This is a genomic window from Sphingomonas sp. NFR04 (assembly GCF_900114095.1).
Lineage (GTDB): Bacteria > Pseudomonadota > Alphaproteobacteria > Sphingomonadales > Sphingomonadaceae > Sphingomonas.
Genome location: NZ_FORV01000002.1, coordinates 787,831 through 845,501, shown reverse-complemented (window position 1 = coordinate 845,501; position 57,671 = coordinate 787,831). Strand labels below are relative to the sequence as shown.

The 57,671-nt window shown below is 66.1% G+C and carries 46 protein-coding genes and 1 pseudogene (2 of these 47 only partly in view); 21 read left to right on the top strand and 26 right to left on the bottom strand.

The window, feature by feature from the left end:
* The 4 genes from BM009_RS09990 to BM009_RS09975 all read left to right on the top strand — a co-directional run.
* Nucleotides 1–410, top strand: partial view of a S8 family peptidase gene (locus BM009_RS09990; RefSeq protein ID WP_093295768.1) — the 3' portion only. Its footprint begins 2,536 nt before the window's first position; only the last 410 of its 2,946 coding nucleotides appear in the window; its start codon lies beyond the left edge, outside the window; the stop codon is at nucleotides 408–410.
* 99 nt (nucleotides 411–509) lie between these two features.
* Nucleotides 510–2,987, top strand: a complete 2,478-nt coding sequence (locus tag BM009_RS09985) for a sensor histidine kinase (RefSeq protein WP_093295766.1) — start codon at nucleotides 510–512, stop codon at nucleotides 2,985–2,987.
* A gap of 50 nt (nucleotides 2,988–3,037) precedes the next feature.
* Nucleotides 3,038–3,430, top strand: a complete 393-nt coding sequence (locus BM009_RS09980; RefSeq protein WP_093295765.1) for a response regulator — start codon at nucleotides 3,038–3,040, stop codon at nucleotides 3,428–3,430.
* A gap of 146 nt (nucleotides 3,431–3,576) precedes the next feature.
* Nucleotides 3,577–4,383, top strand: coding sequence for an alpha/beta fold hydrolase (locus BM009_RS09975; protein ID WP_254772237.1), 807 nt, complete (start codon nucleotides 3,577–3,579; stop codon nucleotides 4,381–4,383).
* Nucleotides 4,384–4,546: 163 nt separating this feature from the next.
* Here BM009_RS09975 and BM009_RS09970 read toward each other — a convergent pair whose 3' ends face one another.
* Complete coding sequence (locus tag BM009_RS09970; RefSeq protein WP_093295762.1) at nucleotides 4,547–5,131, bottom strand: TetR/AcrR family transcriptional regulator; 585 nt, start codon at nucleotides 5,129–5,131, stop codon at nucleotides 4,547–4,549.
* Between the two features lie 107 nt (nucleotides 5,132–5,238).
* On the opposite strand from BM009_RS09970, the gene BM009_RS09965 reads away from it, so the two are divergent.
* The 3 genes from BM009_RS09965 to BM009_RS09955 are packed head-to-tail and all read left to right on the top strand — an operon-like array spanning nucleotide 5,239 to nucleotide 7,584.
* Nucleotides 5,239–5,928, top strand: a complete 690-nt coding sequence (locus BM009_RS09965) for a DUF1349 domain-containing protein (RefSeq protein ID WP_093295760.1) — start codon at nucleotides 5,239–5,241, stop codon at nucleotides 5,926–5,928.
* Nucleotides 5,929–5,932: 4 nt separating this feature from the next.
* Nucleotides 5,933–6,481 (top strand): sugar O-acetyltransferase, encoded by a 549-nt coding sequence (locus tag BM009_RS09960; protein ID WP_093295758.1) that lies wholly within the window; start codon nucleotides 5,933–5,935, stop codon nucleotides 6,479–6,481.
* A complete protein-coding gene (locus BM009_RS09955; RefSeq protein ID WP_093295757.1) occupies nucleotides 6,478–7,584 on the top strand; it encodes an acyltransferase family protein in 1,107 nt (368 codons plus the stop codon). The genes BM009_RS09960 and BM009_RS09955 overlap by 4 nt, the downstream gene beginning before the upstream one ends.
* Nucleotides 7,585–8,158: 574 nt before the next feature.
* On the opposite strand, the gene BM009_RS09950 is transcribed toward BM009_RS09955, so the two are convergent.
* From BM009_RS09950 to BM009_RS09940, 3 genes are read right to left on the bottom strand one after another with little or no spacing between them, the layout of a single operon-like run.
* Nucleotides 8,159–9,664 carry a tryptophan halogenase family protein gene (locus BM009_RS09950; RefSeq protein ID WP_093295755.1) on the bottom strand — a complete coding sequence of 502 codons (1,506 nt, stop codon included), beginning with the start codon at nucleotides 9,662–9,664 and terminating at the stop codon, nucleotides 8,159–8,161.
* A complete protein-coding gene (locus BM009_RS09945; RefSeq protein WP_093295889.1) occupies nucleotides 9,651–11,081 on the bottom strand; it encodes a tryptophan halogenase family protein in 1,431 nt (476 codons plus the stop codon). Before BM009_RS09945 ends, BM009_RS09950 begins: the two co-directional genes overlap by 14 nt.
* Complete coding sequence (locus BM009_RS09940) at nucleotides 11,078–12,592, bottom strand: tryptophan halogenase family protein (RefSeq protein WP_093295753.1); 1,515 nt, start codon at nucleotides 12,590–12,592, stop codon at nucleotides 11,078–11,080. The genes BM009_RS09945 and BM009_RS09940 overlap by 4 nt, the downstream gene beginning before the upstream one ends.
* A 225-nt stretch (nucleotides 12,593–12,817) precedes the next feature.
* Here BM009_RS09940 and BM009_RS09935 point away from each other — a divergent pair, with 225 nt between their 5' ends.
* Complete coding sequence (locus BM009_RS09935) at nucleotides 12,818–16,117, top strand: TonB-dependent receptor (RefSeq protein ID WP_254772224.1); 3,300 nt, start codon at nucleotides 12,818–12,820, stop codon at nucleotides 16,115–16,117.
* A gap of 745 nt (nucleotides 16,118–16,862) precedes the next feature.
* On the opposite strand, the gene BM009_RS09930 is transcribed toward BM009_RS09935, so the two are convergent.
* Together BM009_RS09930 and BM009_RS09925 are read right to left on the bottom strand one after the other, a co-directional pair.
* Nucleotides 16,863–18,059 carry an MFS transporter gene (locus BM009_RS09930; protein ID WP_093295752.1) on the bottom strand — a complete coding sequence of 399 codons (1,197 nt, stop codon included), beginning with the start codon at nucleotides 18,057–18,059 and terminating at the stop codon, nucleotides 16,863–16,865.
* On the bottom strand, nucleotides 18,056–19,090 hold the full coding sequence (locus tag BM009_RS09925) for an aldo/keto reductase (protein ID WP_093295751.1): 1,035 nt from the start codon (nucleotides 19,088–19,090) through the stop codon (nucleotides 18,056–18,058). Before BM009_RS09925 ends, BM009_RS09930 begins: the two co-directional genes overlap by 4 nt.
* Nucleotides 19,091–19,176: 86 nt before the next feature.
* On the opposite strand from BM009_RS09925, the gene BM009_RS09920 reads away from it, so the two are divergent.
* Nucleotides 19,177–20,082, top strand: coding sequence for a LysR family transcriptional regulator (locus BM009_RS09920; protein ID WP_093295750.1), 906 nt, complete (start codon nucleotides 19,177–19,179; stop codon nucleotides 20,080–20,082).
* Between the two features lie 24 nt (nucleotides 20,083–20,106).
* Here the strand turns inward: BM009_RS09920 and BM009_RS09915 are convergent, their stop codons facing one another.
* From BM009_RS09915 to BM009_RS09895, 5 genes are read right to left on the bottom strand one after another with little or no spacing between them, the layout of a single operon-like run.
* Nucleotides 20,107–21,198, bottom strand: a complete 1,092-nt coding sequence (locus BM009_RS09915) for a hypothetical protein (protein ID WP_093295748.1) — start codon at nucleotides 21,196–21,198, stop codon at nucleotides 20,107–20,109.
* Between the two features lie 22 nt (nucleotides 21,199–21,220).
* Nucleotides 21,221–22,384 (bottom strand): zinc-dependent alcohol dehydrogenase, encoded by a 1,164-nt coding sequence (locus tag BM009_RS09910; RefSeq protein ID WP_093295747.1) that lies wholly within the window; start codon nucleotides 22,382–22,384, stop codon nucleotides 21,221–21,223.
* Nucleotides 22,385–22,394: 10 nt separating this feature from the next.
* A complete protein-coding gene (locus tag BM009_RS09905; protein WP_093295745.1) occupies nucleotides 22,395–22,910 on the bottom strand; it encodes an SRPBCC family protein in 516 nt (171 codons plus the stop codon).
* A complete protein-coding gene (locus tag BM009_RS09900; RefSeq protein WP_093295744.1) occupies nucleotides 22,907–23,494 on the bottom strand; it encodes a hypothetical protein in 588 nt (195 codons plus the stop codon). The genes BM009_RS09905 and BM009_RS09900 overlap by 4 nt, the downstream gene beginning before the upstream one ends.
* Before the next feature lie 11 nt (nucleotides 23,495–23,505).
* A complete protein-coding gene (locus BM009_RS09895; RefSeq protein WP_093295742.1) occupies nucleotides 23,506–24,681 on the bottom strand; it encodes a zinc-dependent alcohol dehydrogenase in 1,176 nt (391 codons plus the stop codon).
* Between the two features lie 133 nt (nucleotides 24,682–24,814).
* Here BM009_RS09895 and BM009_RS09890 point away from each other — a divergent pair, with 133 nt between their 5' ends.
* Nucleotides 24,815–26,659 carry a PAS domain S-box protein gene (locus BM009_RS09890; RefSeq protein WP_093295741.1) on the top strand — a complete coding sequence of 615 codons (1,845 nt, stop codon included), beginning with the start codon at nucleotides 24,815–24,817 and terminating at the stop codon, nucleotides 26,657–26,659.
* Between the two features lie 110 nt (nucleotides 26,660–26,769).
* On the opposite strand, the pseudogene BM009_RS09885 reads toward BM009_RS09890, so the two are convergent.
* The 4 genes and pseudogenes from BM009_RS09885 to BM009_RS09870 all read right to left on the bottom strand — a co-directional run bounded on the left by BM009_RS09885 (nucleotide 26,770) and on the right by BM009_RS09870 (nucleotide 32,167).
* Nucleotides 26,770–27,403 (bottom strand): annotated as a pseudogene (locus BM009_RS09885) (tyrosine-type recombinase/integrase).
* A gap of 801 nt (nucleotides 27,404–28,204) precedes the next feature.
* On the bottom strand, nucleotides 28,205–29,302 hold the full coding sequence (locus tag BM009_RS09880; protein ID WP_139216590.1) for a hypothetical protein: 1,098 nt from the start codon (nucleotides 29,300–29,302) through the stop codon (nucleotides 28,205–28,207).
* Nucleotides 29,303–29,803: 501 nt separating this feature from the next.
* Nucleotides 29,804–29,983 carry a hypothetical protein gene (locus BM009_RS22205; protein WP_139216589.1) on the bottom strand — a complete coding sequence of 60 codons (180 nt, stop codon included), beginning with the start codon at nucleotides 29,981–29,983 and terminating at the stop codon, nucleotides 29,804–29,806.
* 786 nt (nucleotides 29,984–30,769) lie between these two features.
* On the bottom strand, nucleotides 30,770–32,167 hold the full coding sequence (locus BM009_RS09870) for a methyl-accepting chemotaxis protein (protein ID WP_093295886.1): 1,398 nt from the start codon (nucleotides 32,165–32,167) through the stop codon (nucleotides 30,770–30,772).
* Nucleotides 32,168–32,464: 297 nt separating this feature from the next.
* Here BM009_RS09870 and BM009_RS09865 point away from each other — a divergent pair, with 297 nt between their 5' ends.
* Nucleotides 32,465–34,108, top strand: a complete 1,644-nt coding sequence (locus BM009_RS09865; RefSeq protein ID WP_093295737.1) for an FAD/NAD(P)-binding protein — start codon at nucleotides 32,465–32,467, stop codon at nucleotides 34,106–34,108.
* On the top strand, nucleotides 34,105–34,635 hold the full coding sequence (locus BM009_RS09860; RefSeq protein ID WP_254772222.1) for a DUF1543 domain-containing protein: 531 nt from the start codon (nucleotides 34,105–34,107) through the stop codon (nucleotides 34,633–34,635). Before BM009_RS09865 ends, BM009_RS09860 begins: the two co-directional genes overlap by 4 nt.
* On the opposite strand, the gene BM009_RS09855 is transcribed toward BM009_RS09860, so the two are convergent.
* The 3 genes from BM009_RS09855 to BM009_RS09845 all read right to left on the bottom strand — a co-directional run bounded on the left by BM009_RS09855 (nucleotide 34,628) and on the right by BM009_RS09845 (nucleotide 38,277).
* Complete coding sequence (locus BM009_RS09855) at nucleotides 34,628–34,996, bottom strand: M14 family metallopeptidase (RefSeq protein WP_217644192.1); 369 nt, start codon at nucleotides 34,994–34,996, stop codon at nucleotides 34,628–34,630. The genes BM009_RS09860 and BM009_RS09855 overlap by 8 nt on opposite strands.
* A gap of 52 nt (nucleotides 34,997–35,048) precedes the next feature.
* Nucleotides 35,049–35,648, bottom strand: coding sequence for a glutathione S-transferase (locus BM009_RS09850; RefSeq protein WP_302847361.1), 600 nt, complete (start codon nucleotides 35,646–35,648; stop codon nucleotides 35,049–35,051).
* A 274-nt stretch (nucleotides 35,649–35,922) separates the two neighbouring features.
* Nucleotides 35,923–38,277, bottom strand: a complete 2,355-nt coding sequence (locus BM009_RS09845; protein WP_093295884.1) for a glycoside hydrolase family 31 protein — start codon at nucleotides 38,275–38,277, stop codon at nucleotides 35,923–35,925.
* Between the two features lie 307 nt (nucleotides 38,278–38,584).
* On the opposite strand from BM009_RS09845, the gene BM009_RS09840 reads away from it, so the two are divergent.
* Entirely contained in the window at nucleotides 38,585–41,389 is a 2,805-nt protein-coding gene (locus BM009_RS09840) for a TonB-dependent receptor (protein WP_093295732.1), read from the top strand.
* A gap of 156 nt (nucleotides 41,390–41,545) precedes the next feature.
* Here the strand turns inward: BM009_RS09840 and BM009_RS09835 are convergent, their stop codons facing one another.
* Nucleotides 41,546–43,261 carry a cation:proton antiporter domain-containing protein gene (locus tag BM009_RS09835; protein WP_093295730.1) on the bottom strand — a complete coding sequence of 572 codons (1,716 nt, stop codon included), beginning with the start codon at nucleotides 43,259–43,261 and terminating at the stop codon, nucleotides 41,546–41,548.
* Nucleotides 43,262–43,309: 48 nt separating this feature from the next.
* A complete protein-coding gene (locus tag BM009_RS22585; RefSeq protein WP_175487968.1) occupies nucleotides 43,310–43,462 on the bottom strand; it encodes a hypothetical protein in 153 nt (50 codons plus the stop codon).
* A 430-nt stretch (nucleotides 43,463–43,892) separates the two neighbouring features.
* Between BM009_RS22585 and BM009_RS09830 the strand changes: the two genes are divergently transcribed.
* Together BM009_RS09830 and BM009_RS09825 are read left to right on the top strand one after the other, a co-directional pair.
* On the top strand, nucleotides 43,893–45,185 hold the full coding sequence (locus tag BM009_RS09830) for an MFS transporter (protein ID WP_217644191.1): 1,293 nt from the start codon (nucleotides 43,893–43,895) through the stop codon (nucleotides 45,183–45,185).
* A gap of 46 nt (nucleotides 45,186–45,231) precedes the next feature.
* Entirely contained in the window at nucleotides 45,232–46,167 is a 936-nt protein-coding gene (locus tag BM009_RS09825) for a hypothetical protein (protein ID WP_139216587.1), read from the top strand.
* Nucleotides 46,168–46,360: 193 nt separating this feature from the next.
* Here the strand turns inward: BM009_RS09825 and BM009_RS09820 are convergent, their stop codons facing one another.
* From BM009_RS09820 to BM009_RS09795, 6 genes are all read right to left on the bottom strand, one after another.
* On the bottom strand, nucleotides 46,361–47,959 hold the full coding sequence (locus BM009_RS09820) for a hypothetical protein (protein ID WP_139216586.1): 1,599 nt from the start codon (nucleotides 47,957–47,959) through the stop codon (nucleotides 46,361–46,363).
* 257 nt (nucleotides 47,960–48,216) lie between these two features.
* The gene (locus tag BM009_RS09815) at nucleotides 48,217–48,957 is read right to left on the bottom strand and encodes an HvfC/BufC N-terminal domain-containing protein (protein WP_093295725.1); all 741 of its coding nucleotides are present in this window, start codon (nucleotides 48,955–48,957) and stop codon (nucleotides 48,217–48,219) included.
* A complete protein-coding gene (locus BM009_RS09810) occupies nucleotides 48,954–49,781 on the bottom strand; it encodes an MNIO family bufferin maturase (RefSeq protein ID WP_093295723.1) in 828 nt (275 codons plus the stop codon). The genes BM009_RS09815 and BM009_RS09810 overlap by 4 nt, the downstream gene beginning before the upstream one ends.
* A gap of 56 nt (nucleotides 49,782–49,837) precedes the next feature.
* Entirely contained in the window at nucleotides 49,838–50,098 is a 261-nt protein-coding gene (locus BM009_RS09805; protein WP_093295721.1) for a BufA2 family periplasmic bufferin-type metallophore, read from the bottom strand.
* 75 nt (nucleotides 50,099–50,173) lie between these two features.
* Nucleotides 50,174–50,839, bottom strand: a complete 666-nt coding sequence (locus tag BM009_RS09800) for a DUF1109 domain-containing protein (protein ID WP_093295720.1) — start codon at nucleotides 50,837–50,839, stop codon at nucleotides 50,174–50,176.
* Nucleotides 50,836–51,369, bottom strand: a complete 534-nt coding sequence (locus BM009_RS09795; RefSeq protein WP_093295718.1) for a sigma-70 family RNA polymerase sigma factor — start codon at nucleotides 51,367–51,369, stop codon at nucleotides 50,836–50,838. The genes BM009_RS09800 and BM009_RS09795 overlap by 4 nt, the downstream gene beginning before the upstream one ends.
* Nucleotides 51,370–51,590: 221 nt before the next feature.
* On the opposite strand from BM009_RS09795, the gene BM009_RS09790 reads away from it, so the two are divergent.
* The 6 genes from BM009_RS09790 to BM009_RS09765 form a co-directional block, all read left to right on the top strand.
* The gene (locus BM009_RS09790) at nucleotides 51,591–51,854 is read left to right on the top strand and encodes a BufA1 family periplasmic bufferin-type metallophore (protein WP_093295717.1); all 264 of its coding nucleotides are present in this window, start codon (nucleotides 51,591–51,593) and stop codon (nucleotides 51,852–51,854) included.
* 56 nt (nucleotides 51,855–51,910) lie between these two features.
* Nucleotides 51,911–52,381 carry a DoxX family protein gene (locus tag BM009_RS09785; protein WP_093295715.1) on the top strand — a complete coding sequence of 157 codons (471 nt, stop codon included), beginning with the start codon at nucleotides 51,911–51,913 and terminating at the stop codon, nucleotides 52,379–52,381.
* A gap of 102 nt (nucleotides 52,382–52,483) precedes the next feature.
* Nucleotides 52,484–54,130 carry a hypothetical protein gene (locus tag BM009_RS09780; protein ID WP_093295714.1) on the top strand — a complete coding sequence of 549 codons (1,647 nt, stop codon included), beginning with the start codon at nucleotides 52,484–52,486 and terminating at the stop codon, nucleotides 54,128–54,130.
* A complete protein-coding gene (locus BM009_RS09775) occupies nucleotides 54,127–55,242 on the top strand; it encodes an HlyD family secretion protein (protein ID WP_093295712.1) in 1,116 nt (371 codons plus the stop codon). Before BM009_RS09780 ends, BM009_RS09775 begins: the two co-directional genes overlap by 4 nt.
* Nucleotides 55,239–56,630: an efflux transporter outer membrane subunit gene (locus BM009_RS09770; protein ID WP_093295711.1), complete on the top strand. Its 1,392-nt coding sequence runs from the start codon at nucleotides 55,239–55,241 to the stop codon at nucleotides 56,628–56,630. Before BM009_RS09775 ends, BM009_RS09770 begins: the two co-directional genes overlap by 4 nt.
* 101 nt (nucleotides 56,631–56,731) lie before the next feature.
* Nucleotides 56,732–57,671: the 5' portion of a glutamate--tRNA ligase gene (locus tag BM009_RS09765; RefSeq protein WP_217644190.1), read on the top strand. 758 nt of this gene lie beyond the right edge of the window; the window shows 940 of its 1,698 coding nt (coding positions 1–940); it begins with the start codon at nucleotides 56,732–56,734; its stop codon lies beyond the right edge, outside the window.

Here is a 57,671-nt window from a genome sequence, read left to right as displayed (position 1 = left end):
CGACCGGGACTGTCGGCCGCACCCGAGCGGCAGGCGCCGCAACGATCACGCCGGCCGACGGCGGTCTGGTCAGCACCTCGTTCCAGTTAGGGCTGACGAAGAGCGAATTGTTCGGCAAGACCGATCTGTTCCGCATGACGCTGGCGCAGCCGATGCACCTCGAACGGGCGAGCGTCGACCTCACCACGGTGCAGGTCATCGATCGACAGACCGGCGAGTTGGGGCCGCTCACCCAACGCTTCAATCTCGGGGTTCCCGAGCGGCAATATGTTGGCGAGGCCATGTATGGGCGAACGATGCTGGACGGCGCAGCGCAGGTGAGCATCTTCGGCCGCGCGACGTTCAATGGTGCGCAGACGCAAGCCTTGCCGCGCCTAACGGGCGGCGCGGCGTTCCGCATGAACTTCTAAGCCAACCATGCCGGCTATGCCTGGTGGCGCAGGCGGCATGGTTGGACATGCCTTAACCTTTTCGCCCTAAGATATTCTGGCGAAGGGAGATTCGGCCGGATGCGACGTGTGGAAGGCCTGTGTCTGCTGGCGCTCGCGATCGCGACGCCTGCGGTTGCCCAGATGCCATCGGCGCCGGCAAAGGCGGAGAAGGCCGCCCTCGCGCGGTTTGATCAGGACATCGCCGCCGCCAAGACCGCAATGATGGCGGACCCAAGCCAGGCCCTTGGGCTTGCCGATAAGGCGCTGGTTCGCGCGCGTGTGCTTGCGGCTTCCCCGGAGGCGGAGCGCGCTGTCGCGACGGCCGAATGGCTGAAGGGCGAGGCCTATATCCGGATCAGCGAGCCGGCCAAGGCGCGGCCGATCATCGATGCAGCGCTCGCCCGCATCGCGGTGCATGGCCGCGATACCAAGCTGCAGGGCGATCTGATGCGCTCGCGCGGCGCGATCGCGGCAACCTCGGGCAACATCGTCGAGGCGCTGCAGGACTATCAGCGCGCGTACGGCATTTTCCGCGCCGCCCGCGAAGTCCGCAGCCAAGCGATCGCGCTGCAGGACATCGGACAGATCTATTCGGACGCCGGCGATTATCCGCGCGCGCTCGACTATTATTCGCAGGCGGTTGAGCTCTACTCCGCCGATCCGGGCTTCCGTCTGAGTACCTACAACAACCGCGCGGAAGTGTTGCGCCTGCTCGGTCGCTACGACCAGGCGGAGCGCGACTATCGGAATGCACTGAAGAGCGCGCGCGAACTCGGCAGTCCGCTGCTGCAGATCCAGATCCTTGCCAATCTGGCGAGCGCGGAAACCGAACGCCGCAAGTTCGCTGCGGCGGGCCAGGCCGTTGCGGACGCGTTGCGGCTTTCCCGCTCCGTCGAGGCGGCATCGATGCGCCCGGTGGCCTTTGCCGCGGCGGCCAAGCTGAAGGCAGCGCATGGGGATTATGGCGCCGCAGCGGCGCTGCTGCGCACGACCTTCGCCGGAGTCGACCTCACCACCACGCCCATGCCGGACAAGGAGTTCCACGCCACCGCGGCGGAAGTGTTCGAGAAGCTCGGCGATCCGGCGATGGCGCTCCAGCATCTCAAAGCGTTCGAGCGCCTCGACAAGGAGGCGAGCCGGCTCACGGCCTCGGCCGCGTCGCAGTTGATGGCCGCGCGCTTCGACTTCCAGAACCAGAAGCAGAAGATCTTCGAGCGCGATGCCCGTATCCACCAGCAGCAGGCCGAGTTCCGCACCAAGCTTCTCCTGGGCCTGGTCGCGGCGGCTACGATCGTGCTGGTGCTGCTGCTGATCAGCGCGCTGCGGATCCGCAAGAGCCGCAATGAAACGCGCGCGGCCAACGTCGTGCTGAACCAGACCAACGCGGCGCTGGAGAAGGCGCTGAAGGCCAAGACCGAATTCCTGGCCACGACCAGCCACGAGATCCGCACCCCTCTCAATGGCATTCTTGGCATGACGCAGATCCTGCTGACCAATCCGCGCCTCGATGCCGAAGCGCGCGAGCAGGTGCACGTGGTGTTCGGTGCCGGCGAGGCGATGCGCGCGCTGGTCGACGATATCCTCGACGTCGCCAAGATGGAGACGGGCGAGATCGCCGTCGCGCAGGAAGACGTGGCGTTCCGTGCACTCTTGGAGGACGCGGCGCGTCTGTGGAGCGGACATGCCGCCGCCAAGGGCATCGCGCTGAACCTCGACATCGCGGACGCACCGGTGCGCATCCTGTCCGACAATGCGCGGCTTCGCCAGATCATCGGCAATCTGCTGTCGAACGCCGTCAAGTTCACGCCTGGCGGCAGCGTGACGCTGCGCGCCAGCGTCGCGGGCAACCCGGAAATGCTCGTCGTCGAGGTGGAAGACACCGGCATCGGCATCCCGGCGAATCATCTCGACCGCGTGTTCGAAGCCTTCCACCAGGTGGACGGCGGCCTGAACCGCCAGTTTAGCGGCACCGGCCTTGGCCTCTCCATTTGCGTGAAGCTGGCGTGCGCGCTGGGTGGTACGCTGAACGTCGTGAGCGCGCTGGGGGAAGGATCACGCTTCACGCTGCGCGTGCCGCTGCAGCGTGCAGTTGCCGGGAACGAAGCGCCGCCGGAGGGCGGACGTCCCGCCAGCCTGACGGAAGCGCGGCTGGTGCTGGTCGAGGCCAACCCGCTGACGCAGGGCATGATGCGCGGACTGCTCGAACCGGTCGCGGCCGCGGTCGACTGCCTGCCCGATGGAGACAGCGCGATCGCGGCGGTCCGCGCGGGCATGGTGGATCACCTACTCGTCGAGGCGCGATCGGCGACCGTCGAAGGTCGGCCGCCGCTCGATTCGCTGCGCGCGCTGATTGGCGCGTGTCGGGGGGCCGATCTGCCGATCAGCCTCCTGTTCGCGCCGGCCGAGGACCTGCCGCTCGATGAGATGGCGCGGCTTGGTGCCACACAGTTGATCGTCAAGCCCGTCGGCGCGGTCCAGCTGATCGCCGCGCTGCAAGGCGTGTATGCGGAGGGAGCACCGCAGGACACGCCGTTGCGGATGGCTTCAGCATCCTAATCAACTATTTACGCCCTGCTGCTAGGCAGGTTTGCTCCAGGGAGCGTGCCATGCAGATTCTGTTCGTCGAAGACGACCCCATGAACCGCCGCGTCGTGAAGGACATGCTGCGCGTGGTGGGGGCGCATATGGAGGAGGCCGCGGATGCGGAGACCGGCCTCCAGATGATCGCCAATGGTGATTACAGCATCGTCCTGATGGACTTGCGCATGCCCGGCATGGACGGGCTCACCGCCATCCAGCATCTGCGCGCCACGCCGGGGGAGAAGGCTGCGCTGCCGGTTATCGTCGTCACGGCTGACGCCGCCGCCGATCTTCGAGAAAGGTGCATGGCTGCAGGTGCCGACGAGGTGATCATGAAACCGGTCGCGATGACCGCGCTGCTCAACGCGATGGGTCGAATGCTGACGAAGCGCGGGAGCGACGGGGTGGTGCTGAGCTGATCTGTCGAATGCGCTCGGCTCGTTCCTGTTGCACGTGGACGCGCCGGACGTGGACGACACGAGCTGGACGTGCTTCGGGTCAATGGGATTAGCTTTCGCCGGTGGGCGTAGGGCGACCGGAGCCTTGGGAAGTTGGCAATTTGAACGTGGGCTTGCGAAACAATGTGCGGACGTTCGGGTCCGGTGAACCCGCGATCCTGTTCGCGCACGGCTATGGTTGTGACCAGACGATGTGGCGCCATGTCGCGCCTGCGTTCGAGCACACGCACCGCGTGATTCTGTTCGATCATGTCGGTGCCGGCGGTTCCAATCTCGCTGCCTGGAATCCCGGCAAATATCAGACGCTGCAGGGCTATGCCGAAGACGTGGTCGAGATCGGCGAGAGCCTGGGCCTTCGGGACGCGATCTTCGTGGGTCACTCCGTAAGCGCGATGATCGGTATCCTGGCCGCGAAGATGGCACCTGGCATGTTCACTAGGCTGGTTCTCGTCGGCCCGTCCCCGCGGTACACCAACGATGGAGAATATTTTGGCGGATTTGAGGCGACCGAGATCGATCGACTGATGGCGCTTTCGGAGGAGGATTTCCGCGATTGGTCCATTCAGGTGGCCTCGCTCGCGATCGGAAATCCCGAACGCTCGGAGTTGGTCGAGGAACTTGCTGCGAGCTTCTGTCGCGCCGATCCGGCTATTGCCAGGCACTTCGCCCATGTAACATTCTCGTCGGACAACCGCCGGGACCTCGAAGCGGTGCCGGCAAAGGTGCTGATCCTGCAATGCTCGAATGACGCGATCGCACCCGAAGCAGTTGGGCGGTATGTTCAAGCGCGTATTACCGGCAGCGATTTCGTCCGATTGCGTGCGACTGGCCACTGCCCTAACCTCAGTGCGCCCGAGGAAACAACCAGCGCGATCCGCGCTTGGCTCGACAGTAAGCTGGCGGTAAATGCTTAACGCCGTGTGGGGGTGTACGGCCTTGCCTTACCATTGGCCCGTTGCTGGATTGGCGGGTTTCGTCAGGACCTGCCGTTCCCCGCTGATGCCCTGAAGGACTGCAAAGTCCTAGTGCACGTCGGTCGCGGTTTCGGCAGCAGTCGACCAGAATGCGTCGTTCGCATCAACCGTCGTGAACGTCGGCTTCTGACAGAAGCTGCCGATTGGTCACACGAGCCACGAGGTCGCTTATCGCGGCGCGATCGAGCGGACGGAGATCGATCGAGTTGTGGATGCCGATTCCTTCAACCAAGGCGTCAAGGCCGCGCGCAGTCAATGGATCGAAGAACCGCTCCAGGGCAGCGCGGCTGTTGTTCATCCAGCGCCGCATGATTGCTGCCACCGGGGGATGGCGCGCTGCAAAGGCATAGAGTTCGTAGCTGAGTAGCAGCGTTCGCGGCTCCGCCCAGACCGACCCGCTGATGATGTCGATGACCGCCTCGCGCGCGCTGTCGCGGTCGGTCGCCGCTGCCATCCGCGCTCGGAAGGCGTCGGAGGCCTCTTCCGCCAATTGCACGAACGCTTCGGTGAGTAACGCCTCGAGCGTCTCGAAGTAGTAGGTGACCGATCCCAGCGGCACGCCCGCTGCCGCGGCGATGCGGCGATGTGTGGTGTTCGAGACGCCGCGATCGGCGATCACGTCTAGCGCGGCCGCGACGATGCGCTGCCGCCTTTCAGGATCGTTTCGCCTCGCTGCTCCCTCGGCCATACCAACGTTCCCCAAACACCATTGCATTCGATATGTACAAATGTACACATGCTGCCGATATGCGGCAGGAGGGTTCCTGCCGCAAACATGTTGCAAGGGGAAGGACGATGCAGGAACCACAGCTGTCGCGCCGGACGATCCTGGGTAGCGCCGTTGCGCTAAGCGTCCCGGGCGTCGCGGGCGCGACCACAAATGCCGCTGCCGACGAAGCGGTGTTGGGGCGGAAGGACGGCCGCTGGCTCCACGCACCGAACCGGTGGCACGCGGACGGCGGCGAGGACCTGACGCTGGTGACCGATCGCGGTACCGACTTCTGGCGGGAGACACATTACGGCTTCACCCGCGACAGCGGGCACTTCCTCGGCTTCCCGACCGGCGACGCATTCACCGCGCAACTGCGCATCCGCGGCCAGTATGAGAAGCTGTACGACCAGGCGGGCATCATGGTGCGTGTCGATGAGCGTCGCTGGGTGAAGGCAGGGATCGAGCTCTCCGACGGCCGCGCCATGCTCAGCAGCGTGCTGACCGACGGCCGATCGGACTGGTCCACCGGTTCTTATGCCGGCAACGCTGCCGATTTCTGGATGCGCGCGACAGTCGCCAAGGGCGTGCTGCGCCTGCAGGTCTCGGCCGATGGCAAGACCTGGCCGTTGGTGCGGCTGGCGCCGTTCCCGGTGGCATCCGCCTATCAGGTCGGCCCGATGGCATGTACGCCGGAGCGCGAAGGGTTGCAGGTGCGGTTCTCCGATCTCCGCATCACCGCGCCGCTCGGCAAAGACCTGCACGACCTGAGCTGAGCCCATGACCCAGAAGCAGCGCATGCTGGCCGGCGAACTCTACACGGCCGACGATCCCGAGATCGCCGCAGACGCCGCGCGTGCGGCAGCCTGGATGGTACGGTACAATGCGTCGCTCGGCGACGACATGGCTGATCGGCACGCGTTGTTGGTCGAGGGGCTGGGGCAGGTCGGGGAAGGAACGGTCGTCCGTCCGCCCTTTCACTGCGACTATGGCACCAACATCCATCTCGGAACGCGCGTCTTTCTCAATTTCGGCTGCGTGATCCTGGACGTGGTGCGCGTCGAGATCGGCGCGGGCACGCAGATCGGGCCGGGCGTGCAGATACTCACCGCCGATCACCCACGCGATCCGGAGCTGCGGGCGCAGGGGCTGGAATTCGGACGGCCAATCCGCATCGGCGCCAATGTCTGGATCGGCGGCGGCGCGCTGATCCTGCCGGGGGTGACGATCGGCGACGATGCGATCATCGGCGCAGGCAGCGTGGTGACGCGCGACGTAGCCGCCGGAACGACGGTAGCAGGCAACCCCGCGCGGCCGGTGGCGCGATGACGAAGCCGGCACCGGATACGACGACGGACGGCAAGATGCACTTCGAAGTGCTCGACGGGCTGCGGGGCACCGCGGCGCTGCTGGTGGTGGCATTCCACATCCAGGGCATTACCGTGCTGTTCGAGGCCAACCGGCTGCTGCTCCCGCACGCCTATCTGGCGGTCGACTTCTTTTTCGCTTTGTCCGGTTTCGTCGTTGGCTACGCCTATGACGATCGCTGGGGGCGAATGACGGTGCGGGAGTTCCTTGCCCGCCGGCTTGTGCGATTGCACCCGCTGGTGGTGCTGGGAGCATTGCTGGGGCTGGTGAGCTACTGCGTGGACCCCTTTGCTGGGGATCGGCAGCATGCCCCCTGGCCGCTCGTTGCTCTAGCGTTCGGCGCGGCACTGCTGGCGCTGCCCTCGGCGCCGCTGCCCAATCGGCTGGGCGACAGTCATCCTATCAATGCACCGGCGTGGACGCTGCTCCAGGAATATATCGCCAACCTCACCTATGCGCTCGTGCTGCGCCGGCTCGGCGTGCGACCGTTGTTTGCGCTCGCGATTCTGGCGGCTATCGCCTCGGCTGCGATGGCGCTGACGCTCGGCTCCTACGACACCGGATGGGCGCTCTACAATTTCTGGGGCGGGCTGGTGCGGCTGGCCTATCCCTTCCTTGCCGGTCTGTTGCTGTACCGAGTTCGTGATCGGCTGCCGCGGATGCGGCTGGGCTTCCTGCCGCTCAGCCTGATGCTGCTGCTGGCGTTCGGCGCGCCGGTGCTGCCCCAGTTCTGGGGCGTGAAGTTGAATGGGCTTTACCAGGCTGCCTGCGTGCTGCTGCTGTTCCCCGCAATCCTCGTTGCAGGTCGGCATTCGTCGGGCAGTCCGCTGAGCTTGCAGCTGTGCAAGGCGGCGGGGCGAATTTCGTACCCGCTCTACATCACCCATTATCCGTTCGTGTACGTTTACATGAACTGGGTGGCGACGGCGCCGGCATCCTCGGGAATGACCGCCGCTGTCGCGATCCTGCTGTATCTGCTCACGCTTCTGGTCGCCGTCGCTGCCCTGCAGCTATGGGACAGGCCCATTCGGCGGCGACTGCAAGCCGTGCTCCATCGAAGTTGATCAAGATAACTGCCCTTCCGATCGCCGCCATCCTCGGCGATTCTGCCACTCCCGAGAGGGAGAGCGCCTTCGATCTTCGCTCCGTCTCCGAGAGCATAGGCTCGAAACTCAAATGATTGGCGGGCAACATAAATGCGGCGGCCCAAATGGCGGTCGAGCTCTGCGAGAAAGCCTCGCATGTTGCCCAGCCTCACGTTTCCCAGAGCGTGATCAGCTATGTCCGGCCAATGCTTCCTGATGCGTGCTCAAAGCCATCTGAGCAATAGGGATGCGTGGCTGCATCCGACTAAAGCCGGCCTTTAGATCTGTAGCGACAAACGTCTGCTCCTGAAAGAAGTTGCCATTAGGGCGTTCTGCAACGGAGCGTCAGAATGGTGTCCCATAACAGCGATCAGAAGTCGCGCGCGGTTTGACAGTGCGCAAAAGCGAGCGGCGTCCGGGTGTCGCTGAGGATCTACGATCGTTAGCCAACCAACCGAGGCAACTTTCTCGCAATTGTCGAGCTCAGGTCGGTTCTTCAGTTTTTTGCTGCAGCGGTGGCAGGGCGCCACCGCATTTGCCAGCATGGGGCCTGTCACATGCCTTTCAGGCATTGGGATAGGAAGGCTCCGTGCGTCGGCATCTTCGACGCGGTTCCCTGATAGCCGCGCCGAAGTTGCTCCATCGCCGCAGCAACGCGATCGCTATCCAGCGCATCGACGAGGGGGGCAATGTCTCGGGGGACGAGGTGCTGGCCCAAGCATACGGAAACCCAACTGGAGCTCGAAAAAAGTTCAGCCGCTTCGCGGAAGATCCGTCCCTTCTGGCCGAAGAGTGCAAGCCGGTGCGCCAAGCTATCCGGCAGGTTCATCGTGCGACAGCGATTCCAGAATGCGGAGTCGTCGCGGTTCGTCAGCTTGTAGTGCAGGATGATGAAGTCGCGGACATCATCGTACAGCGCACGCATCTGGCGGTTATATTCTTCCCGCTCGACCGGATCGAACCGGTTGTCCGGAAATAGCGTCAGCAGTCGCGCGATGCCGCTCTGGATCAGATGGATGCTCGTCGACTCGAGGGGCTCGAGAAAGCCGCCCGCAAGGCCAAGCGCCACGACGTTGTGGGACCAGAGCGCACGCCGCCGTCCGGTGGTGAAGCGCAGGCGGCGCGGTTCGGCCAGTGCCGGCGACTCTAGCGAGTCCAGAAGCTGCTGCTCGGCGGTGTCGTCCTCCAGATATTCGCTGCAGTAGACAAGGCCGTTGCCGATCCGGTGCTGGAGCGGGATGCGCCACTGCCAGCCGGCCGCGCGTGCAGTGGCGCGGGTGAAGGGCGTGGGCTCTCCCACAGGGGCACAAGGGGCCGCGATCGCACGGTCGCAGGGCAGCCAGTGCCGCCAATCCTCGTAGCCCGTCCGCAGGGTTTCCTCGATCAGCAGTCCGCCAAAGCCGGAGCAATCGATGAACAGGTCGCCCGCGACGACGCGCCCGTCGGCGAGCGTCACGGATTGGACGAACCCGTCTTCCGCCCGCTGCGCCACGGTGACGACCTTGCCTTCGATGCGTGTAACGCCGCGCGATTCCGCCAGTGTGCGGAGCAACTGCGCGTAGAGGCCTGCGTCGAAGTGAAAGGCGTAGAACAGCTCGCGAATGGGCGATTGCGCCGTGGCGGAGGGACGCCCGAAGCGCCCCAGCGATGCCGCCACCGCGCTCATCGACCAGGCGGCGATCTCCGGCATCGGCCTGCGTGCCCGCTCGCGCAGGTAGAGCTGGTGGAACGGCACCCCTTCCAGATCCTGGCCATAATTGCCGAAGGGATGGAAATAGCGGTCGCCCAGCGCGCCCCAGTCGACGAACTCGATGCCCAGCTTGAAGGTGCCACCGGTCTCCGCGAGGAACTGGTTCTCGGCGAGCCCGATCATCTGGTTGAAGCGCAGGATCGGCGGGATCGTCGCTTCGCCCACGCCCACCGTGCCGATCTCGTCGGACTCGACCAGGGTGATGCGGGTATAGCCATTGTCGAGAAAGCGCGAGAAGGCCGCGGCCGCCATCCACCCGGCCGTGCCGCCGCCGACGATCACGACGTCGCGGATGCTATGCGCGTTCATGGAGGCGCTCCATCTGCAGGGCCCGGAACCGCGCGGCCGTGGGGACCCGCTCGATCGCCTGCGCGATGCTGTCCCGTAGCGACGCCAGCGCGGCTGCCGCTTCGTCGGGCGGCACGGCATCGGTCAGCGGATCGATACGGCGGGGCAGCACCTGCTGCCCGAACAGCACGGCGAGCCAGCTGTCGCGGTCGAAGGTCTCCTCCTCATAATATGGCAGGCGGCCGCGCTCGCGGAACAGCCGCAGCGTATGCGCGAGGGACTCCGGCAGGCTAGCTTGTGCCCGCGCCTGCCAGAACGGCGTGTCGCGCCGGGCGGTGGCATAATGGAGCACGAGGAAGTCACGCACGCGCCGCGCCTCGGCGAGCGCCTGCCGATTATATTCGGCGGCCTCCAGCGGATGGGGCCGACCGGCGGGCAGCATCGCGATCAGCCGGTCGATGGCGCTGTGCGCGAGATGGAGATTGCTCCACTCGAGCGGCTCCACGCCGACGGCGGCATCGCCGATCGCGACGACGTTCCCGCGCCAGGGCTCCAGCGTGGCGCCGGAGCGGAAGGCAACGGCGCCCTCGTGCCTTGCCCCGGAAGCGGCGCAGTAGACGGTTCCGCGCTGGCGGGCGCTTACCCAGCGCCAGCCATGATTGGTTGCCGTCACCCGCTCCATCGGCGCTGCTTCGTCGTCGCCGGCAATATCATCCAGCACGATCCGATCGCAGGGCAGCCACGCCTGCCAACTCTCGTGGGGAACCGCCATCGTCCCGTGCAGACGGGCGGCAGGGCCAGTGCAATCGCAGTAGAGATCGGCGGTGAGACGGGTACCATTGTCCAGGACCACGGCTGCAATGTCGCCCCGCGCGTCCTGCTCGACATGCGCCACCTCGCCGAGATGGCCCTGCACGCCGACATGGCGGGCAAAGGCCATCAGCATCGCGGTGTAGCGCGGAATGTCGAGCGCGAGGCCAAAGCTGTGCTCGGAAAGGAGGCCGTCGGCCTGTGGTGTGACGAACCGGCCCGTTCGCGCCATCATGGCGGCCGCCGAGAGCGCATCGAACGGCGGGGCGGCACCCGCCAGCGCAGCGCGTGCCCATAACGACGGGAACGGCGCGCCACCTATCGGCATGCCCGCCCGACCATAGGCGTGCACATAGTCCGGGGCACCCTCCACCCAATCGCGAAACAAGGTGCCGAGGCGATAGTGGCTGCCGGTGCGCAGCACCGCATCGCCGAGCCCGATGCCCAGGTCGCCGTGGAAGCCGAGGATCGAGGGCAGCGTGCTTGCGATGCGGTCCGCCAGCGCATCGGCGGGCGGCGCGACCGGCACGATCGTGATGTCCAGCTGCGGAAGGCGGCGCTTGAGCGCAGCGGCGGCCGACCACCCCACCATGCCCCCGCCGACGACGAGAATAGTGCGCAAGCTCATGCCGCCGCCGCCATGGCGCAACACTGGTCGATGTAGCGCAGATGCTCGGGGACCTGCGCGACGGTGGCGTCGATCTCCGCCCGCAGCGCCTGCATGCCGCGCATCAGGCTATCGTTGTCCGGCAGGTCCGCGCGCGGGTCATAACCTTCCGGAATGATCCCCTGGCCGACATAGACCGCGATCCAGCTGGCATCCAGGAACACCCCCTCGCGATACTTCACCACCCGGCCGGCCCGGCGGAACAGCTCGATCTTCTCGGCAAGGCTGTCGGGCACGGCCATGGTGCGAACATAGTGCCAGAAGTCGGAATCCGATCGCGTGGTCGCGTGGTAGTGGAGGATCAGGAAGTCGCGGATGCGATCATATTCGAGATCGACCAGGCGATTGAACTCGTCCCGATCCACCGTCGAGATCGTGGTCTCCGGGAACAGCTCGATCAGCGCGGTGATCGCCTGCTGGACGAGATAGATGCTGGTCGATTCCAGCGGCTCCAGAAACCCGCTCGCCAGCCCGATCGCGACGCAGTTGTTCACCCAGCTGCGCCGGCGCCGTCCCGCCCGGAAGCGCAGGAAGCGTGGATCGGCGAGCGGCGCGCCCTCCACCGCCTGGGTCAGCGCCTGCGCCGCCGCATCGTCCGAGGTGAAGGCGCTGGCGAAGACATAGCCGTTGCCGGTGCGGTGCTGCAGCGGGATACGCCAGCGCCACCCGGCCGGCATGGCGATTGCGCTGGTATAGGGCGTGACCGAGGTTTCGGTGCGGCATGGCATCGCCACGGCGCGATCGGCGGGAAGCCAGTGGTTCCAGTCCTCGAACGGTTCCTCCAACGCCTCGCCCAGCAGCAGCGAGCGGAAGCCCGAGCAATCGATGAACAGGTCGCCTTCGATCAGCTGGCCGTCGTCGAGGCGGACGGCGGTGATGTCGCCGCTCGTGCCGTCGCGCAATACCTCGACCACCTTGCCCTCGCTGCGCATCGCGCCCAGTCCTTCGGCGATGCTCCGCAAATACGGCGCGAACAGCAGCGCATCGAATTGATAGGCATAGCCATAGGTGGAGGCGAGCTGCGCGGGGTCGGTCGCCGGCACCTCGAACCGGTTGGCGCGCGCGAGCATGCAGGCATAGGAAAAGGCTTCGAGCGGCGGCACATCCGCCCCCGCACGCCGCAGCCGAGTCCAGTAATGGTGGAAGTCCACCTCGCCCTTGCCGCGCCCGAACGTGCCGAAGGGATGGACATAGCTGTCGCCGATCTTTCCCCAGTCGCGGAATTCGATACCCAATTTGAACGTACCGCGAGTCCAGGCCATGAAATCGGCTTCGCGAATGCCGAGCTTTTCCACGAAGCTGCGGATGTGCGGCAGCGTCGCCTCGCCGACGCCGATCACGCCGATCGCCTCGGACTCTATGAGGTGCAGGCTGCAACGCGCTGGCAACAAACGCGCAATGGCAGCCGCGGTCATCCAGCCCGACGTGCCCCCTCCGACGATCACAACCCGTAGACTCTGTCGCCCGGCCATCGCTGCATCCTCTCTCGTTGGAGATAGGGGTACCAGCAACGCCCCGCAGGATGTCAAACGCTTCCTTGGACGCGACCATGCTACCGTTGCAAAACGGCTACAGTGCTTTCGAAAACGTTTCTCGCAATGGTAGCGCTCGCATTGTCAACGTTACCATCATCTGATCTACCTTCCTGACAACCTTGTCGTGGCCAACGAGTCACAAGCTTATCTGAGGAGGGGATTATGCGAACCATGTCGCCTGCGCGCTTGCGCGATATCAACGAGATTGGATCTTTCCTGCGCGGGGCCTCGGTCACCGCGCTCTGTGTCGCGGGCATGATGGGTGCCGCCCATGCACAGACGACGACGCCGGACCAGCAGGTGCCGGTCGACAGCACGCCCGCCGACCAGGGCAACGAGATCGTCGTCACCGGCATCCGCGCCAGCCTTGCCAATGCGCAGAACATCAAGCGCAATGCCGATACCGTGGTCGACGCGATCACCGCCAGCGACATCGGGGCGCTGCCGGACCGCTCCGTCACCGAAGCGCTGCAGCGCGTGCCGGGCGTGACGATTAGCCGCTTCGCCGGCACCAACGATCCCGACCATTTCTCGGTCGAAGGCTCGGGCGTGAACGTCCGCGGCCTGAACTTCGTCCGCTCGGAGTTCAACGGGCGCGACACCTTCTCCGCCGGCATCGGGGGCCAGGCGATCAACTTCGCGGACGTGCCGGCCGAGCTGCTCGGCTCGGTCGAAGTCTACAAGAACGCGACGGCCGAGATGATCGAAGGCGGCCTGGCCGGCACGGTCAACCTCAACACCCGCAAGCCGTTCGACAACAAGGGCCTGCACGTCGGCGCCGATCTCGAGGCCAATTATGGCGACATGGAGAAGAAGTGGTCGCCGACCGCCTCGCTGCTGATCAGCAACACCTGGGAGACCGGCATCGGTACGCTGGGCCTGCTCGGGGACGTGTCCTACTCGCGCATCCGCAGTCGCGCGGACGGGATCCAGGTCACCAACTTCCAGACGCGGGACAACCAACAGGCGCTTGCCGCCAACTCGACCACCAACCTGGTCTGCCGCAATCCGCTGCCCGGCACCGGCGACAGCACGACGCTGCCCGCCGGCGGCTCAGCCTGCGGCACCGGCAGCACGCCGGGTGCGGACGGGCTGCTCGATCCGGCGTCGGTGCGCTATGCGCCGATCGGCGGCCAGTTCCGCAGCCAGGACTATGACCGCAAGCGCGACGGCGTCGCCGTTGCGGCGCAGTGGCAGAGCCGCGACAACCGCACGATCCTGACCGCACAGTTCCTGCGCACCCACACCACCAATGCCTGGGGCGAGCATACTTTCGAAACCGCGCCGGACCTGTCGGAATACAACACCTATCCGCTCGGCTGCGCGCCCAACGGCAACGGGCCCGGCGGCACGACGCGCGCAGAGTGTGCGGTCGGTTCCACGACCAACTACAAGTTCGATTCCTCGGGCCTGTTCCAGTCGGGCTACATCACCGCGCCCGGCAATGGCGGCGGCAGCCGCTGCGCCGGCGACGGCACCATCCAGCCCTGCTACGTGCCCACCGGCGGCACGCAGCAATCGCTGTCGCGGCGCCAGGTGCTCGACGAGAACACCATCTGGGACTACGGCCTCAACCTGAAGACCGAACTCAGCGATCGCCTCTCGGTCAACCTCGATGCCGACTATACCAAGGCCAAGCACAACAACACCGACTTCGCGGTGTTCGGCTCGACCTTCGCTGACTCGGAACTCGACCTTACGGGCAACCTGCCGGTCGTGACGCCGCACAAGCCGACCGTGCTCGGCACCTCCAACCCGGCGCTGGCCGGGCAGAGCGACGCGCAATATTTCCAGAACCCGCAGAACCAGTTCTGGCGCGCGGCGATGGACCATCTGGAGCAGAGCGAAGGCCGCGAATATGCCTTCAAGGCGGACTTTGACTACAAGTTCGGCGAAGACAGCTTCCTCACCCACCTGAAGTTCGGCGCCCGCTATGCGGATCGCGCGTCGGACGTGCGCTACAGCACCTATAACTGGGGTGCGCTGAGCGAGGTGTGGGCGGGCACGCCGGTTTCCTTTGCCCAGTCGCCGCAGCAGACCGCGTTCTACAGCTTCCCGAACTTCTTCCGGGGCGCGACCAAGGGGCCGATCGGCGGCTATTACTATACGGGCGATCTGATCGACGGGTACAATCAGTCGACCGCCTATTTCCAGAAGATCGGCCAGCAGTGGCAGGCGAACGGCGCGAGCTCCACGCCCTGGTCGCCGCTGGCGTCGCGCGGCGGTGTCGTCGCCGGCACGCCCTATCTCCCCTCGGAGATCCAGAACGTCACGCAGCAGGACAAGAACGTCTATGCGCAGCTGAACTTTCAGTCGCCGGGCCCCGTGTTCGGCAACGTCAAGGTCAGCGGCAATGTCGGCCTGCGCTATGTCGTCAGCGATCTCACCTCGGCGGGCTCGATCGGTGCGCCGACCCAGCAGCAGACCGGCACGCAAGACAGCTTCGCCGCGACCTGCTCCAGCACCGGCACCACGGTGAGCGCACTCTGCCGCCTCGGCGAGACAGGCTACAACACGCTGCGCAACTTCTCGACGGGCGTGACCACGCCGGAGGTCGCGCGGGTGAACTATGGCTACTGGCTGCCCAGCGCCAACCTGAAGTTCGGCCTGACCAACAACCTGATCCTGCGCCTCGCCGCCTCCAAGGTGATGACGCGTCCAGATCTGGCCAACATCCGCAACTTCCTTTCGGTCGGCTTCGACTCCTCCAGCGGGGCGCTCACTGCGACGGCGGGCAATCCCTATCTGAAGCCGGCGACGGCGTGGCAGTTCGATGCGACGATGGAATGGTATTTCGGCCGCGTCGGGCAGCTGTCGGTCGACGTGTTCTACAAGTCGATCCACAACTTCTTCTACCAGTCGCTGACCACCCGCGCGGTCACCGGCGGCGGCGTGACGCAGGACGTCATCGTCCGTGGTCCGGCCAATTACGACGGCTATGGCAAGATCAAGGGTGCCGAGGTTGCCTATCAGCAGACCTTCGACTTCCTGCCGGGGGTGCTCGGCGGTCTGGGTGCCAACCTGAACTATTCGTACATCGACAGCTCGGGCCTGCCCAATTCCTTCCTGAACGGCGGCGCTCCGACGAACAACTCCAACATCAAACCGGGCAACCTGCCGCTGGAAGGTCTTTCGAAGCACAACTTCAACGCTACGCTGTTCTACGAAAAGGGCCCGGTGTCGGTTCGTGCGGCCTACAACTGGCGGTCGAAGTATCTGCTCACCGCGGCGGACGTCATCTTCCCATACACGTCGATCTTCCAGTCGGCGGGCGGGCAGCTTGATGCCTCGGCGTTCTACAGCATCAACAAGTACGTCAAGATCGGCGTGCAGGGCGTCAACCTGGCCAACCAAGTCGTGAAGACCGAGCAGGCCTATATCAACGGATCCACGGCCACGGCGCCGCGATCCTATTTCGTCAACGATCGTCGCTTCTCGTTCATCCTGCGCGGGAACTTCTGAGAACCACGATCACGGTTCGTGCTTGACGAGCTCCGGCGCTTCGGCGCTGGAGCTTTTTCTGAAGTTGCGACGCGCAACCGTCCTCCAGCTGCGATGATCGGGCGAAACGGTGGTCGCGCAGACCGTCGGGCCATAGCGCAAAGCGGGCTAAACGGACCAGAGTAGAAGTCGGGCGAGCCGCTGTGCGGTCGCATCAATGGCTTCGGTCGCCTGAATTTTTCCATCGCCCGGCAGTTCTCTGGTTTCGCGACGTCGGTAGACAATCTACCCGGCTTTGCCATCGCCAGTATTTGGCACGACCGGACCACCAATCATCCAGTACTAAGCTGGCTGCTTGACAGGCTCGCTGCACTGGTATGAAATCCCGCTCAACGTAGAAAAGACCAAGTTCAAATTCTTACAACACGATCTTCTCGGGGTTTTGGCAAACGGCAGCTCTCGGCTGATCCCGCCGTTAGGCGAGACCAGTGCGGATTTGGGAAATGTCCCAAATCACGTCGATCTCGCTCCCGGCATCTCCCGACCAGAATGCGCCGTTCCCCGCCTCCTTTACGATGGCAGTTCCTGACAACAGCTGCCATTGCTATTCCCTCCATTTGCCCTGGGAGCAGCGCGCTCAATCTGGATCGTTAGAAATGTTGTCGAACGATCCCGAAACAGTCGTTGTTCATATGCTGCTCGCGAGTATCACGCTGGCATTCTCGCCAAGCGGCGCCCAACGTCACTGGCGAGGAAGTCTTGAACGTCATCCCTTCTCAGCGACGGCTAGAGAATCGCGTTGCCAGTCGGGTTGCTGCACAGCTTTACCTCGGCTGGTCGTCCATAGCGCCACCAGCCCCAACAGCGACGTCGCGGCGGCTGCCAGTGCCACCGCCGGATAGCCGAGCCCCGCGGCGATCACGCCGCCCCCCAGTGCCGCACCGAAGGCATTGCCGAGGTTAAACGCGCCAATATTGACCGCGGAGGCGAGGTTGGGCGCGTCCGCTGCCGCGGTCATCACCCGCACCTGCAGCGGCGGCACCAGCGCGAAGCTCGCCACACCCCACAGGAAGATCAGCACCGCGCTCGGGCCCGCCTGTGGCATCAGCAGGGCGAAGGCGACCAGGATGGCGGACAGGCCGGCCAGCGTGATCAGCAAGGTCCGGTCGACGGAGCGATCGGCGAAGCGGCCGCCCAGCCAGTTGCCCGCGGTCAGCCCCAGCCCATAGAGCACCAGCATCGCGGTGATGAAGCCCAGCGACGCATGCGTCGCGTCGCGCAGGATCGGCGTGATGTAAGTGAACACGGTGAACATCGCGCTCGATCCGACTACGGTGAGCGCCAGCGCGCCCAGCACCTGCTTGCGGGTGAGCACCCGCAGCTCTGCGCGCACGTTGCCCCCCTCGGGCGCAGGAAGTGCGGGCAGGGTCAGGCGCAGTGCCGCCATCGTCAGCACGCCGAGGCCGGCGACGCCCCAGAAGGACGCGCGCCAGCCGAGATGCTCGCCCGCCCAAGTGGCGAGCGGCACGCCCACCACGTTTGCGATGGTCAGCCCCATGAACATCGAGGCGACCGCGCTGGCCCGGCGCTCGGGCGCCACCAGCCCCGCCGCCACGACCGATCCGACGCCAAAAAAGGCGCCGTGGTTGAACGAGGTGAGCACGCGGGCGACGAGCAGCATCGCGTAGCTGTCGGACACCGCCGCGAGCAGGTTGCCCGCGGTGAAGATGCCCGCGAGGCCGATCAGCAGCATCCGCCGCGGCACCCGTCCGGTGGTCAGCGTCATCAGCGGTGCGCCGATCATCACGCCCAGTGCATAGGCGCTGATCAGCAGCCCTGCCGCGGGGATGGATACCTGCAGATCCTTCGCGATGACAGGCAGCAGCCCCATCGGCGCGAATTCGGTGACGCCGATTCCGAAGGCACCGACCGCGAGGGCCAGCAGGCCAAGCTGGTTCTTCATGCGAGCCTCGGTGCCAGGCGGGCAAAGCCCTCCTGCTGGCGATAGGGGGTGTGCGGATAGGGCGGCAGCACCTCGCTGGCGCGATCGAGCGTGGCGATCTGCTCCGCGCTCAGCGCCCAGCCGACGGCGCCGAGATTCTGGCGCAGCTGCGCTTCGTCGCGCGCGCCGATGATCACCGAAGACACGGTCGGGCGCTGCAGCAACCAGTTGATCGCGATCTGCGGCACGGTCTTGCCGGTCTCGGCGGCGATCGCTTCCAGCGCATCGACGACACGGTAGAGATGCTCGGCCTCGACGGGCGGCGCGAACTGCTCAGTCGCATGCAGGCGGCTGCCTTCCGGGATCGAGCGATCGCGGCCGATCTTGCCGGTCAGCCGGCCCCAGCCGAGCGGGCTCCACACCAGCGCGCCTACGCCCTGGTCCGCCGCCAGCGGCATCAGGTCGGCCTCATAGGCGCGACCGATCAGCGAGTAATAGACCTGGTGCGCGACGAGCCGTGGCCAGCCATGGCGCTCCGCCACCGCCTGCGCCTTCATCACCTGCCAGCCGGGATAGTTGGACACGCCGGCATAGCGCACCTTGCCGGAAGCGATCAGCAGGTCGAAGGTGCCCATCACTTCCTCGGTGGGCGTGGAGGCGTCGAAGGCGTGCAGCTGGAGCAGGTCGATATGGTCGGTGCCCAGCCGGCGCAGCGCATCCTCGACGGCGCGGATCAGGCGCGCGCGCGAGGCACCCCAGTCCTGCGGGCCGTCGCCCATCGGCAGCCCGGTCTTGGTCGAGACGAGCACCGCGTCGCGGCGGCCGCGGATCGCCGCGCCCAGGATTTCCTCCGATGCGCCGCCCGAATAGACGTCGGCGGTATCGAACAGCGTCACGCCGGCATCGAGGCAGATGTCGATCAGCCGCCGTGCCTCGGTCGCATCGCTCTGCCCCCAGGCGCTGAACAACGGCCCCTGGCCGCCGAAGGTGCCTGCGCCGAAGCTGAGCGCGGGCACCCGCAGCCCCGATCGTCCCAATTGCCGATATTCCATGATCACCGTCCTGTTGCTTGGTCCGGGCAAAGATGGACGGCCTGGCAGCGGCGGTGTAGCTGGGGCCAACGCGAAGGATTTGTGCAATGGACGCAAAGCTGAGCGGCGGCAGCGACCGGGCGCATGCGCTGGCGCTGTTCGCTGCGGTGATCGAGCAGGGCAGCTTCTCGGCTGCGGCGCGGCATTTGGGCATGAGCCCATCGGCGGTGGCGCGCGCGGTCGACCGGATCGAGGCGCGGCTGGGCGTGCGCCTGTTGCTGCGCTCCACCCGGGCGCTCTCGCTCACCGCCGAGGGCCGCGCCTATCTGCAGGCGGCGCGGCGCATCCTCGCCGATCTCGACGATGCGGAGCAGCAGATTGCCGACCAGGGAAGCCCACGCGGGCGGTTGCGGGTCAGCGCGGCGCTGTCGCACGGACGGCTGTGCGTGGTGCCGCTGCTCGGCACGTTCGCCGCGCTCTACCCCGATATCCTGATCGACATCGCGCTGACCGATACGCTGGTCGACATCGCTGCGGGGCAGGCCGATGTCGCGGTGCGGTTCGGACCGCTGCCGGACAGTTCGCTTACCGCCCGCAAGATCGGCGAGACCCGGCGGGTGATCGTCGCCGCCCCCGACTATCTCACCCGCCACGGAACGCCCCGGGTGCCCGAGGACCTGTTCGCCCATAATTGCCTGAACTTCAGCTTCCGCCGTTCCGAACCCGTCTGGCCGTTTCGGCGCGATGGTCACGACTTCGCGCTATCGGTGCGCGGCGGGTTCGAGGCCAATAATGGCGAGACGCTGGGGCAGCTCGCGGCGATCGGGGTCGGCATCGCCCGGGTGGGCGCCTTCAGCGTGGCGGAGGAGATCGCGAACGGCACGCTCGTGCCGCTCCTCGAAGCGTTCAACCCGGGCGATGTCGAACAGATTCACGCGGTGTTCGTCGGCGGGCCCAATGTGCCTGCGCGCGTGCGGGTATTTGTGGACTTTCTGGCCGCCAACCTTCGCTAGGCTTTCGGGACATGTGCCCGCGCATCAGGGCTCCGGCCGGTGCCGGGCTTCGACGGAACGCCGATCCACCTCTGCCATGGCGTAGCCGAGCGTCGGCGCCACGCGCCGGATCCGCGGCTCCCAGCGGTGGCGTTCGGCCAGATACCCGTCGATTGTATCGGCATCGACGACGATGCCGGCGCTCCGCAGCGTTTGGACGGCCGCGAGAAAGCTCTGGCGCAGCCGCCAGGTCTCTGCGACGTCTTCTGGAGAGCCCTTAACGGTCGGGAAATTGGCGTCGAGCGTCTCGATCAGCATGTCCGCCCCCATCGCCACCGAGCGGACGGCGGCTGAGGCCCGGAGGCTGCCGTATCGGTGGGGATCGAGCGCGGTGTCGATCAGCGTGATCAGGTCGAGCAGGACAAAGCTGAACCGCGACACGGCATAGCGCGGCTCCTCGAAGCGGAAGTAATAGAGCAGCGGATAGAAATGATGCGCCTCCTTGGTCGCCGCGATCGAGCGGGCGAGATTGGCCAATTCGCTGGTCGCGTCGTCCATCTTGCCGCCGGGCATGAGGCGGGCGAGCATCACCGCCGCGTCGCCGGTACCGCCGGTCATCAGGTCGGTGGTCAGCGCCAGCGCGTTGCGCTCGCGCAGCCCCGAATAAACCTGGACGAGATAGCTCAGCACCAGCGACAGTACCGACGCGCCGATCAGCGAGTTCATCAGGAACAGCAGTCGCGTGCCCGTGCTGTGCGGGGCATAGTTGCCCCCGCCGACGATCGACAGGCTGTTTCCCGCAACGAGCAATGCCGTGACGAAATCCCTCGGCGTCTCCCCGCTGGACGGGCGAATGGCGGTGCCGAGCTCCGGCTGGATGACCAGCGCCGCGCCCAGCGTGAGACCCAGCGCCCAGAAGCCGATCAGCGACACGACAATCAGTGGTCCGGCCATCGACAGGATCGTGCCGCGGCGCCTGCCGGCGCGCTTGGCGACGCCGCGAAGCACCGCCCACACCATGCGATTCCAGAGCGGCGCGAGCAGCCCCGTGCCCGCCCGGGCATAAAGCACGGTTAGGAAGATGTCGGCGAGGAACAGGAGGGTCAGCGCCGCGCCTAGGATCTGCTCGATCAGCATCGCTGGGAAGCCTTCCGGGGCCTCAAGGCATGAAGACGGCGCGCAGGCAGCCATCCTCCTTGTGCTTGAACATGTGATAGCCCCTGGCGCTGTCCTCGAGCGAGAAGCGATGCGTGGCGAGCGCGGCCGGGGTGAGCTCGCCGCGCAGCGCGTGTTCGAGCAGGCGCGGCACATAGGCCTGGCCGTGTTGCTGCGCCGTCCGCACGGTGACGCCCTTGTTCATCAGGACCCCGAGCGGAAACTTGTCCATCAGCCCATAGACGCCGAGGATCGACAGCGTGCCGCCCTTGCGCACCGCGAGCATCGCCTGGCGCAGCGCCGTGCCGCGATCGGTTTCCAGATAGAGCGCCTGCTTCACCCGGTCATAGGCGTGCTGCAGCCCGGTGCCGCTCGCCTCCATGCCGACCGCGTCGATGCACGCATCGGGTCCGCGGCCGCCGGTCAGTTCCTTCAGCGCCTCGAGGACGTCCACCTGGGTGAAGTCGAGCGGGGTGGCGCCGAACGCCGCCGCTTGGGCGAGCCGCTCGGGATATTGGTCGATTGCGATCACGCGTTCGGCACCGAGGATCATCGCGCTTTGCTGCGCCATCAGGCCGACTCCGCCGCAGCCCCAGACCGCAACCACGTCGCCGCGCTGGATGTCGCAGAAGTCGGCGCCCATGAAGCCGGTCGGGGCGGCATCCGAGATGAAGAGGGCGTCCTCGTCGGCGAGACCGTCGGGCACGACGAAACAATCGGTATCGGCGAAGGGCACGCGGACATATTCGGCATGGCTGCCGGCATAGCCACCAAAGGCATGCGAATAGGCGTAGATGCCCGCCGTCGGGTAGCCGAGCAGCGGCTCCTGCAGTTCGGGCTTGGGGTGGCTGGTGTCGCACAGCGAGTAGAGATCGTGTTGGCAATACCAGCACTGTCCGCAGGCGATGAAGGAAGGCACGACGACGCGGTCGCCCCGCTTCACCTTGGTCACCGCGCGCCCGACGTCGACGATCTCGCCCATGAACTCATGGCCCAGCACGTCGCCCTCGCGCATGGTCGGGATCAGGCCGTCGATGAGGTGCAGGTCCGATCCGCAGGTGGTGGAAAGGCGAACCTTGAGGATCACGTCGCTCGGGTTGAGGATTTCGGGGTCGGCGACGGTCTCGACGCGGAGATCGTTGACTCCGTTCCAGCAGAGTGCGCGCATCGGCCTGCTCCTAGTGGTCGGCCCCGCCCTTGCGGGCGGCGGGCTGCGGGTCGGTCGTGGGGATCTCGCCGGTGAGCGCGAGCGCGCGGAACTTGTAGAGCGCGTGGGCGACGATCTCGGCCGGGACGATGTGGAAGAGCTTGCTGACCGCCTCGCCGAGCAGGCCGCCCGGCGGATCGAAACGCACGTTCAGATGCAGTTCGGTGCCGCGATCGCCCGGCGCGGGACGGAAGGACAGGTCGCCGGTGTTCGGCACGTCGGCGCCCTCCAGCGACGACCAGCGGATTGCGTCCGGCCCGCTGTCCACGACTTCCGTCCGCCATCGATAGTCGCCGCCCGCCGGGCCATGGGCGCGCCAGTCGGCGGTGCGGTCGTCGAGCGCGACCACATCCGCAAAATGTGACCAGATCTGTACCTGCGTCTGGGGGTCCAGCCAGAGCGCGCGCAATTCCTCGGCCGGCCGGCCGATCGTCACGGCGCCGCGCGCCGCGGCATCGAGCCGCGTATCGGCGGCCGCGGCGTTCATGCGGGAAGCGCCGGCAGCGCATCCGCCACCGTCCCCTCGGCGCGATAGTCCTCCGGGATGTCGAAGTCCTTTCGGGCCAGACCGCGCGACGCGGTCGCACCGCGCGGCAGCCCCGAGCGATCGGAATAGTCGCGGTCGCTGCTCGCCTCGCGCTTGTGGGCGGCCTTCACCCCCGCCAGTGCGGCGAGATCGAGCAGCGTGATGCCCGCCACGAGCGCCGTGGCAATCGCCGCGTTGCGACGCTTGGGATTGTCCTTGTGCAGTGCCGTCGCCAGCGTGCCAAGGTCCAGCGCATCGCCGCCGATCCGCGCCGCGAGCCCCACAGGCTTGTCGATCGAGAGCGTCGGGATGGCGCTGGCCAGCTCACGCGCGCCATAGGCACGGATCAGGCCCTGCTTGTCCTCCAGCCCCAGGGTGCGGGCGATGCGGCCGGGTGCCACGAGTTCGGTGACCCCGAGCCCGATCGAGAACCAGCCGAGCGCGCGGGCGAGCCGGTCGGCACCGGTCAGCGAACTGGGGCCCTTGTGCTCGATCTTGGGATCGCCTTCCGAACGCGCGCTCCCGGTGAGATTGGTGAGGGACATGGGTGCCTCCTTCAGGGCTGGAGCATGACTTTGACGCAGCCATCCGCCTTGTCGCGGAAGGTCGCGTACATCTCGGGACCGCGGGAGAGATCGACCTTGTGGGTGATCACGAAGGACGGATCGATCTGCCCGTCCTCGATCCGCCGCAGCAGGTCGCCGGTCCAGCGGGGCACGTGTGCCTGGGCCATGCGGAAGGTGAGGCCCTTGTTCATCGCCTGGCCCATGGGGATCTTGTCGACCAAACCCAGATAGACGCCGATGATCGAGATGACGCCGCCCGGGCGGCAGACATAAATCATCTCGCGCAGCACGTGCGGCCGGTCGTTCTCCGCCATCAGCATCTGCTTGGCGCGATCGAGCAGCGTATCGGGCTGGCCGAGATTGACATGGCTTTCGGTGCCGACCGCGTCGATGCACTTGTGCGGCCCCTTGCCGTCGGTGAGCTCGTTCAGCCACTCGACGACGCTCTCGGTCTCGAAGTTGATGGTGATCGCGCCCGCGGCGGCGGCCATCGACAAGCGTTCCGGAAGATGATCGATCGCGACCACCTGCTCGGCACCGAGCAGGATGGCCGAGCGTATCGTCATCTGCCCGACCGGCCCGCAGCCCCAGACGGCGACCGTGTCGCCCGGCTGGATGTCGGCCTGCACCGCCGCCTGCCAGCCGGTCGGCAGGATGTCCGAGAGGAACAGCAGCTTCTCGTCGTCGATGCCGTCGGGCACCTTGATGTGCGTGGTGTCGGCGAAGGGCACGCGGAGATATTCGGCCTGGCCGCCGGGATAGCCGCCGGTGAGATGGGTATAGCCGAACAGCCCGGCGGTCGCATGGCCGAACGCCTTGTCGCCCAGTTCCTTCTTGCGGTTGGTGCGCTCGCACACCGAGAAGTTGCCGCGGCGGCACTGGTCGCATTCGCCGCACTGGATGGTGAACGGGATCACCACGCGGTCGCCCTTCTTCAACGCGCCCTTTGCGCCGCTGCCGACCTCGACGACCTCGCCCATCGTCTCATGGCCCATGATGTCGCCGGGCAGCATCGCGGGAACGAGATTGTGGAAGAGATGCAGGTCCGAGCCGCAAATCGCACAACTCGTAACCTTTATTATGGCGTCGCGCGGGTCTTCGATCGAAGGGTCGGACACCGTGTCGTATCGGATGTCCTCCTTGCCGTGCCAGACTAGGGCTTTCATGCCGGTCTCCTCGGTTGGATGTCCCCGACCTAGGTTTCGCCTTGCCGCAGGCACATACGGGCGATGCCTAGGGAACTCTCCCCGCTGAGGGGCACTTGCCGGCTGCACCGGCAAGGACCGAGGAGAAGCCGGCGTGGCGCTGGAAAAGACCCGATCGGTGGAGGCGCAACCCAACCAAGAGCGCGCGTTCGCCGCGGAAGAAGCGCTGGCGCACCATGCCCGTTTCCTCGAAGCGAGTCTCTCCGCCATTCCGGACTATGTTTACGCCTTCGATCGAGAGCGGCGGTTCGTCTACGCGAACCGGGCGATGCTGGCGCTGTTCGGGCTCAGCGCCGAGACGATGCTGGGCAAGACGTTCGCGGAACTCGACTATCCGCAGGATCTGGCCACGGTGCTCAACGGGCACATCGATCAGATCTTCGCCGAGGGCGTGACCGTCCAGAACGAGGTCTTCTTCCGCAGCCCCACGGGCCAGGCCGCCTATTTTACCTATCTCTGGGGACCGGTGCGCGACGCAGCAGGCGCGGTCGAACTCGTCGTCGGAGTCTCGCGCGACACCAGCGAGCGACGGGCCTTCGAGGAATCGCTGCGCACCAGCGAGGCACGCCTGCGTGCCGCGACCGAACTGGTCGGCATCGGCATCTATGCCTGGGATCCGCTGACCGGCGCGCTAGAATGGGACGATCGGCTCCGGACGATGTGGGGCCTGCCACCGGGCGCAGCGACCGACAGCGCCGTCTTCGAGGCGGGCATTCATCCCGAGGACCGCGCGCGTGTGCAGGAGGCGATCGCGCGCTGTGTCGATCCCGCGGGCGACGGCAGCTATTCGATCGAATATCGGGTGATCGGGCGGGACGACGGCGTGACACGTCATATCGCCACGTCCGGGCGGGCGAGCTTTGCGGACGGCAGGGCCGTCGGCTTTATCGGCGCGGCAGTCGATGTGACGCAGCAGCGCGCTGCCGAAGCGGCGATACGCGCGAGCGAAGCGCGGTTTCGCGGCTTTGCCGACAACAGCACCAACCTGATCTGGATCGGCGATCCCGCCGCCGGTACCATCACCTATCGCAGCGCCGCCTATGCGCGGATCTGGGGGATGCCGTGCGCGGAGGCGCCGAACGACCTCGCGATCTGGATGCAGGACGTGCATCCCGAGGATCGCCAACAGGTCGAGCACGCGCTGGCAGCAGTCGCGGCCGGTGAGGTCGTGCAGTTCGAATATCGTCTCATCCGCCCGCGGGACGGTGCGGTGCGCCGGCTGCGCGATACGAGCTTCCCGATCCTCGATAGCGCGGGCGCGGTTACGCAGATCGGCGGCATCACCGAGGACCTGACCGTGAAGGAGGTGCGCCACATCTACATCGTGAACGGCAAGGCGGCGGACGCACGCAGGCTGACCGGCTGGGTGCGCGGACTTGGCTATCGCGCGCAAAGTTTCGCCAGCGCGGCGGCGTTTCTGGTCTTGGCGCCGGCACTTGCTCCGGGATGCGTGCTCATCGATCTGCGTCGCAAGCGCGACGAGGGGCTGTCGGTGCCCCGCGAGTTGCGCGCACGATCCATCAGCCTGCCGACGATCGCGCTCGACATTGCTGACGCCGATGTAAGCTGCGCCGTCGCCGCGATGAAGGCAGGCGCGGTCGATTACCTCCCCATCGGGGACGAAGCCGCACTCAAGACCGCGTTGGCGGACGCGATCGCCGCATGCCAAGGCACCGCGCGTGCCACCTCCCGCGACGAGAGCGCGGCGGCCCGCATCGCCAGGCTGACGCCGAGAGAACGCGAGGTGCTCCTCGGGCTTATTGACGGGGGTACGAACAAGATCATCGCGCAGACGCTCGGCATTAGCCCCCGCACGGTCGAACTGCATCGCGCGCAGCTGATGCACCGATTGGACGCGAGCAGCCTGACCGAGGTCCTGCAGCTCGCTTTGGCGGCGGGGCTGTCTCCTTCTGTGGGGCACCAAGGGAAGCCCGTGTAGGGGTCGCCGGCTTCCGGCAAGAACGGCCTTTCAACACGATTGGTGGGAAGGGCGGGGAAGTCCTGAGCGCCGTGATGTCGGCCCCTCGCCAAAGGCGAGGAGCCGATCGATCAAATCTCGGTATTTTCGGCAAGGGCGAGCGCGTCTTCCACGTCGATCCCGAGATAGCGCACCGTGTTTCTTGATCTTGCTATGACCGAGGAGGAGCTGAACGGCGCGCAGGTTGCCGGTAGCTCGGTAGATGATCGAAGGCTTCGTCCGGCGAAGCGAATGCGTTCCATACTCGCTTTGCATCAGCCCGACTCCGGTCACCCATTCATCGACGAGCCGGGCATACTGGCGAGTACTGAGATGCCCGTCGTGATCAACCCTGCTGGGAAATACATGGTCGTTGACCGTGCCGCCCCGCCGCTCGAGCCAAGCCAGCAGGCTGGCCCGCGCGTCCGAAAGCAGCTCGAATTGTACAGGCCGGCCCGTTTTCTGCTGCATCACGATCGCCCGCGTTCGGATCTGGCCGCCGCTGACAAGGTCGCCGATCTTCATCTGCACCAGGTCGCAGCCCCGGAGCTTGCTGTCGATCGCCAGGTCGAACAGCGCCCGATCCCGCAAACGGCGCCGCTGATTGAGATAGAATCGAATTTCCCAAATCTGTTTCGGCTTTAGGGCGCGTTTCGCGCCGACAGTTCTTCCCGCGTTCCAGACCGAGCGCCTGGCGGCGGTGGATTCCGTTTCAAGCTTTTCCATGATCGCTCTCCGATGGCCAGATTGGCCGGCTGAAGAACGCTTTGGGATCGCTGAGCAGGGATCGCCTCGGGGGCGCCTGGCGACCAACTTAAGCCGTTCACATCGGAGGGCGGGAGCGACCGCTCGGGCCGAAAGCGGCCATTGGCGGCTCCAATCCCATGATCGGCGGCATTGCCCGGGAATCGATTTTCCGCACTGACGGCTCCCGCCCACTTGCGGGCACTAGCGGTACGCAAATCGATGCCGTAGCAAACTGGCTATGCAAGATGGTTATTATGGCCCGACGCGAGACGCCGTAGCTACAATCAATCGCCTGCTGGCACTCCCTGCGATGGGCGACGAGCAGGACTGGGAAATTCAACTAGCCGACCCGAGTAAGATTGAAGGCATGTTAAGTTATTCGCCGATTGCTCGCTCGGCTTGAACGAGCGGTCCGCAGTCGCGTTGCTTCTGACGCACACCTTGGACGAGCTTTGGGATGATGATGAGGGCACATCCGATTTGGAGCCTCGCCTTCACACACTCCTAGCTTCCGATCGCGAGGTACTCGATCGGATGCGATTCTATTGGAGTCACTTACAGGCGAGCGAAGCAATTCAAAGGGTATTGGCTTAAAGTCCGCTTGCCACCAGAATGCGAGATTCGGCACCGACGGCTGCCGACCAAAACACGCCGTTCAGATGATCATCGGCAAATGTCACGTTCTGACGAAAGTTGACCTTTGGGTCAGTCGAACCGGCCCGTTACAAACCTGCCCCGCGCTGCCGAAGCCTGCTGTGCGACTCACGAACTCTCTCAAAGCTATTTGCCAACAAGCCGCCGAAATTCCGCATCGTCCCTCAGCAAGGCGAGATCGTCATCGGTGCTTTCGGGATCACTGATAGCCCAAAGGCGCGAACGATAGGCCTTGTCGATCTTTACCGCGCGGCGGGCGGCATCGAGAGCATTGTCTCTTGCCGACTGACGCTCGTTTGATCCCTCTAGCGTGTTATGCATTTTCTGCCCGAATGCAGCGGCAAGATAGAACCAGTATTCGGCCCGTCGGGTGATCGAAGAGCGTGAAAGTTCGGCCGACATTTGTATAACGCGAAGATAGCCGCGCGGCTCATAAAGAAGCTCGAACATTACTTCGAGAGCATCATCAGCAGTGAGCGTCCGCGCGGTGGCCGCGTGCTCGAAGGTTGCTGCTGTGACTGAGTCTTGCAACGAGGGAGTCTGTTCAGATGGTTGCGCTTCGCCTGCAGGTAGCGGGCCTGCTTTCGAAGCATCTGCAGAGGCATCAGCTGCCAATACGGCTGATGCAGCATCATCTCGCGCCTCACGCACGGCGACCCTAATCGCTGCCGCTGCGCGTCCGCTGAGCATCTCCTCGCTTTCCTTAAAGAAGCCCACGAGGACCAGTCTAGTCATCAGGTACATGAACAGAAAGCCGCTGGCGGCCCCAAGAACAAGAACGAAGGGTCCGACAGCCGGGATCACACCAGCGCTTGGCCGCCCTGCGACCATGTAAACCTTGGCAGTTTCTGCAAGGAAGAAGCGAAATTGGACCAGGAGTCCGTTGAAGTTGGTCAGCTGACTCAGACCCACTCCAACCAGCATTGTGCTCAGCCAATCCGAAATCCGTTCAAGGTTCGTGTTGGTGCCAAGTACCCTCGCTCGGACACCTTCCACCTGGGAAGTTTCGCGCTTATTCGAAAGCACCCTAGGAACGGCAAAGATGAACCCAACTAGAGCTCCTGCCGTGGCTGCAGAAAGAAAAATCAACCCGCATATGCCTATTGCCCCGGTGCTGCCGGTTGCCTGCGACGCAGTGACCGAGGCAGCAAACAACGCAACCAGTAAAATAAGCGCTGCGAATGCCCAAGCTCCGAAACCGAGATCCTCGTCGTCACCGCCCATATCTCCTCCTTATGAACCCGACTATTATACCAGAAGAGCTTCAGTTAGAGCCAATCAAGCGACAGATGATTCGAAACCATCTTGTGGATCTCTCCGGCTTACGGTTTCTCAACAGTTGCGGCCGCAATTCCAATTCGTTCTAACAGTGATTGAGTGTCGAGTCTTAGCCTAGTGTGCCATGCGTCGTCAGACTTGTGAACGGAAATCTTTCTGCACGACTGCCCGGCAGTAGGCGGCCACTTCAAGACAGTCAGTGTTGTCGATGAGAGCAGCGCCTCTTGCTGAAACCCGCCATTCGCGTCGCGTAAACCAGCCCGTCGGCTGTGCGTCTCGATTGTGGGCGTTCAGCTCGGCTCGGTAGTGTCCCAAAACACACGGCTAGCCGCCTCTCGCTCCAGCCCAATAAAGCTGCCCAAAGCGCAAACGCCGTTATCCTTCGGCAATCCGTCACGCACTTCCAAGCATCCGCTTGACAAGCATCTCTGTGCAATGCCGGCGATATCACTTCGCCGTTTTCAATGCCTCCTCCACTGCGTCAGCGGCGGCGGTAAGATCGTTGACGATTGTCCGCCCGTCGATACGCACAGGTGAGATGCCGAAGCCACGCAGCCGTTCGGATATCGCCGCATCCTTCTTTTGCTTCGCGCCGGACCGGTGGTAACGTCCGCCGTCGCAAAACACGGCGACGCGTTGATCGGGAAAAACAGGTCAGCCTCCGTCACCGCGGCATGTGACCATCGAAACTCGATATCACCCTAGAGATCGTAGAATGACGGGTAAGTTCCGCCATTCTCCATGATCAGCATCTGTAGTTGGGGATGGTATCCGCGCCGAGCCAGCTCCTGGATGAGAAAGAGTTTGATCGGAGAGTCGGCACCCCAGATGCGGCGCGGCCGGAGATTCTTGAACGGGGCGAACAACAGCTTGCGACGGTGCTTGGCTTAGCGTGCCCAGGCATCGCCCTGAGGAAGGCCGATGGCAGGCGCCAGCACGTTATGTTCATCATAACTGGTGGCTAGAAAGTAATAGCCGATGACCAGACCAAGTTCGTCTAGATGGCCTTTCCCCTCGGCGAGGCCCGGCGCGCCCATCCCAAATAGTCCGTAGCTGCCCTTATCAATGAGTTGATTTGGCTACTTGGTGCCCTCAGGTCCTGCCCCCGCAACCAACCACAAATGCCGCTAGCCCAATGGGTTAGCGGCTTTTGGCGTTTCTGGCGTCGAGCACATTCCGACTTTCCGAAATCGGAATCTCGCATTCCCACGCGAAGAAGGCTGCCTGGCGGGACTTGGCGACCAACTCGGGCGGGGCTTGCACGAGCAGATTTCCATCTTCGCGAGGTACTCGCGGATGCGTCGGCATTGTACCGGGCTTCATCTATGGCGCCACATAGGCGGGCAGCATCAACCCGGCATCATGGCCAGCGCGACGTCGAAACATTCCGCGGTATCGTTACTGCAATGAAGATCAATCCTGATTTTCATAGGCCAGTTGCAAGACACCCCAGTGTTTACCTCCGACCCAAATCGAAGCGATAACCTGCTTCAACAGGATCACGCCGCCCTTCGTGACCGGTCGACGATACGCCTTGAGACAAAAAGGCGCTTCGGTGCGAACTTGGACGCGCGTTTCGGGGTAGGTATAGATCAGCCCGGCGCGCGAATATTCCTGGTTCCACGTCGGATCGGATGGCCGCTGCGGCAGCGACCGTTCCGGCATCGCAACGGCGCCAAAGCAATTTCGGTCCGTGAAGCTCATCCCGAAGAAGCCTGGCAACTGTCGTGCACGTTCCTGATGGGGCCTTGCCAGCCGTGTCAGAAGCGCCTGCGCGGGGTGCGTGAATAGTGGCGGGTTGCTGCCTGGAACGGGAGCATAGGTATCGCTCAAGGCTGCATCGATCGCGATTTCGCCCGAGGCCACGGCCGCGGACAGTTCCTCACCCACGCAGTGCGCGACCTCCAGGCCGAAGCGGATATAGGGCGAGTCCGGAGTTTCCGTGCCACTCTCCACCAGCATCTGCAGCAAAGAATTGGTGTCGTCGCTAACGCCGGAGACGCGTGTCGCAAGCTGTTGAAGCCCATCGGCATTTTCGAAGGAGGTGCTTGTGAGGGCAACCAGTCCGGCGCGAACGCGATCGACCGCCCTGACCATCGAGTCGACCCGCTCGGTAACGCTCGCGCTGTTGTGCTCAAGCCCCAGCACCAGGGAGCTTAGCTGCTCGACCAGAGCCTCGATCCCTTGCGCGCTGCGGTGTGTGGATTGTGCCTTGGCGACACCTTCGCCGATCCGCTCGAGCATGCCATTGGCCTCAAGCGTCAATTTGGAAATGGAGTGCTCAATGCGCTTGGTGGCGGATGCGGTCTCGCCCGCAAGCTTCTTGACCTCGCTCGCGACAACACCGAAGCCAAGGCCGGCATCCCCTGCGCGAGCTGCCTCGATGGCCGCATTCAACGCAAGCAAATGGGTCTGCTTGGCGATTTCATTGATGCTGGCGCTTATGTAGCTGACTTCGCCCAGGGCTCTATTGAAAGAGCCAAGGCCATCATGAATGTGGCTGACCTGCGCAATCAATTCCACGACATCATCCGTCGCTGCGCCAAGCTGCGCCGTCGAGTTGTTGATCACAAGCTTTGCTGCGGCGGTGCCGTTCCGAGACTCTCGTGCCGCGGTCGAAACATCTTCAACGCCCTCGGAAAGAACGTTTGCGTTCTTTCCTACTTCGTCGATCGTCGCCGCCTGCGCGGTCACACGCTCCGCAAGGATCGCGATATCGGCCTGCAGATCGAGCGTACGGATACCTAGTTCGCCCGACCTTCGCGCGGCTTGCGTTATGGTTGTCTCGATTGCGTCGGGTCGCTCGTTCATGGCGAGCATGAATATGGCAAACCATCTAAAATGCGATTAACTAGATATTGATCTGGAAACGGACAACGCATCGGCGGTGCTCTCGCCGCTACTGGTGCGTAGTCCCTCTGCGGCGCTAGAAAGCCTGAGCGCTGACGGTCACGCCCTCCATTCGGGGCGTTCGAGTCCAGTTCGCTGCAACCGAAAAGCTGCAATGGGGAAGCAGGTCACATCTCCTCGCGGACAAGGCGCCACGCTGGGTGATGCTTCTGTACCAAAGGGCATGGCACGAGAAGCGGCGTCGCGCTTTGTGACGCAATGCACGCTTCCATAGCCTTTGTCGGTGCGGGTCCCACCACGATCTACACGTTGCATGCGCTGCTTGCAGAAATACGCGGGCAAGCGCAGATCACGATTTACGAGGCACAGCCGCGCGCAGGTCTCGGCACGCCCTATCGTCCCGATTGGAACGATCCCGCGATGCTCTCGAACATCGCCAGCGTGGAGATCCCGCCGATCCGCGAGACACTTTGCGCATGGTTCGAACGTCAGCCGCGCTCGACGCTTCTGCGCCTTGGCGTAGATCCTGACGCGATAGACCCCGAGACCTTCTATCCGCGCGTGGCGCTTGGCGCATATTTCCAAGACCAGTTCGACTGGCTGATCGCCAGCGCACGCGGGCGCGGCATGACGGTGGAGGTCATGACCGGCGTCCGTGTCACGGACATGCGCGTGGAGGGCAGGCGGGTCTGCCTCTCGGTGTCGCCGCGCAGCGGCACCGCGTTCGAACGTGTCCATGACGATGTGGTGCTGGCGACCGGACATCAATGGCCCGAGGAGCCGGAGGTCAAACCCGGCTATTTCCTCAGCCCCTGGCCGGCCACCGCGCTGCATCGCATCCCGCCGAGCCCCATCGGTATCCTCGGCAGTTCGCTGACCGCGATCGACGCGGCGGTCACGCTGGCAACCGAGCATGGCGCGTTCGTGGAGGGGGAAGGCGAGGCGCTGCACTACCGGATCGACCCGCAAGCGGCAGACTTCGCGATCACGATGCTGTCCCGCAAGGGCCTGTTGCCCGAGGCGGATTTCTACCACCCGCTTCCATATGCGCCACTCGCCATCTGTACCCCGGAGGCGGTGTCCGCGCTGATCGAGCAAGGTGGCGCGGATTTGCTCGAACGTGCCTTCGCCTTGTTCTGCGACGAACTGGCGGTCGCGGATCCTGCATACGCCGATGCCATCGGTCTCTCTGAGGCGACACCGGAATCCTTCGCCGACCGCTATTTCGCCGATCGAATGGCGGCCGACCCCTTCGACTGGGCTGCAGCGAACCTGGCCCAGGCTCGGGCGGACTTCGGAGATCACCATACGGTGCCGTGGCGCTACGCGATCCTGAGGATGCACGAGGTGCTCGCGCTGATCGCGCCTCATCTCGACGAGGAAGCGCTGGCGCGTTTCAACAGCGTGCTGAAGCCGGTCTTCGTCGACGCCTACGCCACCGTGCCGCATCTCTCGATCGAACGGATGCTGGCACTGCATCGGGCTGGACGGCTCGAGGTGATCGCGCTTGGGCAGGGCAGCAACATCGATACCAAGGCGGAGCGGGGAGCCGTCGTTACCGTGGGTGGCCGACGGCGGCACTTTCCGGTCTTCATCGACGCGACCGGACAGCACCCGCTTGGCGCCGAGGCATTTCCGTTTCCGACGCTGTTGGAACAGGGGGTAGTCCAGGATGCGGCGCAGGCCGACGGGGCGGGCATCAAGGGCATCGTGGTGGACGCGCAGTTCCATCCGGTGAGCGAACACCCCGCGCGGGAACGGCTTTTCTGTCTCAGCATTCCTTTCCTGCTGCAGCGCCACCCGTTCCTCCAGGGCATAGCCAGCTCGCACGAGATGGGCGTGACCGTAGGCACCGAACTGGCCGCGGCGGCGGACGCCGCCTCCCTGGAAGCGGCGGCATGACGGAAGAACTTTCGGGAGGCGCCGCGGTGAAGTTGTTCGCGATCTATATCGGCGGGGAGCATCCGTCGGCGCATATCGAGGTGCATGACGTCCGCTTCATTGTCGCGAAGCGGATCCAGGACACCTATGATCGGTTGCGCGCGGAATGGTGGGGTACGCCCGGCACGCTGCATATCGACTGCTGGGCGGAAATCGATCGGGCGGACGGTCATGCCGTTTCGCTGCGCCAGGCGCCTTCGACCGCGCGCGAAAAGCTGTGGTTCGTCAACCTGGGAGGGTATGACGGGGTCGACTTCGCCGAGCAGCACAAGAACATGTTCGTTGTCGCCGGATCGGCGCGCGACGCGAAATCCCGGGCACTGGCTGCCGTGCAGGGCTGGAAGGATGCACACCGCGACGACCTGTATGATGCGGACGCTGTCTTCGATCTCGAAACCATGCTCGGCGAAAGGCTGTACATCCATCTGACCCCTGGCGGCGACGCGACCGCGCCCCGCTTCACCTGCCGCTACACGCCGCTCAAGTGACGTCCGCTCCCGCTTTCTCATCGACACGGGCGGAGGGGCGGGCGGGGTCCAGGCCGTCGTACCAACGGGCATAGGGCGTATTGCGCACAAGGTGGCGGTTGTAATCCGGCGCTCCGTCCAGCCACCAGGGAGGCCCGCGCTCGCCCAGTTGCCGCTTTACGCGGTCGACGATCGCCCGTGCCTCCGATTCGCTTGCGGCGTCCTGCTTCCGCCGCGCAGTCCCCACCGCGCGCCGTGCCGCCATCAGCGCGCCTACAAGTTCCGTTCGGAGGGCCGGCGGCAGCGCGGGGTTGGCCTTGCGCCAAAGCCGCCCCCGCACGACCAGATAGCGGCCGTCGGGGGTGACCGGGTGCGCTGGCATGTCGGCCTTGTTCCTGCTCGTCATCGCGCGCGGCGTGATGGACGGGGCATGGTCAGCCGGCGACCTTGCGCAGCGACTTCTCGATCTCGCCGCCGCAATAGGCGCCGCCGAAGTCGGAGAGGCTCTTCTGCTTCAGCGCGGCGAGCGGGGGCGTCTCCTGCAGCCGGCGCGCCAGGCCCCAGATTGCCGGCGCCGTCTGCGCGCCAAGCGTGGCGATCTTGGGGAAGTGATCGTCCAGGGTGGACCAGAGGATGGAGGTGACGATGTCCGCGACGCCAGGTTCCGCCGTGCCGAGGAGGAAGCCCGCATCCGCCGTGAGGCCGTGGCGCGCACCCAAGGCCTCGAAGATGCGCATCCACTTTTGCAGCCGCGGCACGAACGCATCCCATTTTTCCTGCGTCCACATTTCGCGTCCGCCGTCGAGCGTCAGTTCGTCAATAACATCGTTCGCATCGTTGGCGACCTTGGCGGTGCGAGCGCGGCCTTCGGGCGCGTCGGGTAGCAGGCCCAGCCGTTCGCCCAGATACACCGCAATCGACGGCATCTGCGAGAGGACGAAGTCACCTTCCCGGTCGATCAGGATCGGCGGCCCCATGAAGCCGATCGGTTGCTCCGCGGGATCCCTCTCCATCAGCGCGGCGATCTCGTCCACGTCATGTTCGGTCCAGCGCGCGCCCGCAAAGGCCAGAATGGCTCGAAGAAACTGGCCCCGGAACGGCACCGGCCAATAGTATAGGTCAAACTCGTGCATCATGGCCTCCGGTGAACGCCTGCCCCGGAAATGATGGGGGATCGAGATCGTTCCTGGGCGTCTGTGCGGACGAGAATGAAATCATCCCGGCGCGTGCGACCAGGATATGGGGCGCTGCGGGAGCGAGGCTGCGCTAGACCGGGCGCGCCTCGCTCACACGGCGAGGTCGCCCTGTCTAGCGGGTGTCAGGCTGGATCACCTGCACCAGCTTCGCTGCATGCTGTCCGGTCGGGAGCGGACCCGATGCGATCAGGCGCTTGGTCGTTTCGTCCCATCGCAGCGTCGCGGAGGTGCCGCCGCCTTGCTGATAGCGATTGGATACGCCGTCATCGTCATACAGGGTGAAGCTGGCGTCGCGCCCCGGATAGACGCGGATGCTTTCCAGCGCCTGCTTGGTCGCCGTGCTCGGGACCTGCACGCCCATCGGCACGATCGAGCCCGCGCGGACGAACAGCGGGATCTTGTCGATCGGCGCGGCGGCCTTCACCGTCTGCCCGCCGGTGTAGCGATGGTTGGTCCAGTAATCATACCAGTCCGCCCCCGCCGGCAGATACACGTCGCGGCTGGTCACGCCCTGTTCGGTGACGGGGGCGACCAGGAAGGCCGGGCCGAACATATATTCGTCGCCGATCGTCGCCACGGCGGTATCGTTGGGGAAGTCCATGAACAGCGCGCGCATGAACGGCGCGCCGGTCTTGTAGGTCTGGAACCCCAGCGAATAGAGATATGGCACCAGCGCGTAGCGCAGCCGCAGGAAGTTGGCGAGCACCGGCTCGGCAGCCGCGCCATATTGCCACAGCGCCGTCCCCGGCCGCTGGCCGTGGATGCGCAGCGTCGGGGTGAAGCTGTTATAGGCGAACCAGCGCGTGAACAGCTCGGGATAATCGGCATAGGACGGCGGCATCGCGGTCGCGCCGGCAGGGTCGAGCAGCGGGGGCCGCTCTGCCTTGGGGCCCGATGGATCCTGCCACCCGCCGGTGTCGCTGCTCCAATAGGCAAGGCCGGTTGCGGTGAAGCCGAGGCCTGCCGGCACCTGTCGACGGAGCGCTTCCCAGGTCGATTGCACGTCCGACGACCAGAACAGCGCGCCGTTGCGCTGGGTACCCAGATAGGCGGCCCGCGAGAGGATCAGGTTGCGCAGGTTCGGCCGGTCGTGTGCCGATCCTTCCGCGACGCCGCTGGTGTGCACCAGCGGGAACAGGTTGTGGTAGCGGTCGCCCGACCCGATCGAGTAGAAATGGCCGTCCGGCACCAGGTCCGGTTCGGTTTCGTCGAGCCAGAACCAGTCGAACCCCTGCGAGGCGATATTGTCGCGGATCTTGCCCCAGAACCAGGCGCGCGCATCGGGATTGGTGGAATCGAGCAGCGCGCCGGCGCGGTCGGCACGGACGGGCAGGCCATCGACCACGCTGCCGTCCTTGTCGTGCAGCAGCCAGCCCTTGGCGGCGAGGAAATCGTAATAGCGCGATTCCCGCTCGAACCGCGGCCACACGCTGATGATCGAACGCATGCCCATGCCGCGCAGCGTGTCGTTCATGCCCTTGGGATCGGGGAAATAGGTGCGGTCGATGTCGAGCTGCCCCATCCGGGTCCAGTAGAACCAGTCGAGCACCATCACGTCGAGCGGCAGGTTGCGCTTGCGATAGCCCTCGGCAATGCCGAGCAGCTCGGCCTGGCTTTCATAGCGGGCCTTGGACTGGATCAGGCCGAACGCGGCCTTGGGGGGCAGGGGGGTGCTGCCGGTCAGCTTGGCATAGCCTGCATAGAGCTGGTCGGTCGTGTCGCCGGTGATGATGAAGAACGACACGCGCTCCCCGACCTTGGATTGCCAGTGCGTGCTGTTGTGGAGCCCGGGCGATACCGTGGTGGCGGAGGCATTGTCCCACACGATGCCATAGCCCTTGTTGGTGACCATGAAGGGCACGCAGACGCTCTCGCCGGCGGGCGCATCATAATTGTGGCGGCAGTCGATCGTGCGGCCCTTCAGGTCCAGCACGCCCTCCTGGTTCTGGCCCAGGCCGTAATAATGTTCGCCCGGCTGCACCGCGAAGCTCGCGCCCACGCGGAAGGTGCGCTCGCCGCTGACCTCGACCGGGGCCATTTCCCATCCGGTCATCTCGGCGATGACATGGCCGTCCCGCCCGCGCACGGTGAGGCCAACATGGGGCAGGGACGGCGCGAAATAGCGCTGCATTTGGGTCGGCGCCTTCGGCCACGGTTCGGCGTTCACGGTGAGGGAGACCGCGGACGAGGTGAAGACGTCCCCGTCAGCGTTGACAACATGGTTCCAGCCGGTCGCATCGGGCTTCGCATTCGGGCCGTCGCCCGGCGGGGCATCTGCAAGCGCGCGGTCCATCGCGATGGTCACCCGAACGATATTGGGCGCATAGGGCTCGATCGACACGCTTGCGCCGTTCCGGTCGAGTGACGCGAGCGGCGCGGCAAGCGCCGGCGCGGCAAGCAGCGCGAGCAGCGAAGCGCCGGCGGCGATGGCGGCGCGCACCGTTCCGCGGGGTTGCAGCACCGTCATCATCATCTCTCTCCCGAGCCTGGCTGGAAATTTGCGCTTATGATGCCTTGGTTTACCTGCGCAAGCTGGATTCACCTGTGCAAACGTTGGCCTTGTTCCGCGCGCGCCGTGCCTCGCCGAGCGCACGGTGTGGAGGCGGCAGATTCCGGGACGCCGGACACATGTCGGACAGCGCGCGCATCACCATCATCGATCAACGTAAAATCACCGATGAAACAAATTTTTATATTTCACAGCTTCGAATCGGGGCCTAAGGGGCGCTTTCAAAGCCTTGCCCGCAGTTGTGCGTGTAGGAGAGGAACAGTTTATGTCAGTTCAGAGTATCAAGCAGGCCGCGCGTACGGGATCGGTTTTTGTCGGGACGTCCATCGCCGCGCTGGCGTGCGGGCTCGCGGCGCCCGCCTATGCGCAGGCAGGCACGGCGTCGCCCGACGCGGCCGTGCAGCAGGCGGGCACGCAGAGCGGCACGACGCAGCCCAGCGGTGATCAGAACAGCGCTGCCGGTGCCGCGCCTGCCGACGGCAGCACGGAAATCGTCGTAACCGGCGTGCGCGCCAGCCTGCAGAGCGCGCAGAACATCAAGCGCAATGCCGATCAGGTCGTCGACTCGATCGTCGCCGAAGACATCGGCAAGCTGCCCGATCGCAACATCGCGGAGGCGCTGCAGCGCATTTCCGGCATTCAGATCCAGCGCAATTACGGCGAGGGCAGTGCGGTCGCGATCCGCGGCCTCACCCAGGTCCGCACCGAACTGAATGGGCGCGACATCTTCACGGCCAGCGGCACGAACAATGCGCTGACCCTGGAGGACGTGCCGTCGGAACTGCTCGCCGGGATCGACGTCTACAAGAACCCCTCGGCCGATCTCATCGAAGATCAGCTCAGCGGCACGATCAACTTCCGCACGCGCAAGCCTTTCGACTTCGACGGCTTCAAGATCTCGGGTTCGGTCTCGAACACGTACAACGACCTCGTCCGCGAGAGCCAGCCATCGGCATCGCTGCTGGTCAGCGACCGCTGGAACACGGGGATCGGTGAAATCGGCGTGCTGGTCAGCGCCTCGTACCAGAAGTCGTCCTTCCGCCAGGACACGATCTCGACCGAGCCGTTCTACACGCTCGACCCGACCAACGCGACCGACGCCGCCACGCTCGCCTCACTCGGCCGCACTGGCAGCGTGACAACGTTGCCACACGGTACCGGAATCGGTGAGGCCTATGGCGATCGCCGCCGCTTCGGGATCGACGCGTCGCTGCAGTGGCGGCCGACCGACACGCTCGAGCTGACCGGCGAGGTGTTCCGCAACGACTACAAGTTCCGGTTCGACGACTATAGCTACTTCGCCTACACCAGCGGTGCATCGATCACGCCGCAGCCGGGTGCCGCCTTCGCCTATGCGCCCAACGGCGATTTCCAGAGCGGCACGTTCGTTGACCTTCCGATCGGGGCGAACACCAGCCTCGGTACGCGCCATTCGGTCACGACCGACTATTCGCTCAATGGCAAGTGGAAGCCGACCGCCAACCTGACGATCACGGCGGATGCGCAATATGTCGATTCGACGACCGACAGCCTCCGGTCGATCATCGGCCTGAACGGCACCGCGACCACGCTTACCCAGGACATTTCGGGCAAGATCCCGGCGTTCCAGATCACGTCCGCAGCCGGGCTGACCAATGTCGGCACGTATAACGGCGCGTTCTACCTGGACAACATGAACAACTCGCATGGCGAGGACAAGACCGGCAGGCTGGACGCCGAGTATCGTTTCGACGGGAGCATCCTGCGCTCGATCAAGGCAGGCTTCCGCTATGCCGACCGCTCCAATCGCTACAGCGACACCGGCTATCGCTATATCGGCCTGTCCACCGTGCCGTCGACGCTGGAGGTGGTCGATTTCAGCGACTTCTTCCGCGGGGACGCCGATCTGTTCGGCAATGCGCTGCTGTTCAACCGCAACACCACGTTGAGCTATGACGCTACCCGCGCCGCGCTCGGCGTCGCCACCGCCGTGCCTTATCTGCCCAGCGGCACCAACACGGAGTCGCAGAAGACCTATACCGGCTATGCGGCGGCGTTCTTCAAGGCCGATCAGCTGGCCGTGCCGATCGACGGCAATATCGGCGTGCGCGTGATCCGCACCAACATCGATGTTTCGGGCTTCTACCAGCAATATGGTCTGGTCACCGCGCCCGACGGAACGCAGAGCACGGTCACCGACCCGACCGTGAGTCCGATCACCAACAGCACCAGCTACACGTCGGTGCTGCCCAGCCTGAACCTGCGCGCCCATCTGAACGACAAGCTGCAGCTGCGCTTCGCCGCGTCGAAGAACATCGCGCGGCCGACGTTCGACCAGCTCAATCCGAGCCTGAACATCACCGAGCCGGGCGCCGCGCAGCTCAACCAGGAGCACGTCACCAGCGGCGGCAATCCCTATCTCAAGCCGATGAAGTCGACCAATTTCGACGTATCGCTCGAATGGTATTTCTCGCGCACGGGATCGCTGACCGCGGCGGGCTTCTACAAGAACATCTCCAACTACATCCAGACCGGTATTTCGACGCGCGACGTCACGTTCGACGACGGCGTGACGGCGCGGTACAGCGTCACCTCCTACAGCAATGCCGCCACTGCCAAGGTCAAGGGCGTGGAAGTCGCGTACCAGCAGTTCTTCGACTTCCTGCCGGGTGCACTGAAGGGCCTGGGGTTCCAGGGCAACTTCACCTATGTGGACTCGCAGGCGCCGAGCCCGGCAACGGCGGGGCCGGTTCGCAACGTCTCGCTGGAGGGGTTGTCCAAGTACAACTACAACCTGGTGGGCCTGTATGAGCATGGCCTGCTCTCGGCACGCGTCGCCTATAACTGGCGGAGCGAGTTCCTGGTGACGACCTCGGGCAACGGCACGGGCAACCTGCCGGTGTTCGAGAAGCCGTTCGGCCAGCTCGACGCCTCCGTCACCGTCAACGTCAACCCGCACTTCGCGTTGACGGCCAACGCGGTGAACCTGCTCAACACGATGACGTCCACCTATTACGGCATCGAGACGCGGCCCCGCGATGCGGTCATCAACGATCGCAAGTTCACCATCGTCGGCCGCATCACCTTCTAACGAGGCCTGATCCGCCGTCTTTCCCGATCGGCCGGAGTCTGCGGACTCCGGCCGATTTTTTTTGGTTGAAGGTGTCGGATGCGGTGACCGAGGTCCGGCGCGCGACACTGCAATCCGACCATCGGCCGCCACGGCTGGCCGAACGCTTTCAGTGATCTAGCGGGCTGCCAGCTTCATCGGCTGCTCGGCGCCGTTTTCCGCCTGTGCCCGGCGATGAACGATCCACGCCCCGACCTTCTCGTCATCGGTGCCGAGCGCCTTCAGGACGAAAGCGGCGGTTTCCAGGCCGTTCGTGTCCGATCCCTCGATCACCGGGGTCAGCCCGGCATTGGCGAAGCCCACGGCGGCGGCCGCGTCACGGACGACGGCCACGCGCAGCAGCTGGGGGAAATATCTCTGGGTGAGCGGCGTCAGGCGGCCGGAGACTTCGAGCGAAGGCTCGGTGAGCACGCTGACGCGGCGACCCTCCAGCGCGGTCGGCTGCCAGATGCGCGGGTCGCTCAGGTCGCCGAATTCCACGCGATAGCCGTCCGCCAGGGCCTCGCGCAGCCGACGCTGGTCGGTCTCCATCGCCACATAGCCGATGTCGAAATGGATCAGTGCGTCGGCCACGGCGCGGCCCACTTCGCCCATGCCGAGGATCATCACGGGGCCGATCAGGGATTGCGGCTGCAGTTCGGGGTCCGCGCGGAGCATCCGCCGCGCTCGCAGCACGCCCGCCAGCCGCCGCCCGGCCCAGGCGACATTGGGCGTGACCGCCAGCGTCAGCGCCACCGCCGCCACGACGATCGAGGATCGCTCCGCGCCCACCGCAGCGCGGACGCCCGGCAGCCCGAGGATCACGAACGCGAACTCCGACCCCTGCGCCAGCAGGAAGCCGAGCTGCAGCGACCCGGGCACCGACCATTTGAAGAGCAGGCTGGCCGTGACGTTGGCGGCGGTCTTGAGCACCAGCAGGGCGAGCGCGACGAGCAGGACGAGATACCAGCTCTCGGTCATCGCCCGCAGGTCGAGCGACAAGCCGACCGATACGAAGAAGAAGCCGAGCAGAAGCCCGCGAAACGGCTTGATCTCCGACTGGATGATCGAGCGATAGGGCGTGTCCGCCAGCATCGTGCCGCCGAGGAACGCGCCGAGCGTCACCGAGAGCCCGATCATGCCCGTCATCCACCCTGCCGCCAGGGCAATGAGCAGCGCCACGCCGGTGAACACCTCCTCGTTGCGGCTGCGCGCGACGAGATCGAGGGCGGGGCGGATCAGATAGCGCGCCACGACCATCGAGAGGGCGAAACTGAGGCTCGCCTTGGCCAATGCCAGCGCGCTCGCCGCAAACGCGCCGCCGCCGCTCTCCAGCGCCGTCGCGACGATCAGGATGAAGATGCCCGCCACGTCCTGGAAGACCAGGATCGCCGTCGCGGTCAGGCCGACGGGGCAATCCTGCTGGTGCCGCTCCGCGATCAGGCCGACGACCACGGCAGTCGACGATAGCGACAGCGCTGCCCCGAGCAGGAACGCGCCGCCCCACCCCAGGCCGGCCAGGTGGCAGGCGAGGGCGAGGATCGCGGTGGCGAGCACCACCTGCGCGGGGCCGAACCCGAAGATGTCCCCCGCCTGCGCCCGCAGCCGCTTGAGCGAGAAATGCAGACCGATGTCGAACAGCAGGAACACCACGCCGAGCTGCGCGAGGACCGACACGGTCTGCATCGACGGCCCCAGCGTGAAGCCGGCCATGCGCAACAGCAGCCCCAGCAGGATATAGCCGACGATCGGGCTGAGGCTGAGCGCGCGCGATCCGATTGCGGCGACCACCCCGAAGCTGAGCAGCAGGATGATCGGCAGGAGCGCGGTGAGAAGGTGCTCGGTCTCGTTCAAGGGGCGGTTTTCCTATGCACGTCGATGCGGCATCCGATGTCGTGCACGTCAGCTGGGCAGATTCAACGCGATCACCATGCCTTCATCGTCTTCGATGATGAAGACTGCAGGGGCGATGGTGCCGGTCGTGTTTGGAAGCGCCTCCATGACCGATCGGGTCTGGTCGTCGGCGACGATGGCGTCAACGGCACCTATACGCATGGATGGTCCCATGGTGGCCCCGCACGCAGGCGCTTCTGCACGCTGGGCCGGATGCCGTTCCTGAACCCTGCGTATGTCGCTGGACCTGACGGCTTCCGCTTTACCGCAGGAGATCTCGCCGGGCACGCCGATTGCCTGGACGGTGCGAGGCGGGTGGAGGAGCGGCGGCGGCAGGGCCAGCGCTCAAACCGGGGCACAGACGGCGATGCGTTGATGGCCGCTGTAACCATGGCGCGCATTGCCGCCGTATCGCATGGGCCGGATAAGCGTGCATGTAGTAGCGTGAGCGCCGGATATGCGACGGGCATGATGCTACGGCGGTAGTCGATCCGGCTGCGCGCGACATGAAGGCGGAAGATCGTTGGTACATGTCCCGGGCTCTCAGGAAGAACGCAGCGGAACGGCCGGCGGAGACGAACATGGACAAGCGATGATGGAACCCTCGACGGCCGATCCCCAAGCACCCTCGGCCGACGGTGCGTGGCGGATGGTGGTGCTGGCTGCGCTCGGCGGCGCGCTCGAATATTTCGACTTCATCGCCTATGGCATCTTCGCCCCCGCCATCGCGGCCTGCTTCTTCCCGGCGGACGATCCCCTTGCATTGACGCTCGCGCTGGCGATTTTCGCCGCAGGCTATCTGGCGCGGCCGATCGGCGGCATGATCTCCAGCCATTATGGCGATCGATACGGGCGCAAGATCGTGTTCATGGTCACGGTCGCCACCATGTCGGGCAGTACGCTCGCGATCGGGTTGCTGCCGACCTATGCGACCGCGGGGATCGCCGCAACCATCGCGCTGCTGGTGCTGCGCATCTTGCAGGGATTGTGCATCGGAGGCGAACTTCCCGGCGCGATCACCTTCGTCGTGGAGAGCGTGCGTCGCCGGCCGGCATTCGCGTGCGGCGTCGTCTTCGCGCTCGTCAACATTGGCGTGCTGCTCGCCACGGGCCTTCATCTGCTCCTGACGCTCTCGCTCGGCGACGCCGCATTGCTGCGCTTCGGCTGGCGGGTGACGTTCGTGCTGGGCGGATTGCTGGGGCTCGCCAGCCTGTGGCTGCGCCGCCGCCTGCGGGAGACGCCGGTGTTCGAGGCGGTGCGCGGCGATGTGGCGCGACGGCCGGTACGCGACGTGCTGTGGTTGCAACCGCGATCGGTGCTGCTGGGCGTTGCGCTCACCGCACCCACCGCGACCTTCAACGGCCTGCTGTTCGGCTATATGCCCGCCTACCTTGCCAGGATTCTCCACTATCCGGCTGGCGAGATCGCGGTCGCGGTGAACGTCGCACTCCTCGTCATGTCGGCGGCGCTGCTGGGAGCGGCCTGGCTCGCGGACCGGCTTCCGCCGCATCGCCTGCTGCTACTGTCCTCGGTCGCGCTGCTGCTTGGCGCACCCGTCTGTTTCCAGCGGCTGGCCAGCGGCACCGCGTCGCTGGTGATCCTGCTGCCGATGCTCGCGCTGGCGGTTGCCGGCGCGAATGGCACCTTCGCGTTCCTGCTCGCCCAACTGTTTCCGCCACGTCGGCGCTTCAGCGGCGTCGGCCTTTCGCTCAACATCAGCTTCACGCTGTTGAGCGGGCTCGGGCCGCTCGCCGCCGCGCTCCTGATCTCCGCGAGCGGCGTGCCCGCGGCACCGGGCTGGATCGTCGCCGGTGCCGGCGGGGTGGGGATCGTGGCAGCGCTGCTGCTCGCACGCACCGATGCCTGGTTGCCGAATGCAGACTGAGCGCCCAGGCGTGCGTACCGTCAGCCTCGCGCTCCGGAGACCGGCCTTGCACCATCGTCTCGTCCTGACAGCCATGCTGGTCTCGTCTTCGCTGGCGCCGGCCGCGCCAGCCGCGCCGCGTCGCGACCGCGCGCCCTGCACAATGCCCTTCGACACGTCGACGCCGCTGCGCGCGCGGGTGGGGGATCCCTCCTCGGAGGTCCTTGAGGCCTATCGGGGATCGGGCGCGACCGGCGTGGGGCCGCACAAGCTTTCAGACGCCGAGTGGAAGCAGGTGGATATGGCGATCGCGGCGCTGCCGCGCCGGCACCGCGACATCCTGCAGCGGCATCTGCGCCGCATCAGCTTCGTCGAGGCCTCGGCCGGTGCGGGCAATGCGCTTACGAGCCGCGTGGCGGCGGATTGCGGGACGGCGCTGTTCGACCTGACGCTGCGGGCGGGCCTGTTTCAGGAATCGCTGAGCGGCTTCCTGACCGGCAAGGAGGCGGGGCTGTTCAAGGACGACGGGTCCGGCACGACGGTGCGCATCGAGGCGGGCGAGATGCCCGCCATTCCCTATATTCTGCTGCACGAGAGCACCCATATTGTCGATGGCGTGCTCGGCCTGTCGGTGCGCGACGTGTTTCGTGAAGGAGTCTGGGCAAAGGAAGGCGGCCGGGCGCTGGCGCCGGCCCTGGCGGCGAATCCGGTCGCGACGATTGCCTGGCGCGGCGGTGCCAGGCGCCCGATCCACGAAGCGGCGTCGCTCTATGCCGGCCTGCGGGCGACGCCGTTCGTTTCGTTATATGCAAGCGTTGCGCCGGGGGAGGACCTGGCCGAACTCGTCGCATGGCAGCAGCTCGCGTCGCGCTGGCATGTGCGGCCCGCCATCGTCGTGCGCGGTGCGGACGGGAAGATCCAGCTTCGCTACGCACCGCTCGACACGCCCGCGATCCGCGCGCGCATGAACCGCGTGGCGACCCTGCTGCGCACGGCAGACTGAGCGGCGGCCGGAGACGGCGCCCGCTGCCCGGAGCCTTGCGCGGATCGGTGCCGTCTTTCCTTGTCTGCCGGGTGCACGCAGGCTGCACCAAGGCGCCACCGGGCTCGGCAAGGCACAGGTGACACCTTCGCGGCTCCGGCGCTCTACGGACTGGCTTTGCCCATGCGCGGCGCGGGTCGGTACGCCGCGGGGTTCACCTCGGCGGGAGGGGCGGTAACGGTCGATCGGTACGGGCGGATATCGGGTTCTGGCGTGGCGGATAGGTGTGTCCCGGAGGCTGCATCGGTGAAGCGGATCGGGAATTGGTGATCGCGCTCGCTGGAAGCGGGGGAAGGGGCTTGTCCCGCCCGGACGGCAGCGGCGGCAGGGGGCGCTGCGAACGGCTGGCCTCCGCCAGCGTCGCCGATGGCAGCCGGGGTTCCGGTGGCGAGGCCAGCAATCCATTGAAACTTGCCTCGATCGTCTTCGCTTCGGCACTGATGTCCGTCGACGCGGCGCTCACGATCCCAAGTTCCTTGGCGAGCGCGTGCGCATCCTTGAACAGGCTCATGAACTGCCGCATGAAGCCCAGGGCAAAGGCGGCGATCCCGCCACCCGATGCTTGACCATTCTGGGTCAAGCGAAGCGCGTCTCGCACCGCTCCGTCATCGGCAGTGTGCGGAAGCGCCATCGCCGCATTATAGCTAGCCAACCCCACGCCCGCGTTGGTCAGCAGCGTGAGTGCGCGGTCCGCGAGGAGCACGGCCTTCTCGCGCGTATCCAGCGACTTCAGGTCGCCGAACGCGCGTTCCACCGCGGCGATCTGCGCCATCTCCCGCTGACATTTCTGCCACGCCTCGGTGATCGTGAACGTGCCGCGCAACCCATGCCTGCGGCCGCTGACGCCGAACTCGAGCAGGGCAGTAACCTTGTCGCGCAACGCGACGAGCCGAGCGCCGGATGCCGCTTCTGTACCATGTGCGGCGATATAGGCGTCGATCTCGTCGATCATGTCGTACAGCTTGCGCGCGAGGCGTTCCGAATGCTCGCCCAGATGACCGACCTTGCCCTTATAGGCATTCAGCTCGGTCTTGATGCGGGCAAAGCCGGGCAGATAGTCGCGCTTCCCCAGCGCCGCCAGCTTGCCGATGGTAAGCGCGTGGGCGACCGCTCCGCCCAGCTGCACCGTTCGGCCGAGTGCCGGACTCTTCTCGTAGATTTCACGGAGCTTGCGGATTTCGAGAAGCACCCGCTCGCGGCTCTCCTCGGCGGACCGGTAGGTCTCGGTGAACTTCTTGGCGGCGTCCGTCAGGCCGCGAACGGTGCTGATCAGCGTAAGCGCGAGCGACGCCCCCAGCGTCGGCGGTGCGGCCGCAACGCCGGCCGCCAGGAAGATCAGCGTCAGGCCGATGCGCGCCACTTCCTTCTTGCTGTCGACGCGATACGCGTCCCATGCCGCGGACGTCTTGAGGCTGGCTGCGATCACGTCGTTCACGCGCCTTTGCAGGACGGGCAGCTCGGCCAGCATCATGCGCTCGACGGCATTGCGCACATTATGGCTCTCGACCGTTTGCGGGCCGATGATCGGCCCGATTTTGGTCAGGACCACGCGCCGAACTTCCTCCGCGAGCAGCAATTGCACCTGATTGTTGAGTACCGGCCGCTGCAGCAGCGCTTCGCGAACGGAGTCAGGCATGTGCGCGGACCAGGTAAGCGGAATGGCGTCGAGGGAATCGTGTACGCCGCCGCCTCTGGCAGATCGCAGCATGCGGCCCAATGTGCTCTCGAAAAGAATGACGGGCCTGGCGGACATGATAGTTCCTCGTCGGCGTCACGAGCAGTGCTGCACGGATGGATGCCGCGCTATGGGATGCGCGGATTTCAACTTCGCGAAAGATCGCGCCGTTTTCGAAGTTTGTCGTTACCGATGAAATGGAAGATGGGTGTTCGAGGCTCGATGCATCCGTTGCCTGATGTCGCCTGCAGCGGCGTGTGCCCGATGGCTCGGTTGTTAAACTAGATTCTGAATTTCACGGGATTTCGATCGTGCAGATGCCGCGCCTGGGGCGATCAGCGAACTGCGGCGAGGATTCCATCGCGAAGCCAGCCGCCCAGCCAGGTGCCGATCATGGTGGCGCTATCCGCGTCGCCATGCTCGGTCGCGCATGCGGCGCAGAGCGCGCCGAAGGGCGTGCCCGCTTCCAACTGGAATATCGCCGTCGCCTCCGCTTGCTCGATCGTACGGAAGCTGGGGTTGAAGCCGTCGCGCCAGAGCAGCACCGCGGCGGGGGCGGGCAGGCGCTGGGCGGCAGGCGGCGGGCCTCCCGCGGTGAGGGACTGCCACAGAGCGGCGGCATTGGTGATGACGGGCAGCATGGCCAGGTTCGGAACGAAGGCAAAGCGCACCGTCTCCCAGTCGACCGCGCCGAGCGAGTCTGGGGAGAGGGGGACGATGTCCGGCGTGGTGAACGTCGCTGCAAGCGCCCATTCGATCCGCGCCAGTTCGGCGCATTCGGGATCGTTGGGATATAGCGCTGCGATGGTCGCCGGGAAGTCCTCGCCATAGGCGTCGAGCGTCCAGGCTCGGGGCGGAGAGGTTTCGATATGCTGGGCGGCCGCCGCCAGGAACGCGGTGCCGCCCAGCCAGCGTTGCAGCTGCGGAAAGCTGCCCTCCAGTGCGGCGACCAACTGGCTCCGATAATTGTTGAGATAGACGTCGAGACCCGGTCCGCCGCCCAGCTGCGCCGCCGCCTCGGTGCTTTCGGCATGCAGCCATTGCCCGAAGCTTTGCTGCAGCGTCGCGAGCCTCATGCCGCCAGGTCCAGCGCGGCGATGGCGCGCGCGTGCTCCAGTTCGGCGAGCAGCTCGGCGAGCGGGGGGATGGCGTCGTCGCGCTCGATCATCGTCGCGACGGGCCCCACGCGCGCCAGTGCCTCGGCGTAGAGCGTCCAGACGGGATCGGGCACCGGCCGGTCGTGCGTGTCGATCAGCAGCGCCTCGCCGCGGCTGTGCCCGGCAAGGTGGATCTGCCGCACGCGCGCTGCGGGAATGCCGGCCAGATAGGCGTGCGCGTCGAAACCGTGATTGGTCGCGCTGACGAACACATTGTTGACGTCGAGCAGCAGTTCGCAACCGGTGCGGGCACACAGCGCGTCGAGGAACGCCCATTCGCTCATCTCGGCGCCCGCGAAGGCGATGTAGCTCGACGGGTTCTCGATCAGCATGGTGCGGCCGAGCGCCGTCTGTGCCGCATCGACATTGTCGCACACGGTCTGCAGCGCTTCCTCGGTATAGGGCAGGGGAAGCAGGTCGTGCGACTGGAAGTCGCCGAAGCGGGTCCAGCAGAGATGGTCGGAGACGAACAGCGGCTCGATCGCATCGACCAGCGCGCGCAGACGCTGCAGATAGTCGCGGTCCACGCCGTCGGCCGAGCCGATCGACATCGACACGCCGTGCAGCGCCACCGGATGGCGCTCGCGCACCCGGCGCAATATGTCGCGCGGCCGGCCGCCGGGGACCATGAAATTCTCGGAAATGACTTCGACGAAGTCGACCGGGACCGGGGCAGCCGATTCCAGAAAGTCGGCATAATGCGGCTTGCGCAGTCCCAGGCCGAAGCGATGCGGGTGGGTCATGCCCCTCCTCCTTCAAAACGGGGCGGCCCGACGGGGAGGTCGGGCCGCCGGGCGCATCACTTCGGTTCGGTGAGGCTGCCGCCCTGCGCCTTGCAGGCCTTGGCGGACACCGCCTTGAAGCCCTGGCCCTTGCACTCGTTCTGGCCCTTGCAGTCATGGGTGCCCGACTTGCAGTCCGACGTGCCCTTGCAGCTGTTGATGCCGTAGCAGTGGACGACCTTGCCCGCCGAAGCGGCCGGGGCGGCGACGCTGACGCCGGAAAGCGCGACGAGGGCGGCGGTGGCGGCGATGCTGGCGCCGGTCTGGAGCGTGATCATGAAGAGGTTCCCTTGGATGGATGGATGCCGGTTCGGCCTTCCACCTACGGGCCGGCGCCGGGGCCGGTTACACGCTCACCATCGCAGGACGCGCGGGCCGATCAGCGCGCCCAGGCCGGTCGCCAGCAGGATGCCGAGGCTGTACCAGGTCAGCACGAACACCGCGGCAAACTCGTCGCAGTGCAGGCAGTAGATGGTCGCCGCCCAGGCACCCGCCGCCAGCCCGGCCGCGGCGCCCGCCGCACGCAGATTGGTCGGCGCCAGCTTGCGGAACGACCAGAGCAGGCCGATGAAGATCGGGACGGCCAGCAGCAGCACGCGCCACGGGCAGCGATTCCAGCTGCCGCCCAGCCACATCGACAGCCAGTCGCGCATCGGCGTGCGCGACATTTCCTCGATGGCGAGCGCGGCGAGCAGCAGGATAGGCAGCGCGAGCGGCCACAGCATGCGCAGCGATCCGCCGGTCGGCCGGGCCAGCCGCACCGTCGCGGCGACGGCGATCAGGCCCAGCGACAGCGTGTAGGCCCATTTCATCCAGAAGGAGAAGCCGAACATCGCCTGCGGGAAGTCCGGCCGCATGCCGAACAGCGCGAAGACCAGCCCGATGCTCACCACGCCGCCGCCGGCGATGCCTAGCGCGATGCGACGCCCGATGAAGCGGGGCGGGATGGGCGGTACGTCTGCCGACAGCGCGGCGATCAGCCGCTCGGTGCCGTCGATCTCGGAATCGGGCGCCATCATTCGTGCCCCCGCAGCCGGGCCGCGAGCGCCTTGAGCCCGCGATGGACGGAGACCTTGACGTCGGACTGGCCGATCCGCGCGCCCTCGGCCGCTTCGGCGACGCTCAGGCCTTCCAGATGCGTGTCGCGGATCGCACGCGCCTGCTTGCCCGACAGGCCGGACAGCAGCCGGTCGACATCGACGCGCGCGGTCACCGCCTCCTCGAATCCTTCGGTTACCAGGATCGCTTCGACCTCCTCGATCGGCACCGAAACGCGGCGCCTGCGGAGATGGTCGATCAGCCGGTAGCGTGCAACCGCGTAGAGCCAGGCGGTGAACGGGCGATCGCGATCATAGGTGCCGCGCTTGGTGTGAATGGCGATCAGCGTTTCCTGCACCAGATCCTCGATATCCTCATCCCCCCGCATTCGCCGACGAAAGAAGCTGCGCAGCAGCGGCACCAGCGCGCGCAGCAACGCCGCATGTGCCGCGGCATCACCGTCCAGTCCCGCCGTCATCCACGTTCGTAGCTCTGCTTCGCTGTGCCGCATTCCCACTCCTGGTCGGGCGTACGTGGGCGAATGGCGGCAGGTTACAGCAGCGATGCAGAAAAGAAATCGCGGGTTCGCCCGGGGGCGATTTGTAACCGCGCGCTCGCCCCTGGCGTACGGCGGCAGGTGACCCGGCGCCTCCGCCTTCCCCGGGGTCACCGCGCGGCGGCCATGCCCCCCTGTAGGCCGCCGCGCGAGAGGCCCTTCAACGGAGTAGTCCCATGATCAAGACGTCTGCCGCGCTTGCCGCGACCCTCGCCCTCGGTATCGCCGCCACCGCCGCCCATGCCCAGCAGCCGAAGATGGAGAAGTGCTACGGCGTCGCGCTCGCCGGCAAGAACGACTGCAAGGCCGGCGCGGGCACCAGCTGTGCCGGCACCGCCACGAAGAATTATCAGGGCAATGCCTGGAAGCTGGTCAAGGCCGGCACCTGCACCGCGATCAAGACCCCGAAGGGCAATGGCTCGCTGACGCCCAAGGCGTGATCCCCCTTGCCCGGCCGAGACCCCGGCCGGGCAGCCCCCATGCTCCGGAGCCCGCCATGCGATCCTTCGCCGCCCTTTATGCCCGCGCCGGTGCCCTGGCCGCGCGGATCCTGCCGCCCTCGTTCCTGCTGCTCGTCGCGCGGCTGGGCATCGCGGCAATCTTCTTCCTGTCCGGCCGGACCAAGGTGGAAGGCTGGCTGACCATCACCGATTCCACCTATGAGCTGTTCCGCACCGATTATGCGCTGCCCTTCGCGCCGCCGGTGCTCGCCGCGCACCTGGCGACCTATTCGGAGCATTTCTTCCCGATCCTGCTCGTGCTCGGCCTGTTCACCCGTCCCGCCGCGCTGGCGCTGCTGGGAATGACGACGGTGATCGAGCTGTTCGTCTATCCCGATGCCTGGCCGACGCATCTCAGCTGGGCCGGGCTGCTGCTCCCGCTGATCGCCGCCGGACCCGGCGCGTGGTCGCTGGATCGCCTGATCGGGCTGGACGCGAAGAAGGATGCCGGCGGTCGCAGTGCGTAAGCGCCAAGGGCAAACCCAGGGATAGCTTGGATTGCGTGCTCGCCTCGCGGAAACAGGCGGGCACGTGCCGACCGACCGTGCCGGCCGTGCCGTACGGAGGTCGTGCATATCGTGGCGGAGCAGCGCTACATCTTCGCGCCGGAGGAACGGCCGCTGTTTCCCGGAGCGCCCTATTCGCCGCGCCTCTCGGCCGGCGACCGCATTGTCTATGCGATCTCCGCGGCAGTCCTCGCGCTGGCGAGCGGGCTCGGCAATGCGCTGATCACCACCAATCTCTATGTCATGGCGGGCAGCATGGGCCTGTATGTGGCCGAGGCGAACCTGCTCCTGGCGGTGTTCGTCGCGTTCAATGCCACGGCCAATCTGCTGCTCGTCCGCGCGCGGATGCAGTTCGGCATCCCGGCCTGCCTCCATGCGATCCTCGGCACGCTGGTTCTCGGCGAGCTGATCGCGCTGTGCTTTCCCTCGACGGGCACGACCGTGCTGGCTCGGGCGATCAGCGGCGTCGCCTCGGGCGGGCTGACCACCATGGGGCTGTACAGCGTCTTCCAGGTCTTCCCCATCCGGCTGCGGCTGATGGCGGTGGTCGTCGGCTTCAGCCTGCCGCAGCTCGCCATTCCGATCGCGCGGATGATCCCGCTCGACCGCGTCGCGTCCGATCACTGGGCCGGCGTGCACGGGATCGAGCTCGCGCTCGCGCTCGCCGCCTGGGCGCTGACGACGCTGCGGCCGCTGCCGCCGACGGATCGCACCAAGGCCCTTCAGCCGCTCGATGCGCTCACCATCGCGCTGGCCATGGTCGGCATGCTGCTGGGCTGCACCGGGCTCGCCTTTGGCCGTTTCTATTGGTGGACCGACGCGCCCTGGCTCGGCTGGATGTTCGCGGGCGCGCTGCTGCTCCTCGGGCTCGCCCTGCTGATCGAGGACCGGCGGGCGCAGCCGCTGCTCCAGGTCCGCTGGTTCGGCACTGCCGACGTCCTGCTGATCGCCGGCATTTCGCTCGTCGTGCGGATCGCGCTGACCGAGCAGACCTATGCCGCGGTCGGCCTGCTGGCGCTCGGCGGCCTGACCAACGACCAGCTGCACGGCCTCTTCGCCGTGGTGCTGGTGGCGATGATCGGCGGCATCGCGCTGGCGGCGTGGCTGGCACGGCCCGATCGCCTGCTGCCGATGATGCTGTGCTCGGCGCTGGTCATCGCGCTGGGAGCATGGCTCGACACCCATTCGACCCCCGACACCCGCGCGACCCAGCTGATTGCGAGCCAGGCGCTGCTCGGCCTAGGCACCGTGCTGTTCCTGGGCCCGGCATTGCTGTTCGGCATCGGTCGCGTGCTCGAGCGCGGGCCGACCCATCTGGTGAGCTTCGTCGTGCTGTTCAGCACTACCCAGAATCTGGGCGGCCTCGCCGGCGCAGCCTTGCTCGGGAGCATCCAGACGATCCGGACGCGGGTGCATGCAGAGGTGCTGGCCGATGCCCTGAAGCTGGGCGATCCCCTCGCTGCCCAGCGCGTCGCCGCCGGTGCGGGGCAACTCGCGCCCGTCCTCACCGATCCCGCCGCCGCCAGCACGCAAGCGAGCGCCCGGCTCGCCGGCGCGCTGCAGACCCAGGCGAACATCCTCGCCTTCAACGACACCTTCTGGGTGGTGACGCTGCTCGCGCTGGGGCTGGCGGCGTTCCTCGCCCTCGTCATCCTCAAGCAGGAAGTGCAGCGGCTGCGTGCCGGACCGCCTGCCGGAGTTGCCGCATGAGCCCGCAGAACCCGCCGCCGCCCGCTGCTGCCGCTGCACCAGCGCCTGCCGCTGCCGCACCCGTGTGGCATCCGCCGCGGCCGCGCCCGTTCGTCACCGCACTGTGCGCGGTGGCGCTGCTCGTCGCGATCGGCACGATCCTGCAGATCTGGGGCATCGGCCCGCTATCGGGCAGCGAGCAGAAGACCGACAATGCGCTGGTCCGCGGCCGCACCACGGTGATCGCGCCGCAGGTGAGCGGCTATGTCGCGCAGGTGCTGGTCCGCGATTACCAGTCGGTGAAGGCGGGGCAGGTGCTCGCCCTGATCGATGACGCAATCTACCGCGCGCGGGTGGCGCAGGCGCAGGCCAATCTCGATGCGCAGCTCGCTGCGCTGGCGAACAGCCGCCAGGCCCGATCGGCCCGCACGGCCGACATCGCCGGGCAGGATGCCGCCGCGGCGGATGCGGTCGCGCAGCTGGTCCGCGCGAAAGCGGACATGGCGCGCGCCCGCGACCTCGCAGTCGACGGCTCGATCTCGCTGCGCGAGCGGGACCAGGCCGCCGCCGCGCTCGCCCAGGCGGAGGCGGCCGTGCGGCGCGCGAGCGCGGGCGGCCGCGTCGCGCAGGAGGACCTGCGAACGGTCGAAGTCGGGCGCAACGGCCTCGCGGCGCAGGTGGAGGCGGCGCGCGCGCAGTTGCGGCTCGCCGAGATCGACCTGCTCCACACCGTGATCCGCGCGCCCGAGGACGGGCAGCTCGGCGAGATCCATGTCCGGCGCGGCCAATATGTCACCAACGGCACCGCGCTGATGGAGCTGGTGCCGCCCGCCCACTGGATCGTCGCACTGTACAAGGAAGCGCAGACCAGCCGTATGCGGCCGGGCCAGCCGGTGCACTTCCGCGTCGATGCGCTCGGCGGCGCGCATCTGGCCGGACATGTCGCGCGGATCGCCCCGGCGACCGGCTGGGAGTTCGCGGTGCTCAAGCCGGACAATGCTACCGGCAACTTCGTCAAGGTGCCGCAGCGTATCGGCATCCTGATCACCGTCGATCCCGGCCAGCCACAAGCGGCCCGGCTCCGGCCCGGCATGTCGGTGGAGACCCGTGTCGATACCGGGGTCGGCCGATGAGGCGCGGCGGTGGCCTGGCCGCGTTGCTGTTGTTGCTTCAGGCCTGTGCGGGGCCGGAGCGCCCGGCGCCGAGCGATGCGGCGGTAGCGGTCCCCGCAGGCTGGCGCTTCGAGGGCGGTACGGAGCCGGTCGCCGCGGACTGGTGGCGCGCGTTCCGCGATCCGGCGCTCGACGCGCTGGTGACGCGCGCACTGGCCGGGAACCTGGACCTGCGGATCGCCGCGACGCGGATCGAGCAGGCCCGTGCGCTGTTGCGCGGCACCGCCGCTGCCGCGCAGCCGAGCGTGGCGCTGGGCGGAACGGGGGCAACGTCGCGCAGCCTCAACCCGTTCGGGATCGGCATCGACCAGCAGCGCGGGCAGGGCGAACTCGATCTGGCCTATGAGGCGGATCTGTTCGGCAGGCTTCGCCAATCCACTCTGGCGGCGCGCGACGAGTGGCTCGCGACCCAGGACGCGCGCGACGCGCTGCGCATCGTGCTGATCGCGACGGTCGTGGAAGCCTGGCTCAACCTGCGCGCCGCCGATGCCCGGCTCGCGATCGTGCGCCAGACGGTCGAGGAGCGACGCCAGGAACGCGACCTGATCCGTCGTCGCTTCCGCGCAGGCTATGCCTCAAAGCTGGAGGACCAGCAGGCGGAGGCGGCGCTGGAGGCCGCGGCGCGGCTGGTGCCGTCCACCGTGCTTGCGCGAACGGTGCAGGAGAATGCGCTGGCCCAGCTGCTGGGCGTTGCGCCTGCCAACATTGTCCCGGCAGGCGGGGAGGTGGATGCCGCCCCCGACGTGCCGGCCGCATTGCCCTCCGACGTCATCCGGCAGCGGCCGGACATCGCGGCGGCCGAGCTACGGCTGGTAGTGGCAGACCATCGCCTTGCTGCCGCCCGCGCCGCGTTCCTGCCTAGGGTGCAGCTGGCGGGGAGCGCCGGTGGCGTGGCGTCGACGCTGCTCGCCGATCCGGTCTCGCTGTTCGCGCTGGGCGGATCGGTTCTCGCGCCGATCTTCCAGGGCGGCGCGTTGCGGGCGGGGCGGGATGCGGCAGCGGCGCGGCGCGACGAGGCGGCCTATGCGTACAAGGCGGCGGTGCTCCAGGCGTTCCGCGAGGTGGAGGATGCGATGGCGTCGGTTCGCTACAGTACCGAGGAGGAGGAGACGGCGCAGAAGCAGGTGACGGCGCTGGACCAGGCCCATCGCGCCGCGCGGCGCCGCTACCAGGCGGGCTATGCCTCCTATCTCGAGCAGCTCGATGCCGAGCGCGCGCTGCTGGCGGGGCGGCTCGACGCATCGGACCTCCGGTTTCGGCGGCTGGCCGCGATCGCCGCGCTGAACCGCAGCATCGGCGGCGGGTGGACGGCGGCAGCCGCGAGCGGGGACGGGGGTGGGCGTCCCTAGGTACTTCCCGTCCGACGGAGAAGGCGATAGGAGGCGTGTCGACGCCAGCCGCCCCGGCGGCCGATCTGGCGACCCCACCGAATTCTTGAAAGTCTCCCCGCGTGTCATCGACCACCGATCAACCTTCCGAAACCGCGCTTCCCCTCGACGTGCTGACGCCGTCGGCCACGCTGTCGATGGACGAGATCCACCAGCGCTATCCGGCCCGGTCGCTGCCGGAGGGCGCGCGGGTGACGCGGTTCGGCCCGAGCCCGACCGGCTTCATCCATATCGGTGGCCTCTATGTGTCGCTGATCTCGGAGCGCACTGCGCACCAGTCGGGCGGCCTGTTCTACCTCCGCATCGAGGATACCGATCGCAAGCGCGAGGTGCCCGGTGCGGTGGAGCTGATCCTCGGCGCGCTGAACGACTTCGGCATCACGTTCGACGAAGGCCCGTCGCTGGAAGGTACCGAGACCGGCGCCTATGGCCCCTATCGCCAGAGCGAACGCCAGGAACTCTACCAGAGCGTGGTGCGCGACCTCCTCGTGCGCGGCCATGCCTATGCCTGCTTTGCGACGCCCGAGGAATTGGAGGCGATGCGCACCGAGCAGAATCTGCGCAAGATCCCACCCGGCTATTATGGCAGCTGGGCGATCTGGCGGAACCGCAGCCTGGAGGACGTGCAGGCGGCGCTGGCCGAAGGCCGCAGCTTCGTCATCCGGCTCAAGGCGCCGGCGGCCGAGGGGAACGGCCGCGTCGAGCTACCCGACCTGATCCGCGGCAAGCTAAACGTGCCCGCGAACAACCAGGACATCGTGCTGCTCAAGGCGGACGGGCTGCCGACCTATCACCTCGCGCATGTCGTCGACGATCACCTGATGGGCACCACCGACGTGATCCGCGGCGACGAGTGGCTGTCCTCCTATCCGGTCCATGCCCAGCTGTTCGACCTGCTCGGCTGGCAGCGGCCGCGCTATGCCCATATCGCGCCGATCGAGAAGAATGTCGGCTCGTCGCGCCGCAAGCTCAGCAAGCGCCACGATCCGGAAGCGGCGGTCG

What these genes read in the sequence shown, in the direction of transcription:
- BM009_RS09985 (WP_093295766.1), top strand. Translation starts at nt 510, where the DNA reads ATGCGACGTGTGGAAGGCCTGTGTCTGCTGGCGCTCGCGATCGCGACG.
- BM009_RS09980 (WP_093295765.1), top strand. Translation starts at nt 3,038, where the DNA reads ATGCAGATTCTGTTCGTCGAAGACGACCCCATGAACCGCCGCGTCGTG.
- BM009_RS09970 (WP_093295762.1), bottom strand. Translation starts at nt 5,131, where the DNA reads ATGGCCGAGGGAGCAGCGAGGCGAAACGATCCTGAAAGGCGGCAGCGC.
- BM009_RS09965 (WP_093295760.1), top strand. Translation starts at nt 5,239, where the DNA reads ATGCAGGAACCACAGCTGTCGCGCCGGACGATCCTGGGTAGCGCCGTT.
- BM009_RS09960 (WP_093295758.1), top strand. Translation starts at nt 5,933, where the DNA reads ATGACCCAGAAGCAGCGCATGCTGGCCGGCGAACTCTACACGGCCGAC.
- BM009_RS09955 (WP_093295757.1), top strand. Translation starts at nt 6,478, where the DNA reads ATGACGAAGCCGGCACCGGATACGACGACGGACGGCAAGATGCACTTC.
- BM009_RS09950 (WP_093295755.1), bottom strand. Translation starts at nt 9,664, where the DNA reads ATGAACGCGCATAGCATCCGCGACGTCGTGATCGTCGGCGGCGGCACG.
- BM009_RS09945 (WP_093295889.1), bottom strand. Translation starts at nt 11,081, where the DNA reads ATGAGCTTGCGCACTATTCTCGTCGTCGGCGGGGGCATGGTGGGGTGG.
- BM009_RS09940 (WP_093295753.1), bottom strand. Translation starts at nt 12,592, where the DNA reads ATGGCCGGGCGACAGAGTCTACGGGTTGTGATCGTCGGAGGGGGCACG.
- BM009_RS09935 (WP_254772224.1), top strand. Translation starts at nt 12,818, where the DNA reads ATGCGAACCATGTCGCCTGCGCGCTTGCGCGATATCAACGAGATTGGA.
- BM009_RS09930 (WP_093295752.1), bottom strand. Translation starts at nt 18,059, where the DNA reads ATGAAGAACCAGCTTGGCCTGCTGGCCCTCGCGGTCGGTGCCTTCGGA.
- BM009_RS09925 (WP_093295751.1), bottom strand. Translation starts at nt 19,090, where the DNA reads ATGGAATATCGGCAATTGGGACGATCGGGGCTGCGGGTGCCCGCGCTC.
- BM009_RS09920 (WP_093295750.1), top strand. Translation starts at nt 19,177, where the DNA reads ATGGACGCAAAGCTGAGCGGCGGCAGCGACCGGGCGCATGCGCTGGCG.
- BM009_RS09915 (WP_093295748.1), bottom strand. Translation starts at nt 21,198, where the DNA reads ATGCTGATCGAGCAGATCCTAGGCGCGGCGCTGACCCTCCTGTTCCTC.
- BM009_RS09910 (WP_093295747.1), bottom strand. Translation starts at nt 22,384, where the DNA reads ATGCGCGCACTCTGCTGGAACGGAGTCAACGATCTCCGCGTCGAGACC.
- BM009_RS09905 (WP_093295745.1), bottom strand. Translation starts at nt 22,910, where the DNA reads ATGAACGCCGCGGCCGCCGATACGCGGCTCGATGCCGCGGCGCGCGGC.
- BM009_RS09900 (WP_093295744.1), bottom strand. Translation starts at nt 23,494, where the DNA reads ATGTCCCTCACCAATCTCACCGGGAGCGCGCGTTCGGAAGGCGATCCC.
- BM009_RS09895 (WP_093295742.1), bottom strand. Translation starts at nt 24,681, where the DNA reads ATGAAAGCCCTAGTCTGGCACGGCAAGGAGGACATCCGATACGACACG.
- BM009_RS09880 (WP_139216590.1), bottom strand. Translation starts at nt 29,302, where the DNA reads ATGGGCGGTGACGACGAGGATCTCGGTTTCGGAGCTTGGGCATTCGCA.
- BM009_RS09870 (WP_093295886.1), bottom strand. Translation starts at nt 32,167, where the DNA reads ATGAACGAGCGACCCGACGCAATCGAGACAACCATAACGCAAGCCGCG.
- BM009_RS09865 (WP_093295737.1), top strand. Translation starts at nt 32,465, where the DNA reads ATGCACGCTTCCATAGCCTTTGTCGGTGCGGGTCCCACCACGATCTAC.
- BM009_RS09860 (WP_254772222.1), top strand. Translation starts at nt 34,105, where the DNA reads ATGACGGAAGAACTTTCGGGAGGCGCCGCGGTGAAGTTGTTCGCGATC.
- BM009_RS09855 (WP_217644192.1), bottom strand. Translation starts at nt 34,996, where the DNA reads ATGCCAGCGCACCCGGTCACCCCCGACGGCCGCTATCTGGTCGTGCGG.
- BM009_RS09845 (WP_093295884.1), bottom strand. Translation starts at nt 38,277, where the DNA reads ATGACGGTGCTGCAACCCCGCGGAACGGTGCGCGCCGCCATCGCCGCC.
- BM009_RS09840 (WP_093295732.1), top strand. Translation starts at nt 38,585, where the DNA reads ATGTCAGTTCAGAGTATCAAGCAGGCCGCGCGTACGGGATCGGTTTTT.
- BM009_RS22585 (WP_175487968.1), bottom strand. Translation starts at nt 43,462, where the DNA reads ATGCGTATAGGTGCCGTTGACGCCATCGTCGCCGACGACCAGACCCGA.
- BM009_RS09830 (WP_217644191.1), top strand. Translation starts at nt 43,893, where the DNA reads ATGATGGAACCCTCGACGGCCGATCCCCAAGCACCCTCGGCCGACGGT.
- BM009_RS09820 (WP_139216586.1), bottom strand. Translation starts at nt 47,959, where the DNA reads ATGTCCGCCAGGCCCGTCATTCTTTTCGAGAGCACATTGGGCCGCATG.
- BM009_RS09815 (WP_093295725.1), bottom strand. Translation starts at nt 48,957, where the DNA reads ATGAGGCTCGCGACGCTGCAGCAAAGCTTCGGGCAATGGCTGCATGCC.
- BM009_RS09810 (WP_093295723.1), bottom strand. Translation starts at nt 49,781, where the DNA reads ATGACCCACCCGCATCGCTTCGGCCTGGGACTGCGCAAGCCGCATTAT.
- BM009_RS09805 (WP_093295721.1), bottom strand. Translation starts at nt 50,098, where the DNA reads ATGATCACGCTCCAGACCGGCGCCAGCATCGCCGCCACCGCCGCCCTC.
- BM009_RS09800 (WP_093295720.1), bottom strand. Translation starts at nt 50,839, where the DNA reads ATGATGGCGCCCGATTCCGAGATCGACGGCACCGAGCGGCTGATCGCC.
- BM009_RS09795 (WP_093295718.1), bottom strand. Translation starts at nt 51,369, where the DNA reads ATGCGGCACAGCGAAGCAGAGCTACGAACGTGGATGACGGCGGGACTG.
- BM009_RS09790 (WP_093295717.1), top strand. Translation starts at nt 51,591, where the DNA reads ATGATCAAGACGTCTGCCGCGCTTGCCGCGACCCTCGCCCTCGGTATC.
- BM009_RS09785 (WP_093295715.1), top strand. Translation starts at nt 51,911, where the DNA reads ATGCGATCCTTCGCCGCCCTTTATGCCCGCGCCGGTGCCCTGGCCGCG.
- BM009_RS09775 (WP_093295712.1), top strand. Translation starts at nt 54,127, where the DNA reads ATGAGCCCGCAGAACCCGCCGCCGCCCGCTGCTGCCGCTGCACCAGCG.
- BM009_RS09770 (WP_093295711.1), top strand. Translation starts at nt 55,239, where the DNA reads ATGAGGCGCGGCGGTGGCCTGGCCGCGTTGCTGTTGTTGCTTCAGGCC.